The organism is Reichenbachiella agarivorans, from assembly GCF_025502585.1.
Taxonomy (GTDB): domain Bacteria; phylum Bacteroidota; class Bacteroidia; order Cytophagales; family Cyclobacteriaceae; genus Reichenbachiella; species Reichenbachiella agarivorans.
On sequence record NZ_CP106679.1, the window covers coordinates 4,074,362 to 4,132,032 of the forward strand.

General features: G+C 48.0%; 33 protein-coding genes (2 of these 33 running past the window's edge). 12 read left to right on the plus strand and 21 right to left on the minus strand.

Translation table 11 applies throughout. The features are described 5' to 3' along the window. From N6H18_RS16945 to N6H18_RS16985, 9 genes are all read left to right on the plus strand, one after another. A protein-coding gene (locus N6H18_RS16945; protein WP_262309469.1) for a DUF1553 domain-containing protein crosses the window boundary here: on the plus strand, nt 1–1,257 show its 3' end. 1,971 nt of this gene lie to the left of the window's left edge; the window shows 1,257 of its 3,228 coding nt (coding positions 1,972–3,228); its start codon lies beyond the left edge, outside the window; it ends in the stop codon at nt 1,255–1,257. A 6-nt stretch (nt 1,258–1,263) separates the two neighbouring features. Then, entirely contained in the window at nt 1,264–2,757 is a 1,494-nt protein-coding gene (locus N6H18_RS16950) for a DUF1501 domain-containing protein (protein ID WP_262309470.1), read from the plus strand. A gap of 331 nt (nt 2,758–3,088) precedes the next feature. After that, nucleotides 3,089–4,198 (plus strand): twin-arginine translocation signal domain-containing protein, encoded by a 1,110-nt coding sequence (locus tag N6H18_RS16955; RefSeq protein ID WP_262309471.1) that lies wholly within the window; start codon nt 3,089–3,091, stop codon nt 4,196–4,198. Between the two features lie 436 nt (nt 4,199–4,634). Continuing rightward, nucleotides 4,635–6,005, plus strand: a complete 1,371-nt coding sequence (locus tag N6H18_RS16960; RefSeq protein ID WP_262309472.1) for a c-type cytochrome domain-containing protein — start codon at nt 4,635–4,637, stop codon at nt 6,003–6,005. Nucleotides 6,006–6,088: 83 nt separating this feature from the next. Continuing rightward, on the plus strand, nt 6,089–7,960 hold the full coding sequence (locus N6H18_RS16965) for a sulfatase family protein (protein WP_262309473.1): 1,872 nt from the start codon (nt 6,089–6,091) through the stop codon (nt 7,958–7,960). A 400-nt stretch (nt 7,961–8,360) separates the two neighbouring features. After that, nucleotides 8,361–8,957, plus strand: coding sequence for a LamG domain-containing protein (locus N6H18_RS16970; RefSeq protein ID WP_262309474.1), 597 nt, complete (start codon nt 8,361–8,363; stop codon nt 8,955–8,957). A 74-nt stretch (nt 8,958–9,031) separates the two neighbouring features. After that, nucleotides 9,032–11,458, plus strand: coding sequence for a beta-galactosidase GalB (galB, locus tag N6H18_RS16975; protein ID WP_262311628.1), 2,427 nt, complete (start codon nt 9,032–9,034; stop codon nt 11,456–11,458). A 221-nt stretch (nt 11,459–11,679) separates the two neighbouring features. Next, a complete protein-coding gene (locus N6H18_RS16980) occupies nt 11,680–12,981 on the plus strand; it encodes a BNR repeat-containing protein (RefSeq protein ID WP_262309475.1) in 1,302 nt (433 codons plus the stop codon). Then, nucleotides 12,978–14,120: a glycoside hydrolase family 88/105 protein gene (locus N6H18_RS16985; RefSeq protein WP_262309476.1), complete on the plus strand. Its 1,143-nt coding sequence runs from the start codon at nt 12,978–12,980 to the stop codon at nt 14,118–14,120. The genes N6H18_RS16980 and N6H18_RS16985 overlap by 4 nt, the downstream gene beginning before the upstream one ends. 198 nt (nt 14,121–14,318) lie before the next feature. Here N6H18_RS16985 and N6H18_RS16990 read toward each other — a convergent pair whose 3' ends face one another. Further along, nucleotides 14,319–16,532: a DUF7133 domain-containing protein gene (locus N6H18_RS16990; RefSeq protein ID WP_262309477.1), complete on the minus strand. Its 2,214-nt coding sequence runs from the start codon at nt 16,530–16,532 to the stop codon at nt 14,319–14,321. A gap of 288 nt (nt 16,533–16,820) precedes the next feature. On the opposite strand from N6H18_RS16990, the gene N6H18_RS16995 reads away from it, so the two are divergent. Together N6H18_RS16995 and N6H18_RS17000 are read left to right on the plus strand one after the other, a co-directional pair. Then, nucleotides 16,821–18,299, plus strand: coding sequence for a sulfatase family protein (locus tag N6H18_RS16995; RefSeq protein WP_262309478.1), 1,479 nt, complete (start codon nt 16,821–16,823; stop codon nt 18,297–18,299). A gap of 49 nt (nt 18,300–18,348) precedes the next feature. Continuing rightward, nucleotides 18,349–18,726, plus strand: coding sequence for a nuclear transport factor 2 family protein (locus tag N6H18_RS17000; protein WP_262309479.1), 378 nt, complete (start codon nt 18,349–18,351; stop codon nt 18,724–18,726). A 6-nt stretch (nt 18,727–18,732) separates the two neighbouring features. Here the strand turns inward: N6H18_RS17000 and N6H18_RS17005 are convergent, their stop codons facing one another. The 17 genes from N6H18_RS17005 to N6H18_RS17085 all read right to left on the minus strand — a co-directional run bounded on the left by N6H18_RS17005 (nt 18,733) and on the right by N6H18_RS17085 (nt 50,067). Further along, nucleotides 18,733–20,220, minus strand: a complete 1,488-nt coding sequence (locus N6H18_RS17005; RefSeq protein ID WP_262309480.1) for an alpha-L-fucosidase — start codon at nt 20,218–20,220, stop codon at nt 18,733–18,735. Between the two features lie 6 nt (nt 20,221–20,226). Next, nucleotides 20,227–23,151 (minus strand): glycoside hydrolase family 2 protein, encoded by a 2,925-nt coding sequence (locus tag N6H18_RS17010; protein ID WP_262309481.1) that lies wholly within the window; start codon nt 23,149–23,151, stop codon nt 20,227–20,229. A gap of 212 nt (nt 23,152–23,363) precedes the next feature. Continuing rightward, nucleotides 23,364–24,929 carry a sulfatase-like hydrolase/transferase gene (locus N6H18_RS17015; protein WP_262309482.1) on the minus strand — a complete coding sequence of 522 codons (1,566 nt, stop codon included), beginning with the start codon at nt 24,927–24,929 and terminating at the stop codon, nt 23,364–23,366. Between the two features lie 4 nt (nt 24,930–24,933). Beyond that, nucleotides 24,934–26,337 carry a glycoside hydrolase family 28 protein gene (locus N6H18_RS17020; protein WP_262309483.1) on the minus strand — a complete coding sequence of 468 codons (1,404 nt, stop codon included), beginning with the start codon at nt 26,335–26,337 and terminating at the stop codon, nt 24,934–24,936. Continuing rightward, the gene (locus N6H18_RS17025) at nt 26,334–27,677 is read right to left on the minus strand and encodes a glycoside hydrolase family 28 protein (protein WP_262309484.1); all 1,344 of its coding nucleotides are present in this window, start codon (nt 27,675–27,677) and stop codon (nt 26,334–26,336) included. The genes N6H18_RS17020 and N6H18_RS17025 overlap by 4 nt, the downstream gene beginning before the upstream one ends. Before the next feature lie 47 nt (nt 27,678–27,724). Beyond that, nucleotides 27,725–29,938, minus strand: a complete 2,214-nt coding sequence (locus N6H18_RS17030) for a T9SS type A sorting domain-containing protein (RefSeq protein ID WP_262309485.1) — start codon at nt 29,936–29,938, stop codon at nt 27,725–27,727. A gap of 3 nt (nt 29,939–29,941) precedes the next feature. After that, the gene (locus N6H18_RS17035) at nt 29,942–31,360 is read right to left on the minus strand and encodes a sulfatase family protein (RefSeq protein ID WP_262309486.1); all 1,419 of its coding nucleotides are present in this window, start codon (nt 31,358–31,360) and stop codon (nt 29,942–29,944) included. Next, a complete protein-coding gene (locus tag N6H18_RS17040; protein WP_262309487.1) occupies nt 31,353–33,032 on the minus strand; it encodes a sulfatase family protein in 1,680 nt (559 codons plus the stop codon). Before N6H18_RS17040 ends, N6H18_RS17035 begins: the two co-directional genes overlap by 8 nt. Before the next feature lie 83 nt (nt 33,033–33,115). Beyond that, entirely contained in the window at nt 33,116–34,663 is a 1,548-nt protein-coding gene (locus tag N6H18_RS17045; RefSeq protein WP_262309488.1) for an alpha-L-fucosidase, read from the minus strand. 10 nt (nt 34,664–34,673) lie between these two features. Then, nucleotides 34,674–35,438, minus strand: coding sequence for a helix-turn-helix domain-containing protein (locus tag N6H18_RS17050; RefSeq protein ID WP_262309489.1), 765 nt, complete (start codon nt 35,436–35,438; stop codon nt 34,674–34,676). Between the two features lie 499 nt (nt 35,439–35,937). Further along, entirely contained in the window at nt 35,938–36,819 is an 882-nt protein-coding gene (locus N6H18_RS17055) for a DUF1735 domain-containing protein (protein WP_262309490.1), read from the minus strand. 35 nt (nt 36,820–36,854) lie between these two features. Further along, nucleotides 36,855–38,588 carry a RagB/SusD family nutrient uptake outer membrane protein gene (locus tag N6H18_RS17060; RefSeq protein WP_262309491.1) on the minus strand — a complete coding sequence of 578 codons (1,734 nt, stop codon included), beginning with the start codon at nt 38,586–38,588 and terminating at the stop codon, nt 36,855–36,857. An 18-nt stretch (nt 38,589–38,606) separates the two neighbouring features. Continuing rightward, nucleotides 38,607–41,420: a SusC/RagA family TonB-linked outer membrane protein gene (locus N6H18_RS17065; RefSeq protein WP_262309492.1), complete on the minus strand. Its 2,814-nt coding sequence runs from the start codon at nt 41,418–41,420 to the stop codon at nt 38,607–38,609. Nucleotides 41,421–41,445: 25 nt separating this feature from the next. Next, nucleotides 41,446–43,248 (minus strand): RagB/SusD family nutrient uptake outer membrane protein, encoded by a 1,803-nt coding sequence (locus tag N6H18_RS17070; protein WP_262309493.1) that lies wholly within the window; start codon nt 43,246–43,248, stop codon nt 41,446–41,448. 11 nt (nt 43,249–43,259) lie between these two features. After that, nucleotides 43,260–46,394: a SusC/RagA family TonB-linked outer membrane protein gene (locus N6H18_RS17075; protein ID WP_262309494.1), complete on the minus strand. Its 3,135-nt coding sequence runs from the start codon at nt 46,392–46,394 to the stop codon at nt 43,260–43,262. A 317-nt stretch (nt 46,395–46,711) separates the two neighbouring features. Further along, complete coding sequence (locus N6H18_RS17080; RefSeq protein ID WP_262309495.1) at nt 46,712–48,112, minus strand: PKD domain-containing protein; 1,401 nt, start codon at nt 48,110–48,112, stop codon at nt 46,712–46,714. A 20-nt stretch (nt 48,113–48,132) separates the two neighbouring features. Continuing rightward, nucleotides 48,133–50,067: a PKD domain-containing protein gene (locus N6H18_RS17085; protein ID WP_262309496.1), complete on the minus strand. Its 1,935-nt coding sequence runs from the start codon at nt 50,065–50,067 to the stop codon at nt 48,133–48,135. Between the two features lie 294 nt (nt 50,068–50,361). Here N6H18_RS17085 and N6H18_RS17090 point away from each other — a divergent pair, with 294 nt between their 5' ends. Then, entirely contained in the window at nt 50,362–54,543 is a 4,182-nt protein-coding gene (locus N6H18_RS17090) for a hybrid sensor histidine kinase/response regulator transcription factor (protein WP_262309497.1), read from the plus strand. A gap of 68 nt (nt 54,544–54,611) precedes the next feature. Here the strand turns inward: N6H18_RS17090 and N6H18_RS17095 are convergent, their stop codons facing one another. The 3 genes in view from N6H18_RS17095 to N6H18_RS17105 are tightly spaced (at most 49 nt apart) and all read right to left on the minus strand, a layout consistent with a single transcriptional unit that may run on beyond the window. After that, complete coding sequence (locus N6H18_RS17095) at nt 54,612–55,409, minus strand: hypothetical protein (protein ID WP_262309498.1); 798 nt, start codon at nt 55,407–55,409, stop codon at nt 54,612–54,614. Nucleotides 55,410–55,458: 49 nt separating this feature from the next. Further along, the gene (locus tag N6H18_RS17100) at nt 55,459–56,904 is read right to left on the minus strand and encodes a family 16 glycosylhydrolase (protein WP_262309499.1); all 1,446 of its coding nucleotides are present in this window, start codon (nt 56,902–56,904) and stop codon (nt 55,459–55,461) included. Between the two features lie 15 nt (nt 56,905–56,919). Continuing rightward, nucleotides 56,920–57,671: the 3' portion of a family 16 glycosylhydrolase gene (locus N6H18_RS17105; RefSeq protein WP_262309500.1), read on the minus strand. It continues 451 nt past the right edge of the window; the window shows 752 of its 1,203 coding nt (coding positions 452–1,203); its start codon lies beyond the right edge, outside the window; it ends in the stop codon at nt 56,920–56,922.

The window sequence follows — 57,671 nt, forward strand, 5'->3', positions numbered from 1 at the left end:
GAAGTCCTCGCTCTGGCTCAACCTACCACTGCACAGCAGTTTTTGGCACAAAACCCCACACAACTCAGCAGTGAAGACAAAAAGCACCTGCATAAGTATTATCTCCAATACCTGAGCAAAGATTACCAGCAGACACGTAGTGTCATCGCTCAACTACAACAGCAAAAGACCGACTCGATGCAGCGTGTACAAGAAGTCATGGTCATGAAAGAGATGAATGAGCCTCGGCAGTCTTACCTGCTGGAGCGCGGACTCTACGACGCTCATGGCGAGAAAGTATATCCAAATACGCCAGAGGCTATCCTACCCATGGCAGATACCCTTCCCAAAAACCGCCTGGGTCTGGCACAGTGGATCACCTCTCCTCAAAATCCGCTCACCGCACGCGTAGCAGTCAACCGCTACTGGCAGATGTTTTTGGGTAGCGGGATCGTCAAGACCACCGAGGACTTTGGCAACCAAGGATCACTCCCTACCCACCCTGAACTGCTCGATTGGATGGCTGTCACATTCGTAGAGTCTGGGTGGGATGTCAAAGCACTGGTACGGCAGATAGTCCTCTCCAAGACCTACATGCAGTCATCGATGGCTAGCCAAGAACTGAAGGAAATCGATCCTGACAACTCTTGGCTGGCTCGTGGCCCACAGGCACGACTGTCTGGCGAGATGCTTCGAGACAATGCACTCAAAGCCAGCGGCATACTTTATGACAAGATTGGAGGTGAAAGCGTGTATCCCTATCAGCCCGATGATCTCTGGTCGATGAACAGTGCCATCTACCAGCAAGACACTGGCAGAAACCTCTACCGCCGATCGCTCTACACGATCTGGAAGAGAACCGTACCCCATCCGACGCTCTCTACCTTCGACCAACCCGATCGCAACGAATGTACCGTCCGCCGACAAAAAACCAATACCCCCCTACAGGCACTCGTCTTGCTCAACGACCCCACCTATGTAGAGGCCGCTCGCATCATCGGCGAAAAAATCACTCAGTACGATAGCACACAAGAGGGTATCCGATGGGCATTCAGAAGCCTGACAGGAAGAAAACCTTCTGATCAGGAATTGGCTCTGCTTTTGGACATGAGCGAAAACGAATATGAAATCATACAGGAAAATCCTAAAATGGCTACAGGCTGGCTGCACGAAGGACAACACCGTATAGCTACAGACCTCAACCCCCAGCGAGTGGCCGCCAACACACTGGTAGCCAGTACCATCATCAACTCAGACGCCAGCATCACCAAAAGATAAAATACTATGTGCCACAATCATGATATACTCCGATCCAATCACCAAGATCTCAAGAAAATAGAAAAACAGATGGACAGGCGACAGTTCCTGACCAAAACCTCACTTGGACTTGGTGCGCTTGCGCTCGGTTCTTTGTTTGGAGCAGAAAAACTGTTAGCCTCCTCACCCGACAATGCCATATCAGGCCCACATGGCATTCCAGGTCTTCCGCACCACCTACCCAAGGCCAAGCGCATCGTTTATCTCTTCCAGAGCGGAGGCCCTTCGCAGTTCGAGACCTTCGACTACAAGCCCAAGCTCACGGATATGTTTGGACAGGAGCTGCCAGCCTCAGTGCGTGGCAGCCAGCGCCTCACGGGCATGAGTGCCCAGCAGAGTTCCCTGCCGATTGCGCCCTCGATGTACAAGTTCGACCAGTACGGCGAGAGTCGCGCTTGGGTCAGCGAACTGATGCCACATACCGCTGAGATCGTCGATGACCTGTGTTTTGTCAAGTCCATGTATACCGAGCAAATCAACCACGACCCAGCCATTACCTTTTTCCAGACAGGACACCAGCTACCCGGTCGCCCGTCGATAGGTGCTTGGGTCAGCTACGGACTTGGCTCAGACAACCAAAACCTGCCGACCTTCATCACACTCGTGTCTAAAAACTCCGGCGGACAACCGCTCTACTCTCGCCTCTGGGGCAACGGCTTCCTACCGACCGAGCACCAGGGCGTACAGTTTCGCTCTGGCAAAGACCCTGTTCTCTATCTCAACAATCCAGAGCACTACGATGGCGAAGACAGGAAACGCATGCTGGACTATCTCAGCCAACTCAATCAGATGCAAAACGACACCTATGGCGATCCAGAGATAGATGCACGCATCAGCCAGTACGAGATGGCCTACCGTATGCAGACCTCCGTGCCCGAGGTGACCGATATGAGCGATGAGCCAGACCACATCTTCGATATGTACGGAGCAGACAGCCGCAATCCAGGCACCTATGCCGCCAACTGCCTGATGGCGCGTCGATTGCTCGAAAAAGATGTCAAGTTCGTGCAGCTCTACCATAGAGGCTGGGATCAGCACACCTACTTGCCTGGCGGGATCAAAAATCAATGCAAAGCTACCGATCAGGCCACCGCAGCGCTGGTCAAAGATCTCAAGCAAAGAGGTCTGCTCGAAGACACATTGGTGATCTGGGGTGGGGAATTTGGACGTACCGTCTACTCACAAGGCAAACTGACAGAAACCAACTATGGTCGAGACCACCACCCACGTTGCTTCACCATGTGGATGGCTGGTGCAGGTGTCAAACCTGGCTTCACCTATGGCGAGACGGACGACTTCAGCTACAACATCACCAAAGACCCCGTGCATGTACACGATTTTCATGCGACACTGCTACACCTACTCGGTGTAGATCACGAAAAACTTACCTACAAGGCACAAGGACGGCGCTTTAGACTGACCGACGTTCATGGCCATGTAGTCAAAGATATTTTGAGTTAGATAGAAACTAGAAACCCTTGGAGGGTTGCTGGTGCATACAAATATCGCCCTCTCAAGGTTTTCCGCAGGAGACCTTGAGGATGATACAGAAAGCGCAAGGTCATCAGAGATAGACCTTGCTGAGAAGAACAAAAAAATGAAAGATATGCTATGACTTCCCCCTCTGTATCTCCCCAAGGGGAGAAGAGTGATTGTGCCAGCAAATTACGTCAGCGTATAAAATGATACTTCTGAGGTTAAATCAATCCTCAGCTGAAAAAGAAAGCACGAACTTTCTCCCCCTCATTGAGAGGGTAAGGGGGGAAGCAAACAACCACAAAAAACTACTAAAATGAACGCAAGAAGAGACTTCATCAAAAAAAGCACACTGGCTGCAGGTGCACTGGGTACCAGTCAAGCATTTGGATCCAATATTATCACCTCCAAAAAAGCAACGAGAGAACGTATCCTTGGACATGGCGACTATCAGTACCGGTTGGTCGAAGACTGGGCACAGATGTGGAATTCCAATCTGCCCATACTCAACTGCCACGAGATGGTCATGGACAGCAAGGGTCGACTCATCATGCTCGGTGATCACTTCGCCAACAACATTCTTATCTTTGACAAATCCGGCAAGGTCATCGACTCATGGGGGCATTCATTCCCTGGAGGGCATGGATTGACTTTATCCAAAGAAGGCAGTGAGGACTTCCTCTTCATCGCCGACAGTGGCTGGCAGATGAACAACGACGGCTCCTACACCCACCACAGCGGCCGAGTAGCCAAGACCACCATCGATGGCAAAATCCTCTTCGACATAGGACATCCCGCCACGATCGGGGTGTATGAACCAGGGGAGACTTTCAGCCCTACCGAGACGGCCGTGGCACCCAATGGCGACATCTATGTAGCCGACGGCTATGGCAAAGACATCATCCTGCACTACGATCAGTACGGCCGCTATATCCGACACTGGGGAGGGCACGACAACAGCGACCCCAACTACAACCTCAGCAATGCCCATGGCGTGACGCTCGATACGCGTGACCCTGACAAGCCTATGCTGGTGGTGAGCTCACGCGGAGAGCAAAGTTTTAAGTTTTTTACCCTTGACGGAAAGTATATCAAAACGCTACACCTACCCAACATGTGGGTATGCCGCGCGGTGATCGACGAGCAAAACCTATACGCTGGCGTATGCTGGAGCCAACGACGCGACGAAGCATTCGACTGGAAGCAGCCTACTGGATTCGTGACCGTGCTGGAAGGCGACACGGTCGTGTCTTGTCCTGGTGCCGAAGCACCAGTCTACAAAAAAGGCCAACTACAGCCTACCTACCAGTTGCCTGAGAGACCTATATTTCACGGTCATGATGTCTGTGTAGACAAGGACAAAAACCTCTACGTCTGCCAGTGGAAAGCCATGCGTACCGCGCCTTTCAAATTGGAGCGGGTGTAGCTGAGAAAAGCCCTCCAAGGGTTTAGAACCCTTGGAGGGCTGGTTGTATGGGTGAAGTAAGCAGGCCTACCGTACCCTCAAGGTCTTCTGAAAGAGACCTTGAGGGTAGCAAGCAGGGATGCAAGGTTATCAGAGAACCTTGCTGAGACTTAGCTGGAGTGGTGTAAAAAGATGACAAAAGTCCCCCTCTGCATCTCCCCCAGGGGAGAAGAGAAAGCGTGCTAGCAGATGCGTGAGAGCGTAAATGACACTTTTGAGGTTAAATTATTTCCTCAATTGGTCATACAAGCACAGACTTCTCCCCCTCATTGAGGGGGCTGGGGGGAGGAAAATAAAAACGAAGGTTATCCAGAGATAAACCTTGCTGATACGAAATATAAAAACGGAACAGACCTGACAGGTTTTAAAAACCTGTCAGGTCTAACGAATAGGAAAAATGGAAGAATCAAACTTAATACTCTTTTTTGGGCGGTTTCACCCGCTGATCGTACACCTGCCGATTGGTTTCTTGATGATCGCAGCACTGATGGAGATCGCCGAGCGACTCAGCTGGCTGTCCAACGTCCGCCCCGCCATCATATTCTCCCTGCTGCTCGGGGTAGCCAGTGCGGTAGCGGCCAGTGTGCTGGGCTACATGCTCGGCACGAGCGGCGACTATGCACCCGATATGCTCGACGCACACATGTGGGCGGGGATCATCACTACGGTGGTTGCTGCAGCGGCACTGCTGCTCAAGACGCGTTGGGTGGATTTTACCAAAGTGCAGACTCAGCTCTACCTCGGCCTGCTGGCGGTGATGATGATCGCCATGAGTGCCACCGGGCATCTGGGCGGAAACATGACCCACGGCTCGGACTATCTGACCAAATATGCGCCTTTCATCCCTAAGCCAGTAGATCCACTGGCCAGACCGAAGGTGACCGACATCCAACAAGCACAAATTTTTGGTGATGTAGTGCATCCAATCATACGGGATCGTTGCATGAGTTGCCACAGCAGCGAAAAGCAGAAGGGCAAACTTTCTTTTTCCTCCATAGAGGAATACCTAAAAGGCGGAGAAAGCGGTGACTTGATAGTAGCAGGAGATGCCTCAGCCAGCGAGCTGTTCAGGCGGATCAGCCTGCCTGCGGGTCATGACGACATCATGCCGCCAGAGGGCAAAGAGCCCTTGACCGAGGAGCAACAGCTATTGATCAAATTTTGGATCGATGGAGCAGGAGGGAGTTTTGATACCCTGATCTCACAGGTCGAAGTACCAGAGGAGGTGATGACGGCTGCCAGTCACTACCTGGGCTTATCGGGTGATGGGGAACAAATGTTGGCTTTGGATTCCATTGCGCCCAAGGATTTGGAGCAGCTGCGCTTGATGGGGTTTGAGGTGCGCGAACTGGCGGCTGGTAGTTATGCGCTAGATGTGACTTTGCCTGCTGGTACGGCCGATGGCGAAAACATCGAAGGCTATCTCAATGTCCTCGACAAGGTGAAAGACAACATCCTCTGGCTCTCGCTGATGGACAATGGATTGGGCGATGAGCAGATGACTCAGCTGGCGACCTATACCCAACTGCAGCAACTCAAGCTCAGCAAAAATGCGCTGACCGATGCAGGCATCCAACAGCTCAAAGGACTGACTCAGCTCCAAAGTATCAACTTGTATGGTACGGGCATCACCGAGGCGAGTTTGATTACATTGGTTACACTGCCCAATCTCCAATCGGTCTACATCTGGAGTACGTCCATAGATGAAACTCAGATATTGGACTTGCAAGCAAAGTATAGCAAAATCAGGCTGGTAGCGGGGAGTTGAGATCACCAACGAATAAGAGACCCCCGTATTTTATCGAGAATATACCCCCTACTTATTATTGATCTTAGGCCTAAGTTTGAGTCATGAAAATGTTTCAAACTTTCGTCCTGATCATACTTGCTGTAGTCGTGCTTTTATCCTGTAGTCCAAACGACTCAGAATTACCCAAGCCTCCGCCAAACATTGTCTGGATAGTGTCCGAAGACAACTCTAAACACTATATGCGACTGTTCGACGAAAACGGGATAGAAACACCTCACATCGAACAATTGGCTGGCCGTGGGATACGCTTCGACCGTGCCTTCTCCAATGGCGCAGTATGTAGCGTAGCACGATCTGCCATCATCTCTGGGTGCTACGGTCCACGAACTCTCACCAACTACCATCGCAACATTGCACCAGCAGCCATGCCTGTTTCGCTACAAATGTTCCCAGCCTATTTGCGCAAAGCTGGCTACTACACAGTCAACAATGCCAAGGAAGACTACAACTTCATCAAAGGAGAAGACGTCTGGGATGAGTCATCCCCAAAAGCGAGCTGGAAAAATCGACAGAATGACCAACCTTTCTTCTATGTGCACAACATCGGTACTACGCATGAATCTAGTCTGCATTTTTCCGCCAAGGAGATGCAAGCTCACAAGACACAAACGAACCCCACTGACTATCCTGTACAGCCCAATCACCCAAATGATAGTGTATTTCGCTATACCAATGCCTACTACCGTGACAAGATTCAGCAGATGGATCAGCAGGTGGGAGCAGTCATCGCTGAGCTCGAAAAGGACAGTTTGCTCGACCACACGATCATATTCTACTATGGCGATCACGGCGGGGTGTTGCCAGGCAGCAAAGGCTACGTCTATGAGACAGGCCTACATGTACCAATGGTAGCCTACGTCCCTCCTGCCTACAAACACTTGAGTGTGTGGGAGGCTGGCGATGCTACAGAGGCCTTCGTAAGTTTTGTAGATCTAGCACCTACAGTACTGCGACTGGCGGGACTACCAGTACCCAGTCAGATGGATGGGCAAGCCTTCATGGGCAAAGGACTGACGAAAGAGGTGTTGGAAAAACGTCAAACGACTTTCGGCTATGCCGATCGCTTCGATGAAAAATACGATCGGGTGCGGTCTGTGCGAGTGGGGAGATACAAGTACATCCGCAGTTACGAACCCTACAACTACGACGGCCTGCTCAACAACTATCGCTACAAGCAACTCGCCTACCAAGACTGGCGCTCCAAGTATCTTGAGCACGAACTCAACGAAACTCAGAAAGCCTTCTTTCAATCGCGTCCTGCCGAGATGCTCTTCGATGTAGCAGCAGATCCCTACGAAACCCACAACCTAGCCAGTGACACGTCGCATGCAGCAATCTTGTCTCAGCTCCGACAAAAACTCAACGGTTGGGTGACTGATATGCCAGATTTGTCTTTCTATCCTGAGTATTATCTTTTGGATCAGGCCATCGACAATCCAGTGGCTTTCGGACAAGCACATCTGTCAGACATCGCACACTATGCGGAGATAGCTGACCTTGCGCTCGTGCCTGTCACTGAGGGCAAAGCACAACTCATTGCCGCTCTGACTTCACCCGATCCCTGGACTAGATACACCGCACTCATGACCTGTAGCAGCTTGGGATCAGAGGCTCTGCCGCTTCAAGATTATATCATACCAATCATGAGCAGTGACAGCCTGCTGATCAACCAGGTGAAAGCCGCCGAATTTTTGGGTTTGACGCAAAGTGCCGACCCTGCCGACATACTCGTCCGTTGTCTCTACAAAAGCAAGAATCCAACTGAGGCACTACTGATCCTCAACTCCATCGCGCTTCTAGCGTCTACATCTTACCACTACCATTTTGATATTAAGGTCGACGAGCTGCACCTTGATGTGCGTCAAGACAAAATGGTGAAGTGGAGACTCACAGGACTCGGCCTGAGGATCTAGCAATCCACATTGTCAATGGACAAATCCTGATCAATAGCGAAGATTAGGATTTGCCCCCCTTTTCGGGCACTATCTCTCTCCAGACTATCAGTTTATCCATGCTAGTTTTAAGTTTTCAATGTATGAGCACACTATGAACTACCGCTGTTTTACACTTTTCCTCTTTCTCTTTCTTCCTTTTGTCTCCATTGCCCAGCCTACCTTCCTGCCGGGTGAAGACCCAAAACCGCCAAGCAGTCGATGGGTCAAAGTAAAATTGCTCTCCGACGAGTTTGAGAAGAAAAAGGTCGACACCAAAAAATGGCAGATCGAGCCCCGCGCCAATGGCTGGGAGTGGATCGGCCGTCCTCCAGGGCTGTTTCGTGAAGAGAATGTAAAAGCACATGATGGCAAGCTGGCCGTGACAGTAGGCGTACTCGACTCCACAATGGCCATCGATGGCAAAGATTTTACCTATCAGGGAGGTATCGTGCGCTCCATCGCGCCCGCACAGGTTGGCTGGTACTACGAGTGCAAGATGAAAGCCAACGCTACCGAGATGTCGTCTACCTTTTGGCTGATGTCCCGCTACGACTGTGAGAAAAAACTAGAACTCGACATACAAGAGTGCGTAGGCAAGATGTCTGACCAGGCAGAAGAATGGGCCAAAGACTGGGATCAAATCTACCACTCCAACGCCATCCACCGCCCTACCGAATGTGTCGAGCGACTCCAACTCCAAAAGTCCATCAAAACAGATGTAAAAAACCATGAGCGCTACTTCGTATATGCCGCTTGGTGGAAGTCCCCCAAAGAGATTCAATTTTTCCTTGACGGAAAATACGTGTACTCCATCCACCCCAAGGTGGTCTGGGACATGCCGGCCTTCCTGCACATGGCCATCGAGACCTACAGCTGGAATCCTGTACCCGAGGACGGCGGCATGGTCCGACGTGGCAGTTGGGAGGAGCGCACCACCCAGTACGAATGGGTGCGTACCTGGCAATTGAAAGAATGAAGCATTAGCATTTAGAGTAAACCAATAAACACAATAGAAAAGTGAGGAAATACCATCTATTATTATGTTTGACAGTGATCCTGACTTATGGGCTCAGCCTGCAGGCTCAGGATCAAAATTTTGACGCCAATTGGCTGTTTTTCAATGACAAGGCAGCTGGAGCAGAAACATCCGATTTTGACGACAGTCAGTGGCGCGAGCTCGACCTGCCCCACGACTGGGCCATCGAGGGTCCCTTCGATATCAAGTACAACGCCCGGGCGGGTGGTCTGCCCTTTCATGGCACAGGCTGGTACCGCAAGCACTTTGCCATGCCGCAGCGTGCCGAGGGCAAGGTGGTGCGCATCGAATTCGAAGGAGCCATGTACAACGCCCACATCTGGGTCAACGGCCAGCAAGTCGGTCACCGTCCCTATGGCTACATCGGGTTCGAATTTGACATCAGTCAATACCTCCGCTACGATGGATCGGACAACGTGATCGCTGTGCGCCTGACCCCCGAGCCTCTTTCCTCGCGCTGGTATCCGGGAGCGGGCATCTACCGTCATGTGTGGCTCAAAGTAGACGAACCCGTGCACGTAGCGCAGTGGGGTACCTACATCACTACGCCTACCGTCACAGACGCCAAAGCCGTCGTGCAAAACGAAACCCAGGTCGTCAACAAAAGCGACCAAGGTAAGACCGTCACCGTACGACAGCAGTACTTTGATCCGCAAGGCAGAGAAGTCGCCAGCATCGAAGAGCAGATCGTGATCGCCGCTCAATCCACCGCCACGGCGGCCTCTTATGTCAATGTAGCCAACCCACAACGCTGGGATCTGGACACGCCACACCTCTACACGGCGACCACTACTGTACTCGATGGCGATCAGGTGCTCGACCGCTACGAGTCCCGCTTTGGTATCCGCAGCATCCGCTTCGACACAGAGGGCTTCTACCTCAACGAGCGCAAAGTACGCTTCGACGGAGTCTGCCTGCACCACGACAATGGCGCGCTGGGTACTGCAGTCTATCGTCGCGCGATCGAGCGCAAACTACAGATCATGCAAGACATGGGTATCAATGCCATCCGTACCAGTCACAACCCGCCCTCACGTGAGTTACTTGAGCTATGCGACGAAATGGGACTGCTCGTGCTCGACGAAGCCTTCGACGTATGGAAGCTTGCCAAGGTGGAAAATGGCTACAACAAATTCTTCGACGAATGGGGCGAGATCGACCTGCGCGATATGATCCTGCGCGACCGCAACCATCCCTCTATCGTGATGTGGAGTATCGGCAATGAGATCATCGAGCAGAGCGACACTCAAAAGGGATGGACAGTCGCCAAAAAACTCAACGACGTGTGCAAGACCACCGATCCTACCCGCCCAAGTACGGCAGGCTTCAACTGGTACCCTGCACCCTACGACAACAACATGGCGCAGCAAGTAGATATCACGGGTATCAACTACAAGCCAACCAAGTACAGCGAAGTGCGCAGCAACTATCCGCGGCTACCGATCTACGGCTCAGAGACCTCCAGCTGCACGAGCAGCCGTGGTGTCTATCACCTGCCTATCGAAAAATACCAAACGCACGAGTCGCTACAGGTGACCAGCTACGACCTCATCGGCCCGCCGTGGGCTTACCCTCCGGACGTAGAGTTTTACTATCAGGCGCAAAACCCTTACGTGATGGGCGAGTTTATCTGGACGGGATTTGACTATCTGGGAGAGCCGACGCCTTACGGAGGCAAAGACAACTCCACCAACGGCCGATGGAACAGCGACTGGCCGTCACGCAGCTCCTACTTTGGCGCAGTAGACCTCTGTGGCTTCCCCAAGGATCGCTTCTACCTCTACCAAAGCCAGTGGACAGACGAGCCTATGATTCACCTGCTACCGCACTGGGATTGGCAAGGTATGGAAGGCCAAAATATCCCCGTCTACTGCTACACCAACTGCGACGAGGCAGAGCTATTCGTCAACGGTCAATCCATGGGGCGCAAGGTCAAAGGCCAGAACAAGACCACCCTGATCGTGGACTTCCTCCGCTACGAACCCAAGACCTTCGACTCCCCTTACCGACTGAGCTGGGACGTACCCTACCAAGCAGGTAGCATCCGGGTAGTCGGCTACAAAGACGGCAAGGCCGTACAAGAAAAAGAAATCCGTACCGCTGGTACTCCTGCCAAGATCAGCCTGTCGGTCGATCGAGCAGAGATCAGCGCCGATGGTCGCGACCTGGCCTATGTGACGGTGCGCATCGAAGACAAAGACGGTAACCTCTGCCCCAATGCGGACAATTTGGTCAACTTCGATGTGAAAGGTGCCGGGAAACTGATCGCCGTAGACAATGGCAATGCCGCCTCTACAGAGTCTTTTCAAGCCCCCTACCGCAAAGCCTTCAGCGGCATGGCGCTGGCCATACTCCGATCCGACAAGCAAGCGGGTAGGATCAAACTCAAAGCCACCGGCGAGGGATTGAAAAGCACTAGTGTGACAGTGATTACGAAATAAACAAAGCGCTACAGCAACACGATCAGAGGCGAAGCTGACATGCTTCGCCTCTGATATTTTATACCAGACAGCGTTGAACTTGAATTATGATACAGCTTCCTATTGGCATGAAATGAGCATAAACTTGACGTCCCTAATTTTACCTCCCTATAACTATCGGGACGAGGGATGAATATGTTTATAGCGAATTACATGTGGCCAATGGAGATAAACTTATACACATGAAAAAAAACTACTTAATACTCTGCGTACTCTTGTGCGTGTCCTTCATCAGCAAAGCACAAAACAAGATCAATACCATCACCGATGCTGGTGCCTGGTGCTGGTTTTCTGACCCGAGAGCCATATACCTACATGGCGATCGATCTGGGGTACTCACTGGCTGGGTCAAGTCGGACGGCAGCATCGAAGCGGCCCTCATCAACCCTAAGACAGGGGATTGGCAAAGCCAAATACTCTATCCCCAACTGGAGAAAGACGATCATGACAACCCTGCCTTTGTGGAGCTACCCGACCAAAACTACATGGCCTTCTATGCCAAACACGTCAAACAACACCTCTACTATCAGCACGCTAGCACAGCGGACTCCAGTCTTTTCGACGATCCGATCACCTACGATCCCATCGACCCCAAAGTACTCGCACGATACCCACGAGGAGGCGTCACCTACACCAATCCCTATGTGCTCAGCAAAGAAGACAACCGCATCTACTGTATGGGACGCTGGACAGGCTTCAAACCCAACATCATGTGGTCGGACGATCTGGGTCAGAGTTTCACCAAATCCAAGGTGTTTATCGCCGAGGAAGGTTTTGAACCAAGCAACAGACCTTATGTCAAGTACTACTCCGATGGCAAATCCCGCATTCACATCATCTTCACCGATGGCCACCCACGCAATGAATCACTCAACTCGGTCTATTATGCCTACTATGAAGCAGGGGCATTTTGGAAAGCTGATGGGAGCAAAATCTGCAACATCGACCAAATTCCATTTGCACCCGAGCAAGCCACCGTGGTCTATCAAGCCACTACAGATAGTGGACGCGCCTGGGTCTATGACATAGTCGCCGACAAAAAAGGCCGCCCGACCATCCTGTACGCCCGCTACCCTAGCGAGGAGGAGCATCTCTATTACTATGCCCAATACGATGGCAAACAATGGCACGACAGCTTCATTTGTAACTCGGGGCAGTGGTTTCCTCAGACGGTCGATGGCCAGACCGAAAAAGAACCTCACTACTCTGCCGGAATGGTGCTGCACCCCAGAGACCCGAATACCGTCTATTTGTCCCGATCCGTCGCAGGAGTCTTTGAGATAGAAAAATGGACTACCCAAAACCAGGGCAAAGATTGGTCATCGACAGCCATGACCTCTGGATCGTCAAAAGATAACGTCCGACCTTACATCCCGAGAAATATGCAGCGAAAAGATCAACCCATGCTATTGTGGATGGAAAACGATCATTATGTGCATTACACCAATTATAAAAGTGCCATCAAATACGTCACTATCCCATGATTCAAGACAAGAAAAACCATTTCAGATTGATCCAATGTTTTTTGCTCGTAGGAGCCATCGGAATCTTCCATTTCACCCCTTTGCATGCGCAAAAAATCAAGCCAAAGCAAGTACTCAAGGAAATGGAAGCGGTGGCCGATTGGCAAATTGAGCATTTTAGAGACACTTTTAGCATCGACGGAAAAAAGCCACACCACATCGCAGACTGGACCAATGGCGCACTCTACGTCGGCATGGTCAAGTGGGCAGCACTCGCCCAAGACGACAGGTATTACGAATGGCTCAAATCTGTAGGCAATGAGCAAGACTGGCAACTACACTGGCGAAAGTACCACGCCGACGACCATGCCATAGGACAGATGTATATCGAGCTGTTTAGAAAATACAGCGACTCCACCATGATCCTCCCCACAATCCAAGGCATGGACTATATCATCGACCATCCAAGCGAGGAGCCCATCACGCTGGACAATTACCAACACCTAGAGCGATGGACCTGGTGCGATGCACTCTTCATGGCGCCACCGGTACTGGCCAAGCTCGCCAATATCACAGGCGATGAGCGCTATACCGACTTTATGATGCGTGAGTATCAGGCTACAACTGATCACCTCTTCGATCCGACAGAAAAGCTCTACTACCGCGACAACTCCTACATCGGCAAGCTCGATCATGGTCACAAAATTTTTTGGTCGAGAGGCAATGGATGGGTATTTGGCGGACTCACGCTGATCATGGACGAATACCCCGTCGGGTCGGAAGAGTACAACTACTTCCTCGATATCTACAAGCAGATGGCCGCTAAGCTGATCACCATCCAAACGCCTGAAGGACACTGGGCGATGAGCCTGCTGGCGCAAGACCTCTACCCTACACCCGAAGCGAGCGGCACAGCATTCTTCACCTTCGGGCTGGCTTGGGGGATCAACCACGGTGTGCTCGATCGCGCCACCTACGAGCCCACCGTACGCAAGGCCTGGCAGGCGCTGACCAGCTACATCACCAAAGATGGCATGCTCGGCTATGTACAGCCCATCGGCGCAGCCCCCGGCAGTGCCTGGCCCGACAAGACGGAGGTGTACGGCACGGGCGCATTCCTCGCCGCTGGGTCTGAGGTGTATCAGCTCTACAAAAAATAAGGACGCTGCAATGGTCAAATGCTGCGCAAGCAGGCTGCTGACCTGCTTGTATCGACAAACTAATACATCCGACCCATAACATCATCTACCGATGTGCAATTCACCGAAAATCAAAAAGACTCTTGGTGGAATACCATGACTCGCACTGCGTAATACAGCAAAGCTCCAAAGGTTCTGCACCCTTGGAGCTTTGTACACTTACTTATTGAGATACAATGCCTCTAGTGTCCAGAAGCCGTCTTTGCCTTTGGATTGATTTCTGGCATTTTGGACCTGCCATGGGGTGACTGGATCCATACCATTGAGCTCGGTACGAACATAGGTGAGTACATCAGCAATCCACTCATTGTCCTGTTCTTTCATGGCGATCATGACACCCGTGTAATTTTTTCCGTCTACAGGACCTTGCAGTCCATTGAGCACGATCTTGGCCAGCGATACTGGTTGTCCTTTGACACGTGGTGATCCTTTGAGCGGTGGAGCGATGTCTCCCAAGCCTTCGCCCTGCTTGCCATGACAGTCGGCACAGAGTCCCTGATAGGTATAGTAGCCCTTGACCAGCGAGCGCTTGCGTCCACCAGGGAGCAGTTTGTGTTTTTCCATAAGTTGCTTCTCGATCGGCGGTTCTTCCTTGAGTCCCTCCTCTCCTGTATAGGCCAGTACCATGTTGTGGCGGTCGTTTCTCATTAGCTGATAAATAACGTTCTTCGCCTCTGGCGACTTGCTCCATCGCATAGACAGTCCAAGCTGTATCTGTACGTCTTTGCTCGGGTCTTCGATCCGTTCGCTGAGCAGCTGTAGCATGGCCTCATCGCCCTGTGCCAGATAAGGCTCTGTATTGCGAATAGCAGCAGCTCTCACACGGGCATCATCATCGTCGAGCAGCTCTACAAGCAGCTGGCGATCCAGTGCATCCATGCCTTCGAGCGTCCAGAGTGCGTGGAGTCGCTGCAGATCATAGTCTTTGTCATCTCCACCCAGCCAGGGCTTGGTCTCAAGCGCTTTCGCTTGTAGCTCGGACACGATACCCTCCTCCCTTCGGAGTATGATGAGTTTTTGCGCCTGCATACGATACCAGCCGCTAGGATGTCCGAGGTAGGACAACAACTCTTCGGTTGACTTATCCATCAATTTTTCTCTGTTAGCTGGCGGCATATCTTCATGTACAATACGATAGATGCGTCCCTTGCCAATGTTTTTGTCGAGTTTCTTGCGCTCCACAACAGGGCGTAGATAACTACCCTTGCGCACCCAGTTGCCCTCCTGTATGATGCCACGGTACATATCGACGATGTAGAGGCAGCCATCCGGCCCCACCTTGGTATCGACCGGACGGAAATTGGCATCCGTAGCGGCTAGAAATTCTGTTTCCTCGTAGGCGTTGCTGAGGATGATTTGCCCGTCACGATTTTCTACCTTGGCACGACGTACGAGACGACCGACTGGTTCAGGGATGAATAGATCACCATAGGCATCAAGTCTGTCTCCGAGAAACAAAGTCTGTCCACACGAAGCGGTGAAGTGGTTGAGCGTGCCTTCTTCCCTCAGCCTCCAGGAGCCACCTTGTACATCGGGCGTACCGACCACAGGCCATACTTTTTCAAACCCCTCTTCCCACTTGCCTTTCATCTCCAGATCGCCATAAACAGGGTGAATCTGAAATCCAAGTGCTGGTACTTCCCCTCCTGCTGAGGAGTAGTACATACGACCTGTTTCGTCTTGTGTCAAACCCCATTGCCCATTGGGCGGGCTACGCATGGTATCCACCTCCAGCGTGCCTGAGGTGTAGCGGTAGCGCAGGTTGCCTTTGGAGAGGTAGAGCCAGTTGTCGATGTTCCAGATCATGCTGCCCGGTTGGTGTTCCAGATTGCTGCGATCCATTGTTTGGTCTTCGAGCAGTAGTTTTTTTTCGTCGGCCTTGCCATCCCCATCCGTATCACGATAGAGCCAAAAATGTCGGTAGTAGGTCTCCTGCACGATCAGTCCATCATCTACTGGCTGGATCACTCGTGGTAGCACCAGACTATCCACGAATACCGTGCTTTTGTCCATCTTGCCATCACCATCTTCATCGTCGAGCAGCATGATTTTGCTCCAAGGCATCCCTTGGTCATTGCCATCAATGTCTTGCATGTAAGTATCCATCTGCGCTACATAGAGTCGACCATTGGCATCCCATGCGATGGCCACAGGTTCGTTGATCATCGGCTCGCTGGCCACTAGTTCGGCTCGATAGCCTTCAGGCATGTAGAAGGAAGCGATGGTTTCTTCTGGAGAGAGGAAATCTACCACCGGATCGGGATCGATCTCTGGACGTGTATATGCAGCTTGTCGGGGTTTTTCCTCGCTGCAGGCCACCAGACATAGGATAGACAATAGTAGAAATAGGAATCGATTTTTAGTATCAATCATGCTTTGCTTTAATTATTTCAAACGAAGATTTTTCTTCTCATTCAAAATTGTACAAAACAACAATCATCTGAAACAGTCTAAAAAATTGTCCCCGAAACAGACACCAATCTCCCCCCTCTGGAGTATCTAAAATGTCAGAACGGAAAGGAAAGTTTCAATTCTTATTTACATCCAACTGCCCAAATAATCACATGATTAGATCACCCCTCTATCCAATGGGTATTTGCCCCAGTACTCTTTCCCTTATTATCCATACCCTTGTATATCGATTTTTATACAGTACACCTCATGAAAAACTATATTATCTACGCGCTTACCCTATTATTAGCGATGGGCAACACCGTCTATGCCCAATCCCCCAATGTGATCGTGATTCTGGCCGACGATATCGGTACGGGCGACATCTCCCATTACCAGCGGCATTTTGATCAACAAGTAGTCGTCGAAACCCCGCACATCGACCGACTGGCCAGCGAGGGCATGTATTTCACTGATGCGCACTCGCCTGCGGCACTTTGCGCTCCGTCACGCTATGCGATCATCACGGGCAACAGTACTTTTCGCAGTTATGCACCCTGGGGTGTATGGGGCGCCTATCAGCCATCGCCCATCGAAGACGAAGACCTGACGCTCGGCGAATTGATGCAAGGTGCAGGCTATCGTACGGGCTTCTTTGGTAAGTGGCACATGGGTGGAGACTGGAGACGCAAGAGCAACCCAGACGAAATCTACCGCGCGCCCAGAAATGAACCAGAAATGGACATAGACCTCACCGAACGCATCGCAGGCGGCCCTATGCAAAACGGGTTTGACTATGCCTTTACTTTCCCTTCTGGCATACAGGATGTGCCCTATGCGGTATTTGAAAACAACCGCTGGTATCCGCTGACAGACAGCTCCGAACTGACTCTAATCACCCAGCAGAAAATGAACAAGCTTGACGTAAAGCTGGACAAGGACGAAGGTCTGGGTGACTCGGCCTGGGATCCTCACGATATGGGGCCTTTGCTGGCACAAAAGGCGGTCAACTTCATAGCGCAAAACAGCGCAGAACCTTTCTTCATGTACTATTGCTCAGAGGCCGTGCACCTGCCGCATACCCCACCTGCCACGCTCAATGGTGAATCTATCGCTGGCACCTATCCCGTACCACACATGGACATGATCAAAGAACTCGACGAGCAGATAGGTATGATGATCGCAGCACTCAAAGCGCAAGGCGTGTATGAAAATACCCTGATCGTCATCACCAGCGACAATGGTGGATTGGGCTTCAGAGAAACACTCGCGACAGGCCACCAACCTAGCAGCATCTACAGCGGTCACAAAAACAGCATACTAGAAGGCGGCCATCGTGTCCCCTTGATCGCCTCATGGCCAGGACAAATCCAGCCAGGCAGCTCCTCTGATGCTGCCGTACAAGGACTCGACATCCACGCCACACTGGCCGATATCCTCAGTCAAAAAGTAGGCAAGCAGCAAGCCGTCGACTCCCGCAGCATGCTACCCTTACTGCAAGGCAAGGACAAAGCCATCCGGAAACAAATGATCATACAAGGTGGTACGAGCCGTGAGATGGCCTACTATGAAGGAGACTGGAAGTTGATCGTACAGTTCGACCAAAAAGACAATAGCAACAAAACCCGCACGCCTAAAGCACTCTACAATCTAAAAGAGGATATAAAAGAAAAAAACAACTTGCTACAGTCAGAAAACAGACGAGTCCAAAAGATGTTTGTCAGGTTCAATGAGATGAGGGATTCGTAACTATACCTGCCCCGATCGTCTAAGCTTTTGTATCAAACTCAAGCACCGCATGTCTCTTGAAAAAAACAAAGCCAACGCCATTGCCTTTTATCGAATGGCCTACGAAGGCAAACCCAGCGAAGCAATAGCACGATTTGTAGGCAGTCAATACATACAACACAATCCGCATGTAGCTGATGGAACTGACGGTTTCATCAGCTACTTTGAGCGGATGCAAGCCGAGTACCCCGAAAAATCCATTGAATTTATGCGCTGCATCCCAGAAGAGGATCTGGTCGCACTCCACACGCACCAAACTTGGCCCGACGATGACCAGTATGTAACCATGGACTTTTTTCGCTTCGACGAAAACGGCAAAATATGCGAACACTGGGACGCCATCCAACAAATCCCCAAAGCATCAAAAAACCCGAACACGATGTATTGATGGGTTCTACTCCACCTTAAAAACAAAAGCATGCTTCCCAACGGGCTGCTTAGGCAAGGATATCTCTAGCCCTTCGGCTGTTTGTGCCCATTCGACCGTGCCGTCATAGCCGAGCAGCTGCACCTGATTGATGGCTTTGTCTAGCAGTTGCTGATCCGTACCCAAGGAGCGAATCATCAGCTTGCCGCTCTCTGGCCAGGCCAGTGCAATGGCGTAGAGTGTATCGCCCTTAGTGGTAAAGCGGATGTCTTCAGCCACTGCATCGGGATTTTTGTTTTCGCTCAGGTGGCCTTCTACGATTTCCTGAGGTCCTTCACCATAGATCTTCCACGGACGTGTGCCGTAGATCGCCTCGCCGTTGATCGACAGCCATTCGCCCATTTCTAGCAGTCGGTCACGTACCTCCTGCTCGATCACACCATCAGCTGTCGGTGGTATATTGAGTAGTACGGCACCATTTTTACTTACTACATCGACCAAGAAATCAATCAATCGATTGGTCGATTTGTACTTAGGATTGGCGATGTGCGACCAGGCCTTCCAGTCCATCGAGTCGTCTGTCAACCAGGGAAAATCCTTCTTTTCACTCATGCGGGCACGCTCTAGATCGAGCACAGCAGAGCCCTCTGCCATATCGGTAAACTTGTAGGTGCATACCACCTCTTGCCCCCATTCTTCAGCTTTGTTGTAGTAGTTGGCGAGAAACCGCTGGCGATACTCCTCGCCGATGATGTCCATCTTGTTGTCAAACCAGATCATATCCGGCTGGTACTTGTCCATCAATTCGTCGAGCCTGTCGAGCCACTCCTGATTGAAAGCCGCATCAGGCAGCGGATCCGTCGGCTTGTCAGCCATCACGAAAGTCCCTTCAGGCACTTTAGGCCCGTACAAACCTTTGTACTGAGGATCACCTGCGTCTACGCGCACATCCCAAGTCGTGTACCAGGCGTACATCCAGTGACGGTGATAAGTCGCCACGAATTTCATCCCCTGCTTTCTAATCGCTTTGGCCATCTCCCCTACGATATCACGCTTGGGCCCCATATCGACCGCATCCCAGGTGGTGAGATCACTATCCCACATCGCAAACCCATCGGCGTGCTCCGCCACTGGCCCGGCAAACTGCGCACCCGATTGCTTAAACAACTCCGCCCATTCATCCGCATCGAACTGCGTGGCTTTGAACATCGGTATAAAATCCTTGTAGCCAAACTGATCGAGCGACCCGTAAGTCTCTTCGTGGTGCTTGCGAACGGGATGTCCCTCCTCATACATCCAATGCGAATACCACTCTGTCTGGTAAGCGGGCACCGAATAAGGACCCCAGTGAAAGTAAATCCCAAACTTTGCATCCAGAAACCAGTCTGGCGTCTGGTGCTGCTTGAGCGATTGCCAATCGGGCTGATAGGTCTGCTCCTTCCTTTTTGGTGTATTATCGCATCCCCAAAGCAGCAACACTGCTATCAATAAGTTTATCAAACTCTTAGTTTTCATCTCTATTTACTTTTTCCATTCGCTCAGTTCCAGGGCATTGAGCCAAATACCTTTTCCTTCGGCACCATTGAAATTGATCACCAAAGGCGACTGGCCATCGGACACAAAAACGACGGTAGAAGTACCCGGCTCGTCATACTGCATGCTCTTGCCTTCGGTTACTGCCACACTCACTTCACCAGCATCCATTGCGGCCGATTTTTCCGTCAAGGTCTTCTCATATGGCAGTTGGTGGATCGTCAGCGACTTGAGCTTTTCCTTGTTGGGATCCATCTGGTCTGAGTTGCTGCGTGGCGCGTGGTGCCAGGTCTTGAGTCGGTAGGTGCCAGCAGGCAGTCCATCGAAGATCAGGTCGAGTCCATCGTCATCTACGCCGATCACGCCATCGCCATAGGCATAGCCGTATTTTCCGATCACGTTCATCTCTCCGAGCCAGCGGATCACTCCCTCGTCGGATGCCGTAGCTACCTTCACGGTCGCCTGGTCGAAGTTTTTGAAAGCATAGCTAGAAGAGGCATTGTCCTGGCCATACCAGTAGTTCCAGCCAAACTGCACCAGCTGATCCAGCGCGCCCAGGTCTACCCGTTCGCTCTGGAAGTCGTAGATCGCCTCGGCATTTTCGACGATCATGTCGGTCCGATTAGGCACCAACTCTACGGTGGCCTTTCCTGTTCTCAGTCCTTTCGCTTTCGCGTAAATGGTGATTTGGCCAGGTGTGGTACCCGCTTCGATCAGTGCAGGTGCTACACCGTACTCGGTAAACATCGGATTGGCATTGATATCCGCGTCATCGCCGATCACGGTCGCGTCTCCTTTGACCGAAAAAGTAATCTTGTCGTCGGTACCAGACACCACTGTGCCGTTTTTGTCAACGACCACTGCATAGACCATCAGGATATCCGATCCGTCGGCGGTGAAGTCACGGCCGACAGTATCCACTTGCAGGCGGATGGCTTTGGCCGCCTCAGGTGTCTTTTTGGAGGTCTCTAGCGCAGCACCATCGGCGAAGTAGGCCTTTACACTGAGCTCACCGTCGCGGTAGTCGATTTCACGAAAGTGGAAGGGTGCATGATCCAGTCCGTCGTAGATCGTATCGGTGCTGGCCTTGCTTTTGCCCAGGGATTTTCCGTTGAGGAAAAGCTCCACCTCGTCGGCATTGCTGTAGACCGTGACCTCCTCTGTACCCGCCACCCAATCTTCGTGGATGTAGACGAAAGGCTCGTCTCGAAGCTCAGCCTTGTACCACTCGGTCTCAGGTCTGGCGTAGCGGAAGATCGTCATTGCACCGCTGCGGGTGCGGTCGATCGGGTCGTTGGCCTTGTCGTGACTGGGATGAAAAGTGTAGTAGGCATGGGCAGTCCAGGCGATGAGGCCAGTCATGAGCACGTCTGCTTTGTAGGGAGCCACAGCGGCGGGTCCTCTCCTGCCTTCCATGGCAAAAATCGGCTCAGAGCGATCCCATCCAAATGGCCCGTAGAGCATGTTGGCATTGATATCGGTGAGGCCCGAGGCCTGCCAGCCCGTCCAGCGGGCACCCTGTGAGGCAGTGAGCCTGACAGGGTCTTCCTGCTTGATGGTGTTGTGCACGCGAGGCACATAGCCGCGGTGGTTGATCCCGCCGCCCCACATCACTACTGAGGGGTGATTGCGGTGGTTGCGGACCATCTCACGAGCGGCTTGATCAAAATTTTGCCACCACTGCTCTTCGGTACTTATAGAAATCCAAGAAGGCGCCTCCTCGTACACCAATATGCCCAGCTCGTCGCAGGCATCGATCAAGGCATCATCCTGCGGATAGTGCGCGGTGCGCATGATGTTGAAGCCAAATGCTTTGAACTGCAACATGTCTTTGTAATGCAGCGAATTGGGCACGGCGTCCCCGATATAGGGATACTGCTGGTGACGGTTGAAGCCCAGCAACTCGATAGGCTCACCATTGAGCACAAAACCACGTACAGGGTCGAGCTCAAACTTGCGCAGGCCTATTTTGTTTTCCACAAAATCGAGGGTTTGACCATCGACCTCTACGACTGAGTTGACACGGTAGAGGTAGGGGTTGTCGATGTCCCAAAGCTGGACATTGTCCTCCAGGCTACCGATTTGGTCAAACTGGTATTCGGCACCCAGCGCTACCTGGGCAACATCCGTCAGCTTCATCACCACCAGGCCGTCTGCGTCGATCACGCGGGTGATGAGTTGGATTTCTTTTGATTCCGCACCTTCGTTGCGCACGGCCGTCTTGATGTTGATGGTCGCGTTTTTGTTGACTGGGTCGATGGTCGGCGTGGTGATGTACACACCTGAGTGCAGCGACTCCCAGTTGAAAGTGACATGCACCGGGTCGGTCTGCACGAGGTACACATCGCGATACAGTCCGCTGAACTTCACATAATCGAAAGGCCCCGGGTCTGGCGGCACGAGTTCGTTGCGGCGATTGTCGGCCAGTACGGTGATCTGATTGGCCTGGCCTTTGTCTACATAGTCCGTGATATCGAAGTGAAACGGCGTGTAGCCTCCGGTACTGTGCTTGCCTACGAGCTGACCATTGACCCACAGCGTCGCGACCTGATGCACGCCTTCGAACTCCAAAAACACCTTTTGATCTCCCGCAGGCACCTCGATATCGCGTCGGTACCAACCCACCTCACGGTGAAAAACCAACTGTGTCTTTTCATCTTGCAGACCATCGAGTGTCAGAGAAGTCAGTGCCAGGGTATGCGGCACATTGACCGTCTCCCAAGAGCTGTCGTCCAGGTCTCTTTGGTAATACTCCGCTTCGGCATCCCCGACGTGAAACTTCCAGTCTTGGTTGATGTTTTCTTTGCTGCGCTCTGTGTCAGGAAAGCCATAGGGCAAGTCCTGAGCGATAGCAGTCGGTCCGTAGAGTGATGCCCATATCAGGGTGATCAGTAGGATGTGTTTCGTATTCATGCTCACTTATTTATAAATTCTCATTTTCGAGAATCGAATTAAAGGTTGAAATTCATCATTTTTTCTTCACCAGTTTGAGCTGGTCTTTCTTTCATATTGCTCAGCCTGTGTTATCTATTACCTCGGTAGTCGTCCTTACTCTCCAACATTTGTCATCTCTCCGCTTCGGCGGACCACCTCTGGTCGAGGTGACAATAGCACATTACTTTCCCTCACTCATAATAGTCCCAATAGTCGAACTGCGTTGAGACGCTTTCTTTGCTATCTCCCAGTTCGATGGCTTTTTCTTTTAGTCGCTTTCTCATCACAGCTACCCGCTCGCGATGCTCGGGGAAAGGTGACAAATCCTGCATCTCCCAGGGATCCTGCACAACATTGAAGAGCTGCGTGACACGCGATCCCGCTTCGAAAACACCCTCCTTTTTCGTCTCGTCTGGTGCTCGCACGTATTCGATCAGCTTGTAGTCTCCCTCGCGATAAGCGCGCTGATGCTGACGGTACGCGTGATAGGTATAGTCCCGTATTTGTGCTGTATCGCCAGCGATCACTGGCGCCATGCTTTGCCCATTGGCAGAAGCCGGCTGGTCGATCCCCACCAGATCGCAGATCGTGGGGAAGATATCGTGTGTATAGCACAGCGCATCGGTACGCTTTCCTTTTTGCGATATCGCTCCACCTGAGAAGATCAGCGGGATATGCACCCCATCTTCGTCGTAAATATTTTGTTTGCCCAGCAGACCGTGGTTGCCTACGCCCAGCCCACTATCGCCTGCCAGTACGATGAGCGTATTGTTATACTGACCACTCTCCTTGAGTGCCTGGATCACTCGGCCAATCTGTGTATCGAGGTGCGTGATGATGGCGTAGTAGTCCGCCAACTGCTGGCGGGCGATCGTCTCGGTCCTCGGCCAGGGTGCCAAGGCTTCGTCGCGGAGAAAAATATGCCCATTGTCGAAAGGGTGCTGCGGCATGTACGAAGGCGTCAAGGCCACCGTCTCTGGAGGGTACATGTCACGGTACGCCTTAGGCGCCTGGCGGGGATCATGCGGCGCATGAAAGGCCAGGTACATCATCCAGGGCTTGCGCGAGCGGCGGCTTGCTATATACTTGACCGCCTCACGGGCAAATATCTCTGAAGTATGTGGACCGTCGGCTTCTGTCCCAGTGGGACACTTTTTGTCGTCTTTGGTGAGGGGTCGGCGAATCTCCTGACCTGCTTCATCATAAGTGAGCAGGTAGGCATTATCGCGCGTGTAGTTGCCGTCGGGCTGCCAGTCCCATAACGGCATGCGAAAGTGATCGGTCAGGTAGACACCACGCCCCATCACGGTAGCACCCCCATCGAACGAACGCGCCAACGAGGCATTGTCCTGGTGCCACTTGCCGACCATGTAGGTCTCATATCCAGCCTCTCCAAAGGTCTGCCCCATGGTCGTGTGCGACTCAGGGATCTCATGTCCTTGTCCCTGAAGGGTAAAAAGCTGTCGGCCGGTAAGCAACATAGCGCGACTCGGTACACAAGTCGCCCCGCTGAATGCACCCATCAGGTAGGCCCGATCAAAAACCACCCCTTCGTGAGCCAGCTGATCCATGTGTGGCGTCTGCACCGCCATACCTCCCAGCGCATGCACGCCAGAGTAGCGGTGGTCATCGGTGTAGATGACCAGTACATTGGGCTCTTTCTGTTGGCTTGCGTGCTTGTCTCCATTGGCCACCGCCAACATCGAATGACACGCCACCAATAAGCTAATAGACAGTATGATACTTTTTCCCTTCATGCTTCTATTTCGATGCTTGTGATATAAATTCATGTTGATCTACCTCCTGCGTTCTGATCGGTGGCCGTTGGTCTCCTTCTTCGACGACAAACTCAAATCCGGTCAGGGTCAGGTTTTCTATATGTCTAGCGTACATGCCATAGGCCGGCAGTACGCCGAAGAAGCTAAACTCTGGGTAGTGCTCCGGCATCTCTTCCAGTATGAACGCAGCATGCTCCTCGGCACCACCCCCTGGCAACTGTATTTTGATATTCTCCAGTGTGACATGACCGATTTTGTGATCTTGCGTACCCGTGAGGAAAATCCCACTTGGCGGATTGACGCGTGACGAATCTAAACTGCGGGTCGTCGCATTGACATTGCTAATCGTGACAGAGTCGATACTGCCCACCGACTGCTGAGACGCATCCCGATAGGTGTGTCGCCTTTCGCCCAAGCGAACGAATATGGGCATCTCGGTAGCCGTCATCTCGATGCTATCGATACGGATATGGTGAATGTTGGCACCGTCTACGCTGAGTATCTTGATGCCGCCGCCTTTGGTGTTGTCAATCAGGCATTGGCTGATGTAGATATGATGCATGTCGCCCATAGACTCTGTACCAAACTTGATCGCACCCCAGTCACTTTTGAGGCGGCAGTCTCGCACAGTCATGTTGTAGGTCGGCTCAGGGCTGGTCGTCTTGAAGCAGATCGCATCGTCACCCGCATCGATGTTGCTCTTGCGGATGATCGCGTCGTGGCTGGAGTCCAGGTCTATGCCGTCGTTGTTTTGATGGGCGTGGCTGTAGATGTCTATGCCATCGACTAGGATTTCAGAGGACTGAAAAAAGTGGCATGTCCATGCGGCGGGCTGTCGGAGATGAATGTCCCTGAGTTCGATCCCAGCAGATCGAACGAAGCGCAGCAAAAAAGGCCGATTGCCTAACAGCTCCTTGACTTGCTGCTCGCTCAAGCCCTGATTGGCCAGCAGTGTTTTGACTGGTCCGTGATGAAACGCCTTGCCTTGCCCATCTATCGTCCCCTGTCCTGTGATCTTCACATTTTCCACCTCCAGTGCACCAATGAGGCACTTGCCCCGCACCTGACCTGTCGCATCGGTAAAGGCATCAATGCTTTGGTAATCTCTGGGATCAGGGCTACCGATCAGGGTGGCTCCTTTGGCTACCTTGAGTGTCACATGGCTCTTGAGCAAGAGCGTGCCAGACACGTAAATACCATCAGCGATGAGCACTTCGCCTCCGCCCGCGTCGTGGCAGGCATCGATGGCCGCCTGGATGGCCTGCGTGTTGAGGGTCTTGCCGTCGCCTTGGGCTCCAAAGTCCTGTACAGGGTAAACGCTGGATGACTGACAGCTATACAGCCACAGGGTCGCTAGCAAAAGATGTATGCTATACAATTTTCTCATTTTCTTCTTTCTACTGCTTTAGGTTTGACCAGTGAGTAGTTGGACAAGATTGTGCCGAGCAGCACATGCTCTACATCCTCCAGTACGACAGGTGGTCGCTGGTCTTCGCTGGTGGAGATCACCTCGAAGTTGTCGATCTTCACGCCATCGACATGCCGTAAGTACATACCGTAGGCGGGCAAGGTGCCCACGAGATGAAACTCCGGCCACCAGCCATCGAGTACATCCAGCGTGTATTCGGGGAGGTTTTCTCTATCCGCATCCGCTTGACTCCCGCCTCCTGACACAGTAAATAGTACATTGCTGATCGAAATATTGGCAATCGGATGATCTGGCATACCGGTGATAAAGAAGGCGGAGTTTTTGTCCAGCTCCCGGTTGTCGGCGATGATATTGTCGAACAGGAAACCATGCATGGCCTTCATCGGGTACATCTCCTCAGGGGCGTCCACACAAGCACGCTGCTGCGCAAAAGTCATGAACACCGGACGCGGTACATTTTTCATCACCAAATTGGAGAAAACCATGTTTTTCATCTCGCCGCCTTCGTTTAGCTGGATTTTCAATCCTGAGTCCTGAATGTCCCGGAAGGTGCAATTGCTGACGGTAACCGACTCAAAATCGCCCCGCGACAAGAGTCCAATGCGCATGCCCGCCCACTTGGAGGTAAAAGTACAATTGGTCACTACCACATTTTGGCAAGGCTTGTCCTGACGAGAAGCTTGCAGGCAAATCGAATCATCGCTGGTGTCGAAGCTGCTGTTGGACACGCGCACGTCCGTGCAGCCATCAAAGTCGAGCCCGTCACCGTTGTGGTTGCTGCGGCTGTGGATACGAATGCCATCCACTACAATATCATCGCAGTAGAGCCAGGCAGATGTCCAAGCGGCTGGATTGATCAGACTGACATCTCTCAAGCGGATGCCACTACAGTCGATGAAACGCAGCAGCATCGGACGGCCTGTCTCCTTGGTGAAGTAGCGCGTGTGTCCATTGCCATCGATGGTGCCGTGTCCCTCGATGGCAAAAGACTGCGCCTCTCTGGCAAAAATGAGGCAGCGGTCCATGTGCGGCTCATTTTTGTACATATTTTTGTGCGTATCGACGCTGTAGTCAGCTATATCAGGGCTGCCCTGAAGCACGGACCCATTTTCCAAATACAAGGTCACTTGGTCTTTGAGGTAAATGGTGCCAATCACCACCGTTTTGCCTCCAGGTATGATCACTCGTCCGCCACCAGCTGCCGTGCAAGCGTCTATCGCCGCCTGCACTGCCTGGGTATCTTTGGTGCTGCCATCGGCTAATGCACCATAGTCTTCGACTTGGTAATCTTTGGCCATTGGGGTTGCTCCACAAGCCAAAAAAATGATCATTAGGCATACGCTTCTCATATGGCTTTATGGATCATGATTCGAGTGGTCATTACATTCTTGCCGTGGTTTTTCACTTCGAGCACATACATGCCATGAGGAAGAAAGGAAACATCTAAGGCGTTGTTGGTGGCTATGGTGGCCGTATATACTGGCTGTCCTGTCAGCGAATAGAGCCTGCAAGCCATTCCTCGACAGTTTTGATTGAAGAAAAATTGACCCTCGGACGGATTGGGGTACAGGAGTATTCCTTTGCTTTCATCGTTTACTTTCAGCACTTCGCCAGAGCATAATCCCGTTTCTGCATCCAGTCCCGTATTTCCTCCTACACATGTACCACATCTATCGAAATAGGCTTCACCCCCTGCATCACCGTTGCAGTCAATCGCCTCTGTCGATTGATCTACCTCCCAATCTGGACCAGGTACCCAATACTCCGCACCTACCTCGTAGGCTCCTATATCAGGCTTAACTCCCACAAAACCATCGGTATACCCTAACAGCATGGTACCCGTATTGATCGCTCCACTGGACTGCAACGGCGTAAAATCCTGTTTATCGATGTCCTGAAACGGTCGTGCATTACGCTGAAAAAGCAGATTGGTGCCTTTCGATGTATTGTATAAAGTGTCTTTGGTCAGTTCTGCATCGTTGGATATGTTGTTGAACAACTGCACATTGTCAAGACCATAACCATTGACCCAACGTCCCATGGCATTGCTATTGACACTGTTTTTTGCCCAGAGGGTATTGTTGTACAATAGCAGATTGGTACCTGCCCAATTGATCTGTATACCTGTCCACTCTAGATTCCAAAAGACATTGTGGTCGACAATCACATCCTTGGTGGTGTTGTCTAGATACACGCCTGCGGCTTTGTAACTTTCATAGTTTTCGTTGCGGCTTTCTGAATCGTGGATCCAGTTGTGGTGGATGCGGGTATTGCCATAGTTGGCACAACAGAGGTAGATCGCACCGCAATCATCGTTGAGCAGGTTGGAGTGGTGAAAGTTATTGTAAGCAACCTCAGCTCCCATGCCTCCGCCATTCATCAAGTCTCTGCCCGTATTAAAAAATTCGTTGTAGGTGACCGTATTCTTTCCTTCGAGCCTGATCGGCGCATCGTAACTGGCTATAAAATCGAAATTACCGATGTAGCAGTTGGTAACCGTATTGTCCGTGCCACGCAGCATGATACCAGAGCAAGCACCCCACTGGATATTCATGTGCTCGATAAGGTTGCCCGTAGACTGATTACTCAACTCCACGGAAGCGATATTGACTCTAAATGAACGCTGGCCTTCACTACCCAAGGTACCAGTGCTGTAATTACCCCAGAGGATTTCGCCATTTTTCAGGGTGCAATTCTTCGCTCCATTGAGGGTGACATTGGCTCCCAGCACCTTGATGCCATCGATGGTGATATTTTGTCTATTGTCCAGATTGATTCCTGTGATGCGCTGTCTCACGTAGACCGTATCGTCTACCAGACTGGTCTTGTCAGGTGCCATGAAGTAGGCCTTGTTATTGGTATTGTCCACATACCACTCACCTGGCGCATCCAGTGCCGCCAGTGTATTCATCAAGATCAACTCTCCTCCCTGCGCAGGATTGTGGCTACCGCCAAAACTCCAAGATGTAGGCAAGGTTTCATAAGCCACGTGGCTGGTAGAGTAGTCGGTAATCAGTGTACGCCAGGAGGTCCAGCGGCTTTTGCCGAGAAACCAAATATGACCACCCTGATCCCAGTCTTGATCGGGGATGTTGTCATAGTACACACTGGTATTGTTGCCCGTGACCCATGGTGCCTCCAAGTTGAAATGGTCAAAATCTGTTTTATTGGGCCAGCGTGCGAGGATCATACCTTGCCCATCGTAGTAGACGAGGTTTTGATCATCCAAGGTCATGGGCAGGTCGGTGACATAGATATTGTCTTTGTACAATTGCCAACTATCAATCGCATCAAAACCAGAGATGGTCACATTTTCATCCGCAGCAGCTTCAAAAATTAGGTTGTCTTGAGTAGGCTTCAAAGTCTCGGTATAGACACCCGCGTGGATGACACATCGATCGCCGCTATTCATCATCTGTGCAGCTTTGGCTATTGTGAGAAAGGGAGCCTCTTCGGTGCCCAGTTGGCTATCATCACCGGATTTTGAGACATGATAATCCTTGGCTTGCAGCACAAATGTGGTCACAAACCATACTGTAGTAAGTAAATATTTCATCATTTGTTATCTTTTTTCTCCTGCGCTGGCCCGATCCAGCACTTCTTGTCTTTTGGTTTCTTCTTTACTCACATTGGAGGCATGGGGATCATCCCACTTAGGCACTACGTTTTCCCTATTCCATTCCATATAGGCCGCAAGCAGCTCCTGTACTTTTTCTGGCTGCTCAGCAGACAGGTCATTGTGCTCATAAGGGTCGGACTCCAAGTCAAATAAGAAAGTTTTCTCTTTGTAAGCCGACATGACTAGCTTGTAATTATCCTTGCGCACGGCATATCCTGCCCCTCCCGAATATCGCCAGAAGAGGACCTCATGCGGCTCTTCATTTTCTACTCCATTGAGGTAAGGCAGCAAGTCCACACCGTCCAAAGACTTGGATTTTGGTGCTTGCAAATGCGCAGCAGCCAGTACAGTAGGAAACACATCCAATGCGAAGATCGGTGCTTCGTATCGTTGTCCTCCTTCTATACCTTTGGGCCAAGAGATTAAAAAGGGTACACGAATACCTCCTTCGAACAACATGCCTTTGTGTCCGCGATAGGGTGCACTGCTCGCGCCATGCGTATGCGCCCCATTGTCGCTGTAGAATACGATCAGCGTATTGTCATACTCACCCGTTTCTTTTAGCTTGTCTATCACACGGCCGATGCCCTGATCCATACCCACGACCATGGCCGCATAGGCCGCTCGTGCTCCTTCCTCGATATGCGCTACCTGATCGATGTACTCCTGCGTCGCCTGGATGGGCGCATGTGGTGCATTGTAGGCCAGGTACATAAAGAAAGGGTCGTCGGACTCAGCATAGCGGTCGATGTAGCTGATCGCCTCACGGCTAAAATCATCGGTGAGGTAGGTGATCGAATCTCGCGCAACTGGCGTACCATCTCGCAGTACGCCGTGTACAGGATCTTTACCATTGAGAGCGCCCCAGTAGTCGCTGCCTCCGCCGAAGAAACCGTACCAGTCGTCGAACCCACGATGCGACGGCCAAAATTTCTCATCATCGCCCAGATGCCACTTGCCCACAGCACAGGTACGATAGCCCTTTTGCTGCAAAAGCTCTGAGAGCAACAGCTCATCGAGCGGCAAGCCATCCTCCGGTCCGGCGGTGGTATAGGGGATGTTGCACTCGTGCCCAAAATGCTGCTGATAGCGACCCGACAGCAACCCTGCTCGACTAGGACTGCAATATGGATGCGAGGCGTATCCCGCTTCGAAACTCACGCCATCGGCTGCCAGCGCGTCGAGATTGGGTGTGGGGATATCCGTACCGCCATTGAATCCTACATCACCCCAGCCCTGATCGTCACTTACGATGATCAGGACGTTGGGTCGATCTTTCCGTTTTTTCGATTCTCTGGCAAGAGCCAAAATCGGAACCAACAGGATCAACACACATCCCAAACTTATTGACCGCTTAATCATCCCAGTGCTCATCGATCACTTTTTGAATATGAGGATAGTTTTCATCCGTTTCGTTGAGTTGCTGACGCAGATCAGCCAGTTGGTTTTTCAGCTCAGCAATGTCTGCCGCATACGCAGGATCACCATAGCGATTATCCATCTCTTTGGGGTCTTTTTCCAAATCGTAAAACTCCCAGGCCACCGGCGTATGACGGGTGAAGTCATTGCCCCAGCTGGCTTTATTCCATTCGGCATTGGGGTCATCGGTATCGACCCAATAGCGCCCGTAGTAGAAGATCAGCTTTTTGTCCTTGGTGCGGATGCCGAAGTGAGCCGGATTTTGGTGACGGTGCGCCATGTGCATCCAGTAGCGATAGTAGGTCGCTTGTGGCCAGTCTGCGGGCTCCTCGCCTGTTTCCAGGATGGTTTTGAAGCTACGCCCCTGCATGTACTGTGGCGTGTTGCCTCCTGCCATCTCGATCAGCGTCGGCGCAAAATCCGTATTGTTGATCATCACATCGGTGCGTGTGCCCGGCTGGATAGCCTCAGGGTATCGCACGATGAAAGGCATGCGCATGGATTCGTCGTACATCCATCGCTTGTCGATATAGTCGTGCTCCCCGAGCATAAAACCCTGATCTCCGGTATAAACGATGATGGTATTGTCCATCAATCCTTCTTCCTCAAGGTAGGTAAATAGCCGAGCGAGGTTGTCGTCGACACCCTTGACGCAGCGAAGGTATTTTTTGAGGTAGTCTTGGTAAACTTTGCTGGCATTTTTGCGTGACTCATCGTCGTATTCCCAGGCTACATACTCATCTAGTGGGATGTCTTGCGAATTGCCATACTTGCGATTGATCGAGGAGTCTGGGTAAATGTTGTTGGCTTGGGTACGGATCAGGTTGCGCTCCGATACCGATGAACCGATGATGCGGGTCAGGGAGTCATTCTGGCCTCTGACCGCTACCGAACCATGATTGCCCCTCTCATACAGACTCTCTGGCTCGGGTATGAAGGTATCTGCCAGGTACTCGTCGTAGCGCGGGGCATTTTCGAAATCATCGTGTGGGGCTTTGTAGTGATGCATGAGAAAGAAAGGCTTGTTCTTATCCCTTTTGGTCTTGAGCCAATCCAGGGTCACATCGGTGATCACGTCCGTAGAGTGTCCCTTGGTTTGGACAGTATTGCCAGGCCAGGGCTGGTCGCCTTGCACCCGAAACAAGGGGTCGAAATAAGTGCCCTGAGACTTGAGCACTTGGTAAAAATCAAAGGCTGCAGGCTCCTTTTCGAGATGCCATTTGCCAATGATCGCCGTTTGGTAGCCCAGTTTTTTCATCTCTTTGGGCAGATATTGTCGGTCTTCGTCGATATGTCCTTCCAAGTCAAGTACGCCATTGGTTTGGCTGTACTGACCCGTGATGATACAGGCGCGACTGGGTGTACAGATGGAGTTGGTCACGTAGCAATTGTCAAACACGATACCTTCACTCGCCAGCTTATCCAGTGTAGGTGTCGGATTGAGTCCAGCCAACCGACTACCATACACACCCACTCCTTGGGTAGTGTGGTCATCAGACATGATAAAAATGATATTGGGTCTCCCTGCCTCTTTTTGCTCCTGACCACAGGCAGACAAAATCAAAAAGGCCAAAAGCCACAAACAACAATAGCTTCCTAGTTTGTATCTATTCATAATAATGTAAAAACCAACTGGACGAGAAGAATCTCGTCCAGTTTTTGAATCAAAACTTATTCAGATAATCCTTCAGCAAAAAATCATATAGAAATTGCCAGTGTATGCGCAAAGTCCCCTACTTTCTGTGCTGGCAGTTTCACGATTAGTCCTTCATTGGTTTGCTCCCAGCTCAGCTCTTCGTCACTACCCAGTAGACGAATGTCACCTAGTTTATCAGGTGCAAACTCAGCTCCTTTGGCCAGGCTCTTGATTACAATCTGTCCATTTTCAGGCCAATCCATCGCGATGGCATAGAGTTTTCCTTCTTTGGTAGTAAAACGAATATCTTCTGCCGACATCCCTTTGTTGTTGCCTTCTGAGTGATGCCCCTTAGCAACCTCAGTGGGTCCTTCGCCGAAGGTATCCCAATACTTGGTCTCATAGATCGCTTCACCATTTACTTTGAGCCATTCTCCTATTTCTAACAAGATGTTCTTTTGATCCTCAGGGATCGTACCATCAGACTTTGGACCTACATTGAGCAGTAGGTTACCGTTTTTGCTCACAATATCTACCAAGTCATCTACAAGCTCATTGGTAGTCTTAGATTCCCAATTGGTCACGTAGCTCCATGAATTTTTGCCGATCGAGGTATCTGTCTGCCAAGGTAGATTGCGGATACCTGGCAACTTACCTCTCTCCAAGTCATAAATCACTGTACCTTCTGGGAATGCCTCGTGACTAAAGTTCTTGTCTTGCAGCACGACTTCTTTGTCCCATTCTATGCCTTTGTTGTAGTAGTAAGCGGCGAGTTTTGGTCTCATCTCTGCAAAATCTGGAATATCAACATAGAAGTCTAGCCAAAAGATGTCTGGCTGATAATTGTCGATCACATCTTTGGTACGCTCCCACCATCTCTGTTTAAACTTATCAGAAACTGGTTCTTCCAAATCTTGGCCTTTGGAGCTGTACAAGTCTGCATACTCAGGATCTACGGTATCGAATTTATCCTTTTTGTTGTAGAATGACCAGTTGAACGCAAAGTGAGACGAAGCACCCATGATCATGTCTTTGGCACGTCCTGCTGTGAACAGCTCACCCAAAACGTCTCGCTTGGGTCCCATGTCGTAGGCATTCCATCGGGTAGTATTGGACTTGTACATCGCAAAACCATCGTGGTGATCAGCCACAGGGATCACATAGCGTGCTCCAGCAGATTTGAATAAATCGATCCATTCGTCAGCATTGAAATTCTCTCCTTTGAACATTGGGATGAAATCCTTGTAACCGAACTCTTTCTGATCCCCCCACGTCTCCTTGTGATGCAGATATACTTTGTTTGGGCCTTGTTCACCAGGATTGAGTTGGGCACTGAATGTAGCTGTATCCATATACATCAGACGAGGATACCACTCCGACCCAAAGGCAGGCACGCTATAAGCACCCCAGTGGATGAATATACCAAATTTCTGATCGTTGAACCATTCAGGATCTTTGTAATTCGCTTTGATCGATTCCCAATTGGGCTCAAATACCTTGAGAGTGGTCTCCTTTTCTGCTAGCTCCTTGCTCTGGGTGGTACATGCCACCATACTCAAAGCCACGAGCCCCAATTTCATACTGGCCATCAGGCCTGATTTCCTTTTCATTGATTTGATTTTATGCATTGATATAATGTCTATTTTTTGTTGGGTTGCCTTTAAACTCTGAACTGATCCTAATGGCAGCCGTTGTATTGATACTCTTCAGATATTCGCTTGGTAGGTAGCCGTATATTTTTTTGAAACAGCGGGTGAAATACGAGGCAGAATTGAAGCCTGCCCTAAAGCGCACCTCCTTGACAGAACACTGACCCGACCTGAGCATGGCTACTGCATGTCTGAGCCTGATGATCCTGATAAATTCACTAGTTGATAAGCCAGTCAGTTCCTTGAGTTTGCAGTAGAGTACACTCCGGCTCATGCCGCTTCCCCTCACCAGACTTTGGACATTAAACTCTGTATTAGCAATATTCTGCTCTATGATAGCGGTGACTCTATCTAGCCACGAGGTAGCTAAATCTGCGGCGTCTTCTACTCCCAAGAAGCTAAGTTGGCGTTGACGCATGGCTGATTGATACTTGGCATGAAGCAACTCAGGTGAGATTTGCTCTGGCACTACATCTATAATGCCCTGCTGCAAAAGCTCCACCTGCAACTCAATATCCAGTTCATCACTTAGGACAAAAACAGTCGTTTCTTCCAGAACAAACCATCTAGGATATTTGTGGTTAAACTCATCCCATGAAGCGTAGTGTACTAACACCACGTCTGCCGTCAGAATAGCATGATCTGTACCCAACCATTCAAATCTGGAGGAAAACCTATCGTACTCATTCCCTACCCAATGGTTTGATTCATATATCGTAATTGTAGTTTGCTTCATAAATATTAAAAACTGCTGATACCTTATCTATCTCAAAGGTAGGTGCTAGTCAAGGCTTGGAGGCAAAAGAATTAAACACTAAAGCAGGGGCATTTTATCAATGACAGGGGGAGATATGCATCTAAAAGAGGGGGAGAATATCAGATTTTGGCTTCCATCAGTGGCAAATGTCCATTCCTCGCAGCTAGAGATTCTTTTCAAGTTTTAACAAAGCACCCATTAAGAGCCCGTAATGACATTTTTTCTTTCAAAACCGAATGTAAAGCACTACCAGTGATGATCAATACTGAACTTGCAAAGTCGGTATCATACTTCGCCAATAGTAGGTAACCTTGGTGATCATAGTGCTTACAAGGATTAGCTAAATCTACAACCTTTGTTCATGTTTCTAACTTTGCGTCGAACTCAGATTATCTATAACCTGCACTACTGTATGAAAGTTATATATAAAAAAGGCAGCCCGAGAGCTGCCCTTTTTATTACATGAAATACTAAACTTTTATTCCCATTTTTCGAACTTGATACCATTGTCTCTAAAGATCAAAGAATCTGACACATAGTGTCTCGCATCAAGAGTAAGGGGATTGTTGTCCTCATCATAGACATAAGAATAGCTGTAAGTGATCGTATTGGCAGTAACGCTTCCTGACAACCAACTGATCGACAGCTGAGGATTAGGCTCTGACAAATCACCACTAACGGTCATCAAGTCTTCGTCAATCGTAAGTTCAAGCTTATCATCAAAAGCCGTCGCTTTACCAATAGCTGGCAATAGCAGCTTGTTTTTACCCATTGTACTTAAATCCACCGTTTCGTTGTAGATCAAAGTATCCGTACTGTAGCGGATTACATTGTCTACATCCACAGAATCTGAGCCCATGCGGTAGTAAGTACCATGATGGTCATTGATATACTTGATCATAAGCAAAGTATAGTGTTTGCCATAGAGTACCGAATCCGTGGTGAATTGGATCAGTTTCAACGGTAGAATGTAATGATTCTGATAGGACATATCATCGTCGTAAAAGGCATCCGTCAACAGTAGCTCAAACTCTCCCTGAAAAGACCCTGAAGGAATCTCAATCAAAGAATCTTCGTCTACCTTCATTTTGTAGTGCGTATCAGGCAATACCTCAAATCTGCTGTCATTTAGCAAAGAATTATCCTTGCTGAAATAAGCAAATTCATTGACGGTATTGTCTCGCTTCCCTCCAAGTACGATACCCACCTCTATCACAGAGTCTTCAAACGTGACTGTACGCATAGGTTGTTGATGAGGAAAATACACTGCTGTGTATTCAAAGGGTTGTTCGTAATCTTCGTAGCAAGCAGTGGCAAAAACCACTACTGCTATCAACATCATATATATTGTCTTTTTCATCTGTCTAATTTGTTTTCCAATGGTCAGATTATCAATTACCAACCTGTGTTTTGAGTAATGCTTGGGGTCTTGATTGCCTCAAAATAAGGCATAGGCCCAAAGTACATGTAATCTTTGTATGTAGGAGTAAACAAGGTCTCTACAGCATAATCAGGCAAACCAAATTGATCGATTTCAATGGTCACTATTTCCACTGGCTCGTTCAAATCTTCTTTCCATCTTCTCAAGTCATAGAAATAGTGTCCCTCGAAACACAATTCAATTCTACGTTCATTTCGGATGAGCTCTCTCATTGCATCCTGATCCGTACTAACCATATTCAGATAAGTATCTGGCTGGGCAATACCTGCTCTTCTTCTTACCTCTCTGATAGCATCTACTGCTGTCATACCTATACCATAAGGATCTGCATTGGGGCCGAAGGCCTCATTGGCAGCCTCTGCATAATTAAGAAACACCTCTCCTTTTCTAAAAACAGAAAAATAGTGGTAGGCATTGGTATTATTTGCAGGATTTTTGTCTACAAAAGTGCTCAACCATTTTCTGAGGTAATACCCCGTCCGTGTGGAATTTTCCGTATTGGCGGCCCCACCAGCCCCACCTGGATAGTCTTTCCCTCCTACACTAGTGTTTACCGTCTGATCTTTAAAACTTGCACCATTGTAAAGTACCGTCATATAAAATCGTGGGTCACGATTAGCATAAGGGAAATCTGGGTCATAAGAGCTACTCGCGTGATCAATAGGAAATCCGTCAGCAGTCGGGAAGGCATCCACCAAGTTTTGAGTAGGATTTGTACGTCCATTGCCAAAGTAGCTAGGAGGAAAATTGGCTCCTTCTATCCCATTGTTGTTGCCACCGAGCCTGCGCATAATTAGCTCATCCGAGTCTCCATTGTTAAAATAGTTGTCGAAACCAGTGCTATTTCCTGCGTTGATATAGACATCAGGAAGCGTCTTGCCCATCAGTGCAAATGCTTCCCCAGCGGCACGTACCGATGCTACATTCATATCCTGTGCATCATCCAATCCATAGAGTTCACTACCTGCATAGAGCATCACTCTGGATTTCAGCGTATAACAAGCAACAGATGTCGCTCTTCCCAACTGATTCTGTCCTGTGATCTCACTAGTACCACTATATTTTACAGGAAGAAAATTGACCGCATAGTCCAAGTCATCCACGATCTGCTCCAGCACTTCTCTGAAAGTCGCTCTCGGCAACTCAGGTACACTATTGGCATCCAGCTGCTTCGTGATCAGTGGCACCCCCATGAGTTCTCCAGATGCATCTTGGCCAGCAAATCGTTTGAGCAAATCGAAATAAAAGTAAGCTCTAAGAAAGTAAGCTTCCCCTTCAAATCGCTTAGTGAGTTCCGCGTTGGTCTGTTCATTTCCTTTCCAAAAAGTAACATCCGCTCTCAAGCCAAACTCGATAAAACGATTAATAGACTGGATAGCTTGGTAACTATTCTTCCAGTTGTCCAATGGATTGGTCAATGCCTGCCACTCTTCAGCCGAAGTCTTATTCAGCTGATTATTAGGTAAATTGATCACCGCATTTTGCGTCGCACAATCCAAAAACCCACCATAACTGTCCTGTCCGTTTGGTAAGGCATTGTAAGCTTTAAGCAAGAAGCCCTGCACTACTTGCGGATCGTTCAGTGCCTCCTCCTGATCCAACTCATTGGCATACTTCGGCTCCATGAAGTCTTCATCACAAGCAGTCAGGCCTACCAACATGGCCAGTGTATATATTAATTTCTTCATTCTTTTCTTATTTAGAGATTAGTAAGAAAGATTAAATCCTAGTGAAAACGTTTTCATCAAGAAACCGCTTGTAAGCCCAGATGCTGCATTGTCCGAATTGAAATCTGGATGAGCGGAAAAGCTCAACAGATCAGTCCCTCTAGCGAACACCCTAAGCTCAGATGCACGAAGGGCACCTCTGATTTTCTCAGGAAACACATAACTTAATTCAATGTTTCGAATTGTAAAGTAAGAAGCATCCTGCAACCAGTATGAGGAAGCCTGATAACTATGTGAACCACCTACAGTAGTCAATCTCGGATGACTGGCGTCCATATTATCTGGTGACCATCTATTCATAGCATTAGCGGCATATTTACCTTGTCCTACCCCATTGTAAGCTGTATTCCAACTCATCATGCGATCGTGTCCTGCAGCCCCTTGCCCTAACACAAATAAGCTAAATCCCTTGTAACCAATGTTGAAATTCAAAGAGTACTGGTATCTCGGTGTAGAGTTACCAATATTTTTTTGATCTTCTGTGGTGATCAATCCATCTTCGGTAATATCTGCGTACCTTAAATCACCAGCAATCACATCTCCTCCCAAAGTACTCTGCACATCTACTTCTGTATCACTCTCATAAAACCCTTCGGCATTATACCCCCACATCAAGTCCAAGGGTTTGCCATTTCTGTTGAGATGAGGAAAAGGAGTTAAATCACCCGTCTTTTCATACACTGCTTTCGAATAAGTCACATATCCACCCAATCCATAGCTGATATCCCCTACCTGACTGCTGTAGTTTAATCCGAGTTCAATTCCCTGATTGCTCACTTCGCCATAATTGACATAGGGGATGTTGTCCCCAAAGTAGTCGGGATACAAACTGGATACCTGCATAGGTATATCTGACCTGTACTCATTGTAGTAATTGACCTCTACAGACAGTCGCTTCAGCAACAACGCTTCTAGGCCAATATTATACTCGGTAGCAACCTCAAAACCGATTGCTGGATTACCTGTACGAGTAAGTGTATAGGCACTAGCACCGTTGCTATTTTGTGAACCAAACTGCACCCAACCTTGTGGACCATACGCATCTCTATACCAAAAATGCTGGAGAGAGCGGTCATAGCCCATTTGACCATAGCTCGCTTTCAACTTGAGATAGTCCAAGGCATCGACAGACTGCAAGAAGTCTTCTTCGCTGAGCACCCAGCCTAGACCTACGGATGGAAATAACTGATAGCGGCTTCCTTCTTCCAACTTATTAGATCCCATATAGGCGAGATCTACCTCAGCAATGTATTTGTTGGCAAAGGCATAATTGAGACGGAAACCATAAGTCACATTTTTATATGGTTGTGCAGTCCCTTGATACTCTCTATTTTGAGCAATCGCATTCAAATGAGAAGTAATTGCATGGTTACCAAATGTACGGTCATAGGCCATGGTAGATATCATACCGATGTTTCGGTAAGCATTATCGTCAAACTTGCTAATACCTGAGGCTTGTACATCATCGCCTACTTTAGTACCATCAGCCTGGTATCTAGCATAATCATCTTTCTTTCGAGTCACCAAAAAATTGTAAGTATCAAATGACACGTAATTTTTCCAAGATAATCCTGCTATACCCCATTGAGCAAAGTCCATGTCCAAGCCAATGTTGGACTGGGACTGACGTATCAACTCATCCCTGTATCCAGCGCGGAGAAGTTCTCCCTCTATGTTAGTACTCTTGGCAGCTCCCCAGCCCAGTAAACCAGCAGATTCATTGTCTGGTGCCTGGTGGTAGATCGGGTACTCATTGGGTCTGTGAGAGCTAAGCGTACTAAACAAACCTTGAACAACTACATCATCACCCAAATTGCCTGGGGTACCGTCATAGTTGTTGTATGTCATCTGATTGGTAGACGTTGATTCCAATCTAGCTGCCACATCTACTTGAACACTAAATATGTCATTAATCTTATAGTCCAGATTACCACGAATATTCATGCTGTTGTACTTGGTCTGCTCGCCTATCGCCTCCAGACCACCTTCTCCTGCATATCCAGCAGTAAAGTAGAAGGCTGTCTTCTCATCCGAATTTGTATAGGTGCCGTAGATGCGCTGATAGTTGGTAAATGCCTTCAAGTAGCGATCATAGTAATCTACATTCGGCAATTCATCATTGATACCAGCACGCTCATAAGCCGCTATATCCGCTGTAGAATACTGAGGTGTCAAACCATCATTTTCAAGTGCTTCGTTGTACAGTTGTGCATAGTCGGCAGAATTGAGAAAATCAGGCAAATGAGTTGGTTTTCTAACCCCAAACTCGGCATTGATACTAGCCTTCTTCACTCCTACTTCACCTCTCTTGGTGGTGACCAAGATCACACCATTGGCCGCCTGAGCACCGTAAAGCGACTTTGCAGTCACATCTTTGAGTACAGTGATAGACTCTATTTCATAAAAATTGAGCGACTCTAGTGAGCGGTTACTTACCCCATCTACTACTACCAAAGGGTCGCTGTTACCTAGCGTATGGAGACCTCTTACATTGAGCCAGGAATTATCCATCCCTGGACCAGCCGAATTTTTAAACACATTGAGTCCCATGGCCTTTCCTATCATGGCAGACTCTACATCTAAATCCGTGGTAGCGATCTGGTCTTGCGTGATGAGGCTTGTCGCTCCAACCACACGGTTTTTGTCCATGTCGCCAAAAGGCAAATGCACTTTTTGCTTTTTACTGTTCCCCAGTGTATCCTGGAGTACTACCTCTTCTATCTGTTGGGCTTGTACATGGACAAAACCACACAGCACAGTTACAAGGGCTATTATATATTTTATATACTTCATTTCGATTCTTTTTGTGGTTTAAAAATTACCATCCTGGATTTTGAGTAAAGTTTTCCACTTGTCTCATTTCGCTATTTGGAAATGGATACCAGTAGTGCCTTTCTTCGAATACCCTTGCACCCTCTATCTCTTCTTTATTATAGATGATGGTACTACCAGACTTAAGAATATCTGCACGGTAGATTTCTTTCAAGACTTCATCCGCAATCCTCCATCTTCTCAGGTCGTGCCATCTGTGCATCTCCTGATAAAGTTCTACAAAACGCTCATTGCGGATTCTTTCTCTCAAGGCTTCTTTCGACCCAGTGTACATAGGATCTACATCTGGCATGCCTACGCGGCTCCTCACCACATTGAGTGCCTGCACAGCAGTCATGGTTTTGCCTCCAGCACTGATAGCTGTCGTCGGCCCTACTGCTTCATTGGCTGCTTCAGCAAAATCCAAGTAGACCTGAGCATATCGAATCAGAGGAAAAATCCTCTTCACTCCTGCCACGTTATCCACGTTATTGGCTCCATCCCATCGGTGTTTTCTATGGAGATAACCTGTCCATAGTCCTACAGTTTTGGCTTGCAAGTCATGGTATCCTCCATTCCATGCCTCTAGAGTGGCGGGTTTGTTGGACGGAGAAGATATATACATATTGTCTCCATTTTTATAAACAAACATGTCAAGTCGAGGATCTCTATTTATAAATGGGTCCTGAGGATTGTAGACTGGATCATCTTCTATGGCCAGTCCATTGACTGTCTCGAACTTGTCCACGGCGTTTTGAGTAGGGCCACTCCAGACAGCCCATCCACCGTCCCAGTGAGGATTGTACCAGCCATTACCAGCTGAAGTAGCTGTGGGGGCATTCGCATTGGACTGGGGTGGACCCCATAATGCTTCGTATGAGATACCTGAAGTCGCGCTGCACCAATTTTGCTTATACTCCGCCAATGGAAGCATTCGGTAGTAAGCGGAATTTTCTGCTGCTGCAAGTGTTTCAAGTGCTGCCTCGGCAGCCTCCTGAGCACGAGTCAAATTATAAGCATTGGCACCTCCATCAAACATATTCATATTGGGACTAGCTGCATATAACAAGGCCATGCTTTTGATTGCCTTGGCAGTAGTCACAGTAGCACGCCCTTCAAAATTGACAGGCCAATTCTTTGGCAATAGTTCAGCTGCTTTGTCCAGATCAGAAATTAACCAATCAGTGCATTCTTGATAACTTCGACGTGTAGAATCTACCAAATCTGTACTTTCGAAGGATCTATTCATAAAAAAGATTCCTCCATATCTCTGGATGATCTGGAAATAGTGCCATGCACGAATGAGACGCGCTTCACCTTCGAGGTGTCTTTTCATCTCTTCAGGAGTAAAATTGGCCAAGTCTGGAAAATTCTCCAGTTTGTCCAGATTTTCAAGGGCTAGATTGACCATGCGGATTCCCACTACCGCCTCTCCAGCTGGTTGCTTTCTGAGTTTGCGCTCTGGATCACCTTCGCTCCAATTGTAATCAAAACCAAACTCGATCCAATCAAAATCTTGCCATAATCCTTGATTGGCCACATTGGCTATCGGCTTACTATTGGTACTGAGATGCTGTGCCTCATCACTGAGAGTACCGATCTCCGAGTCCCAATCATGGGGATCATAGGCATAATTATGCAATGTCCAATAGGCATGTGCGATAACCCCTTGGAATGTCTCGTAGTTAGAGTACACTTCCTCATCATCAAGTCCCAAGTCTGGACTCACATCCAGATAGTCTTCGCAGGCAGGTATGGAAAAGATTCCAACCATAATCGCTAGGTATATATAAATAATTTTCAGTTTCATATTTCTCACTTTTAGAATGTCACCCTAAATCCAACATTGTATCTCCTCGAAATCGGATATACATCAAGACTAATGGCCTCTGGATCAAATTCGTCAGGTAACTGACTCCAAGTCCACAGGTTGTTTCCGTTGACATAAATTTCGAAATTATTGATCAAATTCACTTTTTGCATCGGTAGCTTATAGGACACCTCTGCCATTTGCAACTTCAAATAATCTGCTCTTCTGATCGTGTGTGTATTGGTCTGTCTGTTGTGTGTATTAGAGAGGTGCAGTACTGGATGCGACGCATCTAGATTGTCCTCTGACCAATAGTCAAGTTGCTCATTATTGTTGAGTTGGAAACCAAGGATACTTCTGGTCTCATACTCCCACAGATAGCTTGGAGACATGTACTTAGCCATATTAAACACCCCTGTAAAACGAGCAGTCAGGGTTATCCCTTTGAAAGTGACACCACCAGAAAAGGCATAAGCATTGGCTGCATAATTTGGCTGCTTGATGACTACATTGTCTTCAGTATCAATAATTCCATCGGCATTGTAATCCACATATTGGAAATCTCCTGGGATCAAATCGTAGGCTCCCCATGAAGACTCCGTGGTATTGTACACCTCGTCCCAACTGTCCAGGTAGCTATCAATCATCAATCCTCTCCAAGAGCCAATTGGCTTCCCTGCTTCCTTCTGATATTCAGGTGCATACTTCTGGTCATCCTTAAAAATGACCCTGTTTTCTGCCAAACTGAGGTTAGCTTTGAGGAAGTATGAAAAGTCGGTAGAGACTATTTCTCTCCATTGCATGTCGAATTCAATACCGTGAGATTCGGTACTACCGACGTTGGCTTGGACCTGCCCAGGAAAACCAGAGAAAATACTCACTGACTTTCTATTCAAGAATATATTCTCGCGCTTTTCATCATATAAATCCACATTCAAGGTCAGGCGACTATCAAAGAAACCTAGCTCAACCCCGAGATTCTGCTTGGTACTTTCCTCCCAGGTAGCACCAGGGTTAGGTACTTTACCCTCCTTGTAAACTGGGATTTTCTCCTTATTTTGACCAAAGTAGGGTGAACGGTTGGCATTGTCATCCTGTGAATAGGTAGAGACATAAGCAAAACGTGCAGCGGACTTTTCAGCACCTACTACGCCATAAGAGTATCGAATTTTGAAATGATCCAACCAATTCTTGGTTCCTTGCATAAAACTCTCGTTGGACACCATCCAGCCAACTGCACCTGATGGAAAGAAACCGAAACGGTGACCAGGGGCAAATTTTTCAGATCCATTGTATGCACCATTTACTTCAACAAAATAACGTTCATCGTAGTTATAAGTCACACGACCAATCCAACTTTCGAGTACTGCCTTGAACTCCACTTTGTTTTGGTCTTCTTGACGATAAAACAATCCCAAAGCAGAGACAGAATGTGCTCCAAAAGTATTTGCATAGTCAAAGCCTCCTTCGTAGTACAGGCTCCTGTTGTAAGCATCTAATACTTCGGCTTGCAAGACTGGTGGTTTTTGTACATCCTGCGTATTGCTACCGTACTGTACCAAATTCACTTCTGTCTGATCAGTACCAGACACTGGCTCACTATAGTACTGAATGGCATTGTGGGTAGTTTCTTGCTTGTATTGAAAGTAAGAACTGTAGGCTACCTTGCCTCGGAGCTTCAGCCCATCTACCAAAGAACTTAAATCCTGCTCTAACCCAAAGTCCGTCCAAAGCTTGTTGGACTTTTTCTGCACAGAACCATTGTGTTGCATTCTCACCAGGTAATTGGGGTTTTCAGCGACCCCCTGTTCTATTCCATACTCGCCAGTAGAAAACACTGGAGGAGCTCCTACCATAGGCCAGTTATAAAACTGCTGGAGGTAAAGGTTTCGGCCAGCATCAGATCCCTGAGAAAAACCTGTACCACCGCCTGCTGCAGTCACAAAGTTTCCGTTCCAGTTGGTAATCTCACCTGCCAACTTCATTTTGACTGTCGTGCTCTTAGTCAAATTTACGTCCACATTGGCTCTGTAATTGTAGCGTTTTTGCCAGGTACGAGGGTCATAATCTGGTTGATCTTCGAGATCAAAAATATCCCCATCATTGTTGTGACCAAAAGAGGTGAAGTATTTGACAAATTCATTGCCTCCAGAGATGTTCAAGTTATAGCTTTGGTTGTAGCCATTGCCTAGCATCTCATCTACCCAGTCTGTATAGGTGTACAAATCTGGATTTCTATTGGGGTCTTCCCAAGCAGCAATCGTCTGCTCAGGCACCATCGAGCCAAACTGACGGTCGTTCATAGCGGCAATATTCATGTGCCTGAGGTTGGTAGGCATATCAGTCATATAATCCGTATCTATTGTCGGCTGCTTCATACCAAAATTGGCGCTGAAGTTTACGTTGACTTTACCCGTAGTACCCGTTTTGGTTGTCACGATGATGGCACCATTACCCGCCCGAGCACCAAATACCGCAGTGGCAGAAGCGTCTTTGAGTACTGTGATTGATTCGATCTCGTTTGGATCGATATTGTTCATATCGCGCTCCACACCATCAACCAGTACCAGAGGTGAGTTATTGTTCCATGAGGATTTGCCTCTGATGAGGATTTCTGCTTGTGATGCGCCTGGAATACCAGCATTTTGCTGGGTAGTCACCCCTGGCATCAAACCTGCTAGAGCCTCACTGACAGTAGTCACTCCTCCGGATTTCACCACTTCATCTCCAGTAGTAGTCACGATAGAACCCACTACACTCTCCTTTTTTTGCTCGGCAAAGCCCACAACGACGACCTCTTCGAGTGACTCAATATCGAGCTCCATGCCTACATCTATGACAGATTGGTTAGACAAGGGTACCTCTTTAGATATGTAGCCAATGAAGGAAAAAGTAAGAATTGCCCCTTCTGGAGCACTGAGAGCAAAATTGCCATCCAAATCGGTGATCGTACCTATGGACGAATCTTTAATCACTACGTTGACCCCAGGTAGTGGGTCTCCGTTTTCGTCTGTAATCTTTCCTGATACCTTTTGGCCACCTTGAGCAAAGGAGTCCTGAACAAAGGCCGAAAAGAACAGCAGCAATATCATACAACAAGCTGCCCTTCCTGGGAAGCTAGAAAGTAGTATAGTCTTTTCACGCATTTAGTTATGTTTAAAATAATTTAACATTCATTCATGCTGATGGAATGTTATTTCTGTCCGCCGTCTTGGTTAAAAAAGTGAATCGTTGATTAAAATTCTCAGCGCACAGAAAATGTACCAATCAACTCTAACAAATTTAGGCAGGACTTCTATTGCCATCGCAAAAGTATGGTCTCGGAATAAGGGGGTGAATTGGTAAATGGAAGGGGTAAATATAATAAATAAAGGGGGGGAGGTAGGATTTATCAGCTTACTCTTGCCCAACAAAAAAGGCCTTCGAGTGATCGAAGGCCCTTTCATGTCTATTTTACTACTGGCTAGTTTCTAACAACCGCTACATTGTCAAATCTCCATCTAGCCGCTCCATTATACACCTTGAATGCAATATTGTATTTGCCTGGAGGCAAGGTTTTAATCACATTGGCTCTGTACCATTGATCCTTCATTCCAGCTGGTGCCTGCCATGATTTATACAGTTCTGTATTACCAGAGTGGTTAGATATCAAGCTAACTTCTACAACCATTGGATTCCCTCCTGTAGCAGGCAAGGTTTCGGCATACAAGTCAGCAGAGAATGTATAATCACCTTGTGCCTTCACCTCAAATTGCTGAGAATAAAACTGTACTACGGGTGCTCCATTACCATCAAATTCAAATATAATCGCACCTGACCCATCTTTTCCTAATGTAGGAGAGTAGCTTAACTTAGGCATTCTATCAATCACTGAACCAGAAGTCCCTGCAACCCATTCTGAGATGTCTTCACTTTCCAAATCAAAATTTCCACATGCCAATAAATTAGGAGAAGCTGTACAAAGCTGATCTTCAGCCCTCACATAAACCACCAAAGTATCGATCTCATCGTAGTTTTCAGGTCTGGAAGCTTTATAGGTTTTCAAGTACACATTATACCACCCAGAATTATTGTATTTAACACTTGGATTCTTGCTAGTTGATGTAGTTGGTACCCCTCCTTCAAATTGCCATTCAAACACATCTGGCGACCCAAGTGATTTACTTGTGAAGGCAATAGATTCGCCTGGTGCCAGGATTTTCTTGTCCACCTCAAAATTCGCAACCACTGGAATAATTGAATTGACGTGGATCAACTCACTCATTACCACCATTTCAGTAGAGCCATCGGGATTGTTTCTAGTGGTTTTGAGTGTCACATCATAATCCCCTAATGTATTATAAGTGATGGATGGATTTTGCTCTGTAGAACTTAAAGGAGTTGCTCCTTCAAAAATCCACTCCCACTGATCTGGTTCTCCAATGCTCTGATCCAAAAATTTCACTTCGTCACCTATAGAGATATGAAAACCAGAATCAGATTCAAGCAAATCCAACCCTATCCTAGGTTCTAGATCAGGCAATACCTTGATGGGGAACACTACCAGTTCTGATAGACCTGATTCGTATTCCAGCGTCAAACTGGCCTTGTATTCTCCAGCATTTTCATACATCACTTCTACATTTGGATCCGTTGATTGCTTGGGATTTCCTCCCTCAAAATTCCAAATCCTTTTGACGGTTTGTCCCGACTCATCTATAAACTCGGCACTCTGTCCATTGACCAGCAAGGTCTCACTTACCGATGCACTTGCTTGCCCCTTTTCAGGTGGCGCATTGTTTGCGGCTTCTTCTTCGCATCCCCAGAGCAATATGCCACACATGGCCACAACTCCTATGTATCTATTTATTGATTTCTTTTTCATAAGAATCTTTCGTTCTTTCATTAGTTTTTCACCACTTTCAGATTGTCAAAGTGCCACTTGGAATGGCCTCCATACAAGCGATAGCCTACTACATACGTGCCCACTGGCAATATCTTGTTCATAGACTTCGTTGACCACTTATCTTTCATATCAGCAGGTGCCTGCCATGCTCGATAAAGATTAGAATCATTTGTACCTTTTGGTATGATAGCCAACTCTACCACCATGTTGCCAGAGGTCGTACCAAGTGTCTCCGCATAAATATCTGTAGTAAAAGTATAACTTGACTCTACATCTACTGTAAATTCACTTCCGACAAAGATAACTAAGCCATTGCTTTCGATCATCTCGTAGGTAACACTACCAATTCCTCCATTTACTGTCGTAGAAGAAATTCCCAAGTGATCCATTTGATTAAATATCAAATCAGTATTTGTAAAAGTAGCTCCTCTAGCCGCGCGCCACCCAGAAAGATCATCAGACTCTCCATCATAGTTGCCACAAGCGATCAAATTAGCTGGTGAATCGTCGCACACACTACCATTAGAGGATACGACTACATGATTTGTGAGAGTCTTGGTATCACTGCCAAGATCATTGGTAGCAGTCAGTTTCACATCATAGGTACCTGCAGTATTGTAAGTCACCGTAGGATTGGCATCCGTGGAAGTAGCAGGCGTACCTCCTTCGAATTCCCACAGATAACTCGTCGCATCGTTGAGAGATTCGTCCGTATATGCAATGACGCCTCCTGCTAAAAACACCAATGTATTGTTATAATCAGAAGTAAAATCAGCGACTGGAGGCAGGGGATCTGTCACGGTCATGTAGTCCGTTTTGGTTACTACAGTTTCACGATCAGGCTCTGTTCCCGTCACGGTTAGCTTCACGTCATATACCCCTATAGTAGAATAAGTGACAGTAGGTTTTTTCTCAGTAGATGTCGCTGGCGTACCTCCTTCAAACTCCCAAAACCACCCGTCGGCATTGTCAGAAGATGTCTGGGTAAATGTGACCTGTGAGCCAAAAGGGGTCAAAGTGACATTGGCACTGAAATCAGCAGTAATTTCTGGCGCCAAACCTACTGTGATGTCACTCACCAAAGTCTCGTCGCGTTCTGGCTCTGTCCTGGTCATTCGAAGTGTCACTTCAAAATTCCCAGCACTCGTAAAAAGAACTCTGGGATTGGCTTCTGTAGAAGTAGCTGGTTGTCCACCTTCAAACTCCCAATAGTAGGTCTCCGCCCCACCTTCAGTAAGGTCGGTAAACTGTACATACTCATACTCTATTGGGGCAACTTTATCTACCTCATATTCAGGCACCAACGCAGGAGCCAATACAACCTCTATGTAATCACTAACCAAAACAGTATCCATATTGGTCGCTTCACCGTTTTGTTTTACGATCAGCTTGACGTCATACATCCCGACATTTTTGTAGTGCACCATAGGCTGTCGATCAGTTGAGGTCGCAGGCTCGCCACCTTCGAACTCCCAAATCCATTCGTCAGCCGTACCAATGGTAGTATCAGAAAATTGCACATAGCTGTACTCAATCACCGAGTCCTGATCTACAGAAAAACCTGCTGTCAGACCATCTACCACTCTGATGGTGACTTCTTCCAGTTCTGTTTCACCGTTGGTATAAGTCACCCTTAGTGATGCCTTGAACAAACCTGCAGAATCATACTGTACTGTGACTGTTGCATCAGTGGAGGTTTCTGGTTTGCCACCAGCAAACAGCCACTCTCTTTGTGATACCTTGGTGGAAGAATCAGCAAATAAAACCGTTCCTCCTCGCATAATACCTTTTTGTGATGCTCGTATTTCTATGAGACCACTCTCTTCACCTGTACCTTCGTCTTCTTTTTCACAAGACGAAAGGAAGGCAATCAGACCTGCAACCAGGCACCAACAGCCCAGTGAGATCCATTTCTTTCGAACATTATTCAACATACTAGAAAATAAGTTTAAATAATGATTCACTTTTTTTAACCAAGACCAATTTATATGAGACCCCAAATACCTAAACATGGTATTTTCGCTTTTTTCGCCCACGCATGCAATTCCCCATCTAATTCCTATCAATATCCCCCCTAAGCACACAAAACAACTCCTCTTCTAAATATTTAATATTGCACAAGGTCATATTAAGCAAAATATCCCAACTTTAGGACTATTAAAAGAGTGAGGATGACACCCTCGACGAAGTATGATGACCGTATATTGAATAAGGCAAGGAGAAAGATTATGAAGAACATATTTACTATTCAATCCATTTTGATGTGGTTGACTTTTTTGACAGTACTGACCCCATCCTATTCCCAATCTCTGTACAACGATTTCATACACTACAGCACACGAAATGGCCTGAGTCAAAATGATGTCCGCTGTATCTATCAGGATCGCTATGGCTACATCTGGATCGGTACACACGACGGGCTCAACCGATTCGATGGATACGAGTTCAAAACCTTTAGCACTAACATCCATGGGACGAATTCCATCGCCAGCAACCTAGTAAGTGACATAGCAGAAGATAGGTTTGGAAACATATGGATTAGTACAGATGACAATGGCCTATCCATGTACAATAGAACAAATGAAAAAATCTTTGGTGTCAATAATGAAAACAATGCATACTCACTTACGAGCAATAGAATTGGAAAAGTACTAATCGATCAAAATGGAGCTATCTGGGCGGGGTCTAGTGAGGGCTTGAATAAAATTGAATTCAACTACTCAAACATGACAAGCGTCGTTAGCACCTATGTGCATGACAAGTTACAGCCCGAATCCATCTCCAATGATTTTGTAACAGCTCTGCTTGAGGATAGATTAGGCAATATTTGGATTGGAACAAAAGAAGGACTGAACAGACACGTCTCTAATCAACAAGGACAAGACGTATTTTTCAAGCACCTCAACAAACAAGGCATAACCGATATAAAGGAAACAGCTACTGGACTGCTCGTTTGCGCTGGTCAACTTTACTTTATGAGTTTTGAGAGTTTATATAACGGCGAGCCCGTATTCAAGCGCATATCCGATGACTATATTTCTCGTGTATGCTCAGACAATCAAAACAATATATGGGGACTCATCAGACATGGAATGAAAGTTTACCGCTTTAATGGGGACACACTTGTCACATCACTACAGCATTTCACCCATCACTGGGCCAACAATAAGTCTATCAGTAGCGACTACACTACCGAAATAATGAAAGACAATTCTGGTATCATTTGGATTGGGACCAACGGGGCAGGTTTAAATAAATATAACCCCAAAAGGAAAAATTTCAAACATTTCTCAACCAACGAAAACATCGGCAGCCTCTCTCACAATAAGATACGAGCCATATATGAAGACAAACACAAAAACCTATGGATAGGAACAGAAGGTGGGGGAATCAACTTCTTAAAATCTGAAAAATCAAAACAGTATGCGGATGGTTTTCTCAACAACAAAAACCACAATATGAACACCGTTCCTTCTTCGGTATTTTCAATCAGTGAATACGCTACATCCTTGAGAGATTATATCCTAATTGGTGGCGGTTTCCCAAAAAACCTCGGCACAATCACTCTGAACAAAAACAATCAACCTACTGCCATCAATCTCTTACCTGAGACTGCGCAGTCTGGATTTTATACTTTCACCGATAAAGATCAACAAATCTGGGTGGCCTCATACAATGGAGGCCTCTACAGGTATAAAGTAGACATACTTGGTAGATTACAGGAAGATACCGTATTCAAACACGACCCGGAAATAGCAGGAAGCCTATCTTCTAACATAGTACGGAGCATCAATCAGGATCAAAAGGGAAACCTGTGGATAGGCACAGACAAGGGACTAAACAAGCTGACTGCCGACCAGACCCAGTCAAAGACTCCAAAATTCATCACTTATAAGTATGATCAAAACGACCCCTATTCTCTCAGTTTCAACTACGTACTCCCTATCATGATCACCAAAGACAACCAAATTTGGGTGGGGACATTGGGGGGAGGACTCAACAAAGTGATACAAGGTGACAAAGTAGACAATGACCAATTTTTATCCTATACAACAGAAGACGGGCTACCAAACAACGTAATCAAGGCACTACTAGAAGGTGACGATGGCTCCATCTGGCTATCATCCAACAAAGGCATTACCCAATTCTCGCCAGACAAACTTCAGTTCAAAAACTATAGTATCAATGACGGCTTGCAGGATCTTGAATTTAGCGAACTGGCGGCCTTCAAAAGGTCGGATGGAGAAATGATTTTTGGAGGAGTTAATGGTTTCAATACCTTTTACCCCGACCAAATCACAAAAGATAGCGCACAAGTCACCTTAAGACTCGGCAACCTTCAAATATTGAACAAGGAGGTCGCTGTAGGAGACACCATAAACAGCAGGGTCTTGCTGCAAAAAAACATCAACGATCTGGACAGGCTCTTTCTTAAACACAACGAAAACAGTTTTTCGGTAGACTTTGCAGCGCTACACTATGCTGCCCCAGATCAAAACAGCTATGCCTATAAACTAGAGGGTTTTGATAAAAATTGGGTCTACACCTCTGCGTCAAACCGTGTCGCCAAATATACGAATCTATCTCCTGGAGACTACACACTAAAAGTAAAAGCTAGCAACAATGATGGGTTTTGGAGCAACCAACCGATCGAACTAGCGCTCACAATCCAACCCACACTATGGAAAACCCCATGGGCTATCAGTGCATATGTACTCTTGGTTATCGCAGGACTCTGGTTTTTTAGAAAATTCACCTTGATCAGTATCACCAGTAAAAACGAACTGGTACTAGAGCACATGGAAAGAGAAAAACATGAAGAAGTGAATCAGATGAAGCTCAAGTTCTTTACCAATATCTCACATGAATTTAGAACACCGCTCACTTTGATCATTGGATTTGTAGAAAGACTTAAAAACCACTCAGGCAGTCTGAGCGAAGAAGAAAGACAGAAATACTATCAAAATGTAGCCCGAAACTCTAAAGTCCTGCTTAACCTAATCAACCAACTCTTAGGATTCAGAAAGCTTGAGCAGGGAAAAATGAAACTGAAGACTTCATACAATGATCTAACCAATTACATCCAGCTTCTTGGAGAAAACTTTTATGAACTGGCCAACCAAAAGAACATCTCTTTCAACGTCCGATATGAAAACGCCATAGAGACATGGTTTGATCATGAAATTTTAGAAAGAGTCATCTTCAACCTACTTTCTAATGCATTCAAGTACACTCCTGCAGGAGGAAAAATCGAAGTGCACATAGTGCCCAATGGTGATTATATTGACATCATAGTCGAAGACAATGGCGAAGGCATACCTGAATCCATGCACGACCAGGTCTTTGAGCGCTTTGCTCCTAACATGACCAAGCGAAAAACAGGGTCTGGAATAGGCCTATCCTTTGTCCAAAGTCTAATTCACTTACACCATGGTGAAATATCCTTTGATAGAAAACGTCAAGTTGGAACGTCATTTTGCGTATCTCTACCCAAGGACAAAGATGTATATAGCAAAGATGAACTCGTAGATGGAAGTGAGACCAGCTTAGAGATACATAGAGAAACTGATTGGCTAATCCCTACCTCCAATCCTCATCAAGCTTCTTCGTCCAGTGAGCAAAAAGACAAGACCCTATTGCTAGTAGAAGACAACACGGACATTCTCTATTTTCTACAAGAAAATTTCAAAAACGAGTTCAACATACTACTTGCCGAAGAAGGAGAAACTGCCTATGAGCTCTGTATCAACAACAATATAGACCTTGTCATCAGTGACATTATGATGGACGGAATGAATGGCCTAGATTTTTGCAAAAAGCTAAAACAAGATGAAAGGATCAATCACATTCCGATCATACTACTCACGGCCAAAGGTGACTCGGAAGATAAAATAAAGGGATATGAAGTCGGTGCAGATGCTTACATCTCCAAACCCTTTAATCTAAAAGAATTAAATACACGTGTTCACGCCATATTAGACTCCAGACAAGCAGTCATTGGGAAATTCAAATCCAACAAGAGTCTTTCTCCATCTGAAGTAGGGATGACCAGCATAGATGAAAAATTTCTTAACCGCGTCATGACATATATAGAGGAAAACCTCTCATCCTCAGAATTCACGGTCGAAATGCTAGCCAGAGAGTGTGGACTATCTCAGTTGCACCTTAACAAAAAGCTAAAAGCCCTCGTGGGAGACACTGCCAATTCATTTATCCGAAATATCCGAATACAACGGGCTGCGCAGCTACTCAAAAGGAACATGTACTCGATCAGCGAAATCATGTACGAGGTGGGCTTCAATGATGCAAAATACTTTAGGGATTGCTTCAAGAAAGAGTATCAAATGACACCTAGCGAGTATCAAAAGCAACACAGTGAGGAAGAAAACAATCAAGAAACATCCGACTGATTAAATCCCTACAAAAAAACCTCCAAGGTTTCTAAAATCTTGGAGGTTTGAAATCCGCAAAGGGTTTCTCATATTTCGTTCAGATCCAGATCAAGCTTGACCGTAGTGCCATCCTTAAATTTGACATGGTAGAACTCTTCGTCTGGTCGAGTCACCTGATTGACTGGACCAAAATTTTCCAACCCACCTCTATCATTTACATACATCATGAGTTCGAGAGGGAGTTTGAAATAATCGTGCAAGAAAGCTTTGGTCTCTACCCATTCACCTTCCTTGCTATACAGGATTTGACCATTTTGAAACTCAACATAGCTCGTTTTGAAGATAACTGAGTATTGCTGGTTAAAGTCTTCATATCCATTAATGATGTAAGCATTTTCCAACCTACTCTCTATATCCGCTTTCACTGCTGCGGTCAATACCAAGTCACCACTCAATGGCCCCACTTCTATTCGCTCAAAATCAACATCCATCAGCAGGTGCTCTCCACTTTTGAACACTACCGAATAGTATGGATCATTGCCTGCGGCATATATCATCTGACAATAGGCTAACTCTCCTTTGGAATCCAAAAAAGCTACGATCTGCTCTGGCAACCGGTGGGTAATATCAAATTTATCGCTCACCCACTCCCCTTGCTCAGTGTATGCAGTGATATGATACACAGGCTCCCCAAAATTAAAATTGGAGCTGGCATAGACCCAATAAACTCCCCAGTCCTGGTAGCTGATATTATGGATTTTGTCTGTCCCCAGTCTAGCGTACAGATCATTTTTGATTTGCGCGACCACTTCAGGATTTTCTTGCGCTTTCAACTGTAGTTGGAATGCGAATAGCATTCCCAAAATAATTCCTAGTCTACTCATTTTCATTCGCTTTTATTAATTGCTTAAACCACAGGTGCTGTAGTTTAAATCAAGATTTAAATAGTTTGCTAGTCGAGTACCCTGGTGAAGTGAGCAAGTAGATACCGCGAGGCAGTTCTGACAGATCCAAAGGAGATTGCTGTGATAGTTGTCCCTCTTTCACCACCTTTCCATGCATGGAATGTAATTTTACCTCTATGGAGTCAGAAGTATTGCTTCTGAGCAAGTCTCCTACGGGGTTAGGATATACCAGTAGAGACTCCTGGTTGACTGCAGCTCCCAGCGTTACATCACCTACCTCGACCTCTTGCTCATCTACCAGACTCTGATCTCCATTGTAGAGGCTAAAACGCAGGGTTTTGGCTGCCTTGCTCACCTCAGAAGCACCACTCAGCAGCAAGTTGTATCGATCATGCCCATAGCCATAGTACAAAGCCTGATTCGCATCGGACAGCAGAGCTCCATCTGAATCCAGTAGTTCTACTTTCAGACTGCCATTGCTGTTGAGTTTATAATTGAGGCGAACTGACAATTCGTCCCCCTCCTCAAAATCATAATTCACTGCCATCAGGGACAAGTCCTCTTCGTAGATAGGGGTCATGTGATTGGTGTTAGTGCCCAGGGTATTCGCTACCATTTTGTAGGCTCTGATCCAGTCGTAGTAGGTCGTATTCTTCGTATCATCGGCCAATTCCTCGTCTGTCGGTACCCCCACCCAATCGTAGGTTTCGGTCACCATATTAATATGCATGGGTCGATCAAAAGGACTGGTGGTCACGTCACTCCTAAACTTGATGTTGCGCCCAGGCAGGTCGTCCATATAGAAAGTCACCTCTGTGGCATCCTTCCAATGTGCCGCATAGATATGAAAATCTTCCGTCACGTCGGTCTCTACCTTTTCCTCGGATCCCTCGCTATAGGTCTGTTTTTTTCCATCACAGTCCGTATACCAGTAGTGGGTATTGGAGTGCATTCCTTTATGAAAACTATCTGTCGCACTACTTTCTCTCCCTACACACTCCTGAATATCCAGCTCCTCGGAGTAGCTGTCGCCACAGCCCTTCGGTCCCTCAGCTCCCCTATTAGACATCCAAAAGGTAGAGGACATCAAGGTTTTGTTAGCCTTCATCCGGCACTCGTAGTAGCCGTAGTGTGCCTCTGTGGTACGGGATACCACAGCTCCTCCAGCAATGCTGAAAGTAGTATAGGTTTTGTTCCAGGCGTTGTAAACCACGGAATCTTCCTCCAATTTTTGATTTTTGATCTGCAACGAACCCTCCGACACGCTGACCATATCGGTATGAAACATGGCAGGTGGTCGCCCTTTCCAGTTGGGATGATAGTTGTACCATTTGTCCAGATCTAGTTCATCGCCATCAAACTCGTCCGAAAATTGCTCCTGGAGTATCCATCGATAGCCCTTTGGGGGCTCTGGGGGCTGAGCAACTGCTGCAAAGCCCTGCAGCAGTGTCATTAGTAATATTACTCTTCTCATATCCATTTCAAAATTTTAGTTTGACAAGTCATAACTCACGCGCTTCAGTACCTCTCCAGAGTCCTCAGACACTAGGTCGAGTTCCAGTTGGTAGGTTTTGGTCAGCGCTGGATTAAAGTTCAGTTCCAACTCCACTTGCCCACGACCAAAACCTGCGTAGGCAGACCACTCACTACTTTGTACGGTCTTCGTCTCTTTCTTTTCCCGCTCCACGATCTTGCACAGCACCTTGGCGTTTTCGTTGCTGGAAAAAACGTACTCAAGCGAAAAATTTCGAGATTGAAAAATACCCTTTGGCACCTGCTGGAGGTAAATTTTATTATCATACAAGTCGAGCTCTACCGACTCAGATGCCATATCCCTCTGATCCACTGGCACCAGTTTGTAAGCTCTGATCCAGTCGTAGTAGGAGGTATTGATGGATTTGTCCTGTAGCTCATCGACAGAAGGAGCTGGCTGCCAATCATAGGTTTCTGTTACCATATTGACATGCATGGGACGGTCGAAGGGTTGCTGAGAAATATCCTTACTAAACCTAACGGACTGAAAAAACTCATCATCTGCATAGAAGTAAACTTCCTCAGCATCACGCCACCATGCTGCATAGGTGTGAAAATCCTCTGTCACCTCAGATGATAGCTTCGTCCCAGCTCCTTTGGATATAAAATTTTCTCGTCCACCTTCACACTTTACATAGCGATAGTGCGTATTGGAGTTCATTCCCTCTTCGAATTTCGGAAAACTGGCATTGCCACCTACACACTCTT

Bases quoted from the DNA above. Each gene is read 5' to 3' on its own strand.
- N6H18_RS16985 (WP_262309476.1), top strand. From the start codon at position 12,978: ATGATTCAAGACAAGAAAAACCATTTCAGATTGATCCAATGTTTTTTG.
- N6H18_RS17015 (WP_262309482.1), bottom strand. From the start codon at position 24,929: ATGAAGGGAAAAAGTATCATACTGTCTATTAGCTTATTGGTGGCGTGT.
- N6H18_RS17065 (WP_262309492.1), bottom strand. From the start codon at position 41,420: ATGAAGTATATAAAATATATAATAGCCCTTGTAACTGTGCTGTGTGGT.
- N6H18_RS16950 (WP_262309470.1), top strand. From the start codon at position 1,264: ATGTGCCACAATCATGATATACTCCGATCCAATCACCAAGATCTCAAG.
- N6H18_RS17090 (WP_262309497.1), top strand. From the start codon at position 50,362: ATGAAGAACATATTTACTATTCAATCCATTTTGATGTGGTTGACTTTT.
- N6H18_RS17045 (WP_262309488.1), bottom strand. From the start codon at position 34,663: ATGAAAAGGAAATCAGGCCTGATGGCCAGTATGAAATTGGGGCTCGTG.
- N6H18_RS17055 (WP_262309490.1), bottom strand. From the start codon at position 36,819: ATGAAAAAGACAATATATATGATGTTGATAGCAGTAGTGGTTTTTGCC.
- N6H18_RS17035 (WP_262309486.1), bottom strand. From the start codon at position 31,360: ATGATTAAGCGGTCAATAAGTTTGGGATGTGTGTTGATCCTGTTGGTT.
- N6H18_RS17060 (WP_262309491.1), bottom strand. From the start codon at position 38,588: ATGAAGAAATTAATATATACACTGGCCATGTTGGTAGGCCTGACTGCT.
- N6H18_RS17100 (WP_262309499.1), bottom strand. From the start codon at position 56,904: ATGAGAAGAGTAATATTACTAATGACACTGCTGCAGGGCTTTGCAGCA.
- N6H18_RS17030 (WP_262309485.1), bottom strand. From the start codon at position 29,938: ATGATGAAATATTTACTTACTACAGTATGGTTTGTGACCACATTTGTG.
- N6H18_RS17025 (WP_262309484.1), bottom strand. From the start codon at position 27,677: ATGGCCAAAGATTACCAAGTCGAAGACTATGGTGCATTAGCCGATGGC.
- N6H18_RS17075 (WP_262309494.1), bottom strand. From the start codon at position 46,394: ATGCGTGAAAAGACTATACTACTTTCTAGCTTCCCAGGAAGGGCAGCT.
- N6H18_RS17020 (WP_262309483.1), bottom strand. From the start codon at position 26,337: ATGAGAAAATTGTATAGCATACATCTTTTGCTAGCGACCCTGTGGCTG.
- N6H18_RS17085 (WP_262309496.1), bottom strand. From the start codon at position 50,067: ATGTTGAATAATGTTCGAAAGAAATGGATCTCACTGGGCTGTTGGTGC.
- N6H18_RS16980 (WP_262309475.1), top strand. From the start codon at position 11,680: ATGAAAAAAAACTACTTAATACTCTGCGTACTCTTGTGCGTGTCCTTC.
- N6H18_RS17050 (WP_262309489.1), bottom strand. From the start codon at position 35,438: ATGAAGCAAACTACAATTACGATATATGAATCAAACCATTGGGTAGGG.
- N6H18_RS16995 (WP_262309478.1), top strand. From the start codon at position 16,821: ATGAAAAACTATATTATCTACGCGCTTACCCTATTATTAGCGATGGGC.
- N6H18_RS16990 (WP_262309477.1), bottom strand. From the start codon at position 16,532: ATGATTGATACTAAAAATCGATTCCTATTTCTACTATTGTCTATCCTA.
- N6H18_RS17005 (WP_262309480.1), bottom strand. From the start codon at position 20,220: ATGAAAACTAAGAGTTTGATAAACTTATTGATAGCAGTGTTGCTGCTT.
- N6H18_RS17080 (WP_262309495.1), bottom strand. From the start codon at position 48,112: ATGAAAAAGAAATCAATAAATAGATACATAGGAGTTGTGGCCATGTGT.
- N6H18_RS17070 (WP_262309493.1), bottom strand. From the start codon at position 43,248: ATGAAACTGAAAATTATTTATATATACCTAGCGATTATGGTTGGAATC.
- N6H18_RS16955 (WP_262309471.1), top strand. From the start codon at position 3,089: ATGAACGCAAGAAGAGACTTCATCAAAAAAAGCACACTGGCTGCAGGT.
- N6H18_RS17095 (WP_262309498.1), bottom strand. From the start codon at position 55,409: ATGAGTAGACTAGGAATTATTTTGGGAATGCTATTCGCATTCCAACTA.
- N6H18_RS17010 (WP_262309481.1), bottom strand. From the start codon at position 23,151: ATGAATACGAAACACATCCTACTGATCACCCTGATATGGGCATCACTC.
- N6H18_RS17040 (WP_262309487.1), bottom strand. From the start codon at position 33,032: ATGAATAGATACAAACTAGGAAGCTATTGTTGTTTGTGGCTTTTGGCC.
- N6H18_RS16965 (WP_262309473.1), top strand. From the start codon at position 6,089: ATGAAAATGTTTCAAACTTTCGTCCTGATCATACTTGCTGTAGTCGTG.
- N6H18_RS16960 (WP_262309472.1), top strand. From the start codon at position 4,635: ATGGAAGAATCAAACTTAATACTCTTTTTTGGGCGGTTTCACCCGCTG.
- N6H18_RS17000 (WP_262309479.1), top strand. From the start codon at position 18,349: ATGTCTCTTGAAAAAAACAAAGCCAACGCCATTGCCTTTTATCGAATG.